The organism is Pseudomonas sp. 5P_3.1_Bac2 (genome assembly GCF_025465995.1).
Taxonomy (GTDB): Bacteria; Pseudomonadota; Gammaproteobacteria; order Pseudomonadales; family Pseudomonadaceae; genus Aquipseudomonas.
The window spans coordinates 403,084-460,754 of record NZ_JANLNY010000028.1 but is presented as its reverse complement, the minus strand read 5'-3'; the positions used below and the strand labels follow the sequence as shown (position 1 = coordinate 460,754).

Here is a 57,671-nt window from a genome sequence, read left to right as displayed (position 1 = left end):
TGGCCTGATAGCGCTCGCGGAACGAGTCGAAGCGATAGCCCAAGCGCAGCGCTTCCCGGGGCTTGGCCTGCATGCTTGGGTCCGCCAGACCACGTCCTTGCAACACCCTCAGCAAGCCATTGGGGGTGATGTTATCCAGGCTCTGTAAGGTTGCCGCGCCAGTGCCGCTACGCAGCAGCTTGAGGGTTTCCACCGCGCAGTTGTTGGACAGGAACCAATAGTCACCGTCGTAGCTCCAGTGCAGCTCTAAAGCGTGTTCAACCAGATGGTTAAGCTCAGGCCGGCTCAAGGTCAACGGCACCGATGCGAGGCTGCGCAGCTCAACTTTGGTGTACTCGTCGATCACCTGTTCCAGCGGCAACACGAACAGCCGCGACGGATAGGCGCCAGTCAAGCCGCCCCAGCTGGACAGCTGTACATCGCCAACAAAGGCGCGATAGGACAGCACCAGGTGATATTGCAGATCCAGCCGGCAATCCGGCCCACGGGGCCGCCCCGGGGCACAGATAACCAGGCGCAACATGCTGTGGCCCCAACGGCTGGCCAACTGGTCATTGGCCTCAGCCAGTAGATAATCCACTTCATACACGCGTTCAGGATCAAGCTGGCCCAACGGCTCGCGGGCAAAGTCGCGACCGGCATTCATATAGGCCAGGCTCGGCGCACAGGATTCGGCCTGCGCCGGAGCCCAGTCAAAATGCTCACGCAGGTAACGCTGCAACGCCGGACGGCGGCAGGCGTAACTGGGGTCGAGAAGGAAGTACTCCATATTCACCGCGACAAACTCGCGCGGGTTGCTCAGCTCATACAGATCAGGGCTGCGGCTGTCTTGCGCGTTGCGTTGTTCGCGCTCGCCACGGCGGCCGACTCGTTGCGGCCAGCCGGCCAAGTCGAGCAACTGCGGATCATCACTTAAGGTAAAGCGCCGCGCCGTCTGGCCCCGGCATTGCTCGGCCAGGCCGACCGGGCCACGCACGGCAAAGTCGTGCTGACAGCGACGTAGCAGGGTTTTCTGCGCCGCCGGCCACAGGCGGCTGCGATCGTATAGATGGGTCAGCTCATGCAGCACCGTGGCCAGCACTTCGCGGCGCAATGTACCGTGAATACGTCCGGTGGCCGCATCCGCCTGCTGTGGATCGAGCAAGCGCGGCAACAGCGCAGCGTTGAGTTGCAAGGCATTGAGCGAGACCAAGCGACCATAGGCGTTGGCCGGCAAGCTAGCGGACCAAACAATCTGCACGTCACGGTCCAAGCGCTGGATAAAGCTTGGCGGCAAACTTGCCTGCGCTTGCTCGATCAACTGCGCACTGAGTTGGCGTTGCTCAGGGCTTAAACCCGTCTCGTCGACACTCAGATGTAACGCCGCATGGACGCTTCCACTGGCCAGCAGCATGCACATGGCCAGCCAGCGGATGGCGCGATTGATCACAGCGCGAGAATAGCTTCAGCCAAGGCTTGATCGTCGGCCAGGCGCGCCTCAGGCAAACGCTCACGTAAGGTCAGCAGCGCCGCTTCCAGCTGCGCACCACGGATAGCCCCGCGGCTGGCGACAAAACTGGCGGCATCATCACGGGCAGCCCGCACGACTTTCATATCCCGCACCGAAGTGGTGGTGTCGGAAGTGAAGTCGAGGCTGCGGTCCAGTGCACGGACGATGATATTACTGGTGGCTACCAAAGTCTGCGCCTGACTGGTCGCGGCAAACAGACACAGACCAGACAGCAAAACTGAGGAAAACAAACTACGCATACAGGCTCCAAGGATTAGCGGACAGACGCCGGACAGGACCATCCAGCGCCGCACAGTTTAGCCTGTGCTTAGCCCTGTCCGCATCAGCGCCAAAGTGCCAGCCCCGTAAGGCTTACAGCACCAAAATCGCCTGTGCCAGCTGCGCATCAGAAGCGCTCAGCTGCGGCGCCACTTCACGGATATGCTGCAGTGCCGCTTCCAGATGAGCACCACGCACCTGCCCCTGGCTGGCGACAAAGCTCGCCGCATCATCACGGGCGGCCAATACCACCTTGTCATCACGCCAGGACGAGGAAATATCACTGGTGACATTGCCAGTACCGACCAGAGCCCGGCCAATCGCATCAGTGGTCGCAACCAAGCTGGTGGCACTGGCGGTAGTGGCTAAAAGCGCCGCAGAGATAAAAGCGGTGCATGACAATAAGCGCAAAGTATTCATGAGTATTGAACTCCAGAGCATTCGCAGCAGCAGCTGCGAAAGGGTAAGTGATGCTACTTTAACTAGCGGCGAGCCGCTAAGACTAGACGACACTGCATATAGTTTCCTAGATGCCATATCAAATGGCCCTTAGACAAATACACAAATGGTACAAAAGTACGGGCATATGCGCCTAAGTTCGGCGTATTGGCTAGAAACACTTGATTTGCGTGAAAATTACTGATGGAGTGCGAACTAAGTTTGAAGATTTAACCGCTGGGAGCAGAGCATTCCCTTAGCGAAAACGGACAATAAATGATTATTCTCGTTGGCTCGAAAATCGACCAGTCCAGTATCACATCCGCACTGGGCAAACCTGAGTACAGTTACTATTTTCTCCTCAAAGAATTTTTACCTGCCTTAGAACAACTGGGGCAGGTCATCAGTGTGACCAGTCTCGACCAAATAAACTCGCTGCATCAGGAACATAGCGCTGCCGGCGAGCAGGTGATTTTTCTCAGCTTCAGTCCACCGCATCAAACCCCTGTTGAGCTAACCTGCCCAACCGTGGTTGTTTTTGCTTGGGAGTTCGACTCCCTACCCGCAACCCGTGAGGGCGAAGCACCATCCGCATACTGGTACACCCAGCCAGAGAATGATTGGCGACATGTCTTCACCCGTATCGCCGGCACTATCGCGACCAGCCGTGAAGCAGCTGAACTGGTAGCCCAAGTTGACACTAGGCCGGGCAAGGTGGCCGCGATTCCAGCATCTGTTTGGGATCGTTACCAAGCGTTGTGCCCGCAACAGGGCTGGCGTGTCTATCGTAAAAACAAGCAGTTTCAGTTCACTGGCATGCTCTTGGACAGCCGTACCTTACGCCTCAATGCCGAGAACTACATTGTTCAGCCGGTGCCAGAGACCACTCGCATCCACCGCGCCCTGCTGCGCGGCTGGTGGCATGAATTGCGCTTAGGGCGTCACCCCAAAACTGACGCCCCCCCTAAACCAGCACCCGTAAAGGCCAGTTCAGCTCAGCACATACTCCAGCTAGAGGGCGTGGTGTACACCAGCGTGTTCAACCCCAGTGATGGCCGCAAAAACTGGAGCGAAATGCTCAGTGCCTTTTGCTGGGCATTTCGCGACCGCAAAGACGCCACCCTACTGTTGAAAATGACTCACCACGACATTGAACAGTACCGCGCCACCATTATTAAGATGATGGCGCGCCTGGCACCGTTCCAGTGCCGAGTAGTTGTGGTCCATGGTTTTCTCGATGATGCCGAGTACCGACAACTGATTGAGGTTACTGACTATTACGTCAACTGCTCATCAGGAGAAGGCCTCTGCATCCCACTGATGGAGTTTCTCAGCAGCGGCAAACCGGCTATAGCCCCTCTGCATACGGCCATGGCGGACTACCTACATGAAGATTTCGCCTTTATTGTCGACAGTAGTACGCAGCTGACCGACTGGCCCCATGACCCCACTGGCCTGTGCCTGACCCACAGTCAGCGGATCAACTGGGACTCTCTGCGCAACGCCTATTACCAAAGCTACACCCTTGCCAGCCAAGAGGAGCACTACCAAAGCATGTCGCGTGCCGCGTGTGCACACATGAGCCAATTCTGTTCGGTGGCCCAAGTCAGCCAGCAACTACAACAGTTTTTGCAAACCGTGCTCGATCAGAACTCCTGCGACCAGACTCAAGGGGCTCAGGCATGATCTTGCTGGTCTACTCAGAAATTAACGCTCAAACTATTGCCGATAATCTGGGACAAGCCGAGTACAGCTATTACTTCGTGCTTAAGGCATTTCTGCCCACCTTACAGAGCTTGGCCGAGGTGCGGATCGTTACTGATCCATATAGAGAGGTGGACCACTACTACGCGCAGGCGAAACAACGTGGCGAGGCTTGTATCCTGCTCTCGTTCACATCGCCACAGAATACGCCACTGGGGCTGCGCTGCCCGACGATTCCAGTACTGGCCTGGGAGTTCGAGGATATCCCCAACGAGCACTGGCAAGGCCAGCGTCAACAAGACTGGCGCTACCCCTTGAAACGCTGCACTCAGGCTATTACCCACTCAGACATGACGGTCCAGGCCATCAAGGCACAGATGGGTGATGACTATAAGGTCGTATCGATTCCCGCCCCGGTATGGGACAAATTCCAAGCGTTGCGCCAGCGATTGGCGCAACAGCGTCGCGAACAAATCGCTCTGCAGGTTGATGGGTTGGTGCTGGACAGTCACAGCGCAGACTTCGCGGCATTGCTGCCCGACCGTGAAGCAATCATAGAAAGTGTTACCAGTGCGCGCCAAGGCCCCAAGACAGTAGTCGAAGAGGAGAACCGACCACGTTGGCGCCAAGAATCGCACCTGCGCATCAGCTATCGCTACGCCCTAGAGTGGTGCCGCTTGGTCGGGCGCCCACTCTTGGCCAATCTGCGTTCAGATTTAAGTCGGCGCTTGCGCAGGCAACCGGCTCCGACCGCACATGCGCACAAGCCACTACAGCAGGTGCCATGGCCAATAGGCAAACAGCAACTAGAGCTGTCCGGTGTGGTGTTTACGTCGCTATTCAACCCTGGTGATGCGCGCAAGAACTGGGTGGATATGCTCACTGCGTTTTGCACGGCTATGCGCGACACCGAAGATGCCACTCTGGTGTTCAAACTCACGTCCAACGACTATGTCGAGGTCGTGCAGAGCATGCTCATTTGCATGGCTAGGTTACCGCGCTTCACCTGCCGGGTGATTATATTGAATGGCTACTTGCAAGGTGAGCACTTCGACGGTTTGATTGAAGCCAGCGACTTTATCGTCAATGCCTCCTACGGTGAGGGGCAGTGCTTACCGCTGATGGAGTTCTTATCCTGCGGTGTGCCGGCAATTGCCCCCTATAACTCAGCGATGCGCGACTATATGGACACCTGCGTGGGTTTTGTCGTGAAGGGTTCGCGAGAGCCCTGGCATTGGCCCCAGGACCCACGCCAAGCGCTACGCACCTGCCAGGAGCGCATTGACTGGTCCTCATTGGTTAAGGCTTACCGCGACGCCTACCACTGCGCCCGTAACCAACCCGAGCGTTACGCCGAGCTTGCGCACAATGCCATCGAGCGCATGCGTGGCCATTGCTCCGAAGCCGTAGCCCGTGAACGCTTGCGCAGCACACTTAACATTGAGGGCAGGCCTTGATGTGCTTGAACAACCGCCAAGCCCGCGTTACTAGCCCCTGGCGAGTATCGACTGCGCTCAGCACAACCGCTAAGCAAGCCCTGAAAACTTTATCGCCACACGTGCACTCAGTTGACGGTGCACAGGCGAAATTGACTCATAACCGTTGGTATGGCCGCAGCGATAAATCACTGCTGGACTTCAACATTCGCACAGACGCAGGCAGTTCGGCGTGAGCCCTAATGCCACGACAATAGCCATGACCAGCACAGAGGAATCACGCGGACACCACCTATAACAGTAAATGCAGCAAACGCCACTCACCACCAGGCGCTCTCGCTAGACGATGCGCCCGGCCGTAACGGTCAAGGACAACCAACCCGGGGCAAACTCATGATAAAAAGAATTATTAGACGACTATTTGGTACCCACCAAGCACCGCAAGAGGTCAGCATTCCTGTCGACGTGCAGGAAATCGATACCCCTCTAAGTGGCTGGTTTCGCCAAGAAAGCGGCGAGCTGTTCGAAGGTTTCCCAATCACGCCACAAGACACCGTATTGGATATCGGCTGTGGCAACGGCCCGTACGCTAACTTTTGTGCCAGCCTTGGCGCAGAAATAATTGTCGCTGACATTGATGCCGACAAAGTTGCCGCCGTCGAGGCATTACTGAAAGATTCTGCGGCACGCTCCGTCACCGGACTGGTAACTGATGCCAAGCCGATTCCATTGAAAGACGCCAGCGTCAACCGAGTGGTGGCTATGGAGGTCCTTGAACATGTTGAGGACCCTACTCAATTCATGTCCGAACTGGTTCGTGTGGCTAAACCCGGCAGCCTGTTTCTATTGACTGTACCCGACCCCGTGGGTGAGCAAGTACAGAAGAAACTAGCCCCACCTGTCTACTTCGAACACCCTAACCACATCCGTATTTTTCAACGCGATGAATTTGAACAGCTGGTTATCGATGCCGGCCTGATTATCGAACGACGGACAGAGTACGGATTCTACTGGTCGATCTGGTGGTTCTTTTTCTGGGCCTGCAAGCAAGACCTCAGTCCTCCTTGGCACCCCCTGCTCAATAGCTGGACATCCACTTGGAACATGTTGCTGAGAACACCGGATGGGCCGAGGATTAAAAAAGCTCTAGATGAAGTCATGCCCAAAAGCCAAGTAATTGTGGCGCGTAAGCCCTGACGGAGCGCCTCAATGAAAGGCCGTATAAGCGACATTGAAATCCTACGTGGAATAGCTGTGCTCATGGTGGTAGTCCACCATGCCAATGGCAATCTATTCACGTGGAGCAGCCCTGCCCTTGAGCGCTTCTACACCTATTTTGGTGGCTGGTTCGGAGTTGACCTATTCTTTGCCATATCCGGTTTTGTTATCGCCCGCGATCTAGTACCACGGCTGCAGTCCGCCCAAGGCTACCAAGCCATCAAACGCACAGTGCTGTCATTTTGGTTGCGACGTGCTTGGCGGCTACTGCCCTCAGCTTGGCTGTGGCTTGCGCTAATACTACTGGTCACGCTGCTGTTCAACGACAGCGGAATTTTCGGCAGCTTACGCACTAACCTAGAGGCTACAGCGGCCGGCATCTTGCAGTTCGCCAACGTGCGTTTCGCCCAAACCTTCATGAACGAGCCGTACGGCACGAGCTTTGTCTACTGGAGCCTGTCGCTGGAAGAGCAGTTTTATCTGTTATTTCCGCTGCTAATTCTGCTGTCTCGGCGCTATTTGCCTTATGTGCTTATCGGCTTGGTACTGGCTCAAGTATTCCTAGTGCGAAGCCCCATGCTAATGATGTTTCGCACTGATGCTTTAGCCCTTGGTGTTCTTTTAGCGCTGTGGAGCCACCATCCATCCTTCGCTAAATTACGCCCAAATCTACTTGCACGCAGCGGCGCAGGGCTGACATTACTGTTGATAAGTCTCCTTGTAATGTCGCTACTGGCCGCGGATAGATTGCCTGGTGCCAGCATAAAAGTTGGGCTCATTGCCATATTATCGGCCGTGATGGTTTGGGTTGCCGCTCATAACCGAGATTACTTAGGTGTTAAAGGGGCAACGGGAGCACTTCTGCGCTGGTTAGGAGGCCGCTCGTACGGTATCTACTTAATCCACATCCCAGCCTTTTTCCTTATTCGCGAAATTTGGTTCCGTATGCAAGATGGGCAGCCTTTGGACAGCAGTCAGTTTTATCCTGTGTTGATTAGTGCCGGCCTATTAATTGTACTGTTGTGCGAGCTGAACTACCGCTTAGTGGAAAAGCCATTTCGCCTTAAGGGAAAACACCTCGCAGACAAACTGCTGATACAACCAGTGCCGTTACAGAACGCACTGAATCACGAGCAGAGTACATAGGAAATCGCATGCTTTCATTGATCGCTGGTCCTCGTAGATGCCCTGCAAAGCCTCTAACATGCGCAGAAACGACGCTATGAAAAAATTACTGGTAACAGGTCTAAATGGCTTTGTCGGCCAGCATTTTCAGCTCAGCCTAGATAATCATCCAGATTGGCAGCTACTAGAATCCAGCTCGTTTGACCTATGCCAGCCTAAGTCGTTGGAGGCTTTGCTAGCGCCGACGTGCCCCGATGCAGTGGTTCACTTAGCAGGGCAAACATTCGTACCCGAAGCCTTCCGTAATCCAGCACAGACACTACAAGTCAATTTGATTGGCACACTGAATTTACTACAAGCACTCAAAGCTCGCGGCTTCACGGGAACGTTCATATATGTAAGTTCCGGGGACGTTTATGGCCAAGTTGATGAGTCCGCAATGCCCATAAGCGAGACTCAACCCGCACGTCCACGTAACCCCTATGCAGTCAGTAAAATCGCTGCAGAGATGTTGTGCCAGCAGTGGAGTTATGTCGAGCCCTGGCGCATTGTAATAGCTCGCCCGTTCAATCATATCGGTACAGGTCAAAGTGAGAACTTCGTAATATCCAGCATTGCCAAGCAACTTGCGTGCATTAGTAAAGGCAAGCATCCACCTCAAATCGAGGTTGGCGACATTGATGTGAGCCGTGACTTCTTAGATGTGCGAGATGTAATAAGCGCTTATATGTGCCTGTTAGACAAAGGAGTTAACGGTGAGGTTTATAATATTTGCTCAGGTCAACAACAATCTATTCGTGACCTGATAGACGCGATGATTGAGTACTCAGGCATACAGGTAAGTTTCCGACAGGATCCATCACGTATGCGTAAATCGGAGCAAAGAGTTGTTGCCGGTAATCCAAACAAAATCAAGCTAGTAACAGGTTGGCAACCGAGCGTTGCGCTGCAGCAAACAATGCAGGCGATGTTCCAAGAGTGGTTGCTAAAGGTTTGATAGGCAAAAAATAAAAATAGGAAATAAGAAATGGCCAAGTCTGCGTTAATCACAGGGATCACCGGTCAAGATGGTGCCTATCTCGCTAAGCTCTTATTAGATAAGGGTTATCAGGTTTATGGCCTAGTCGCTCGGCGCAGCAGTGATACCCGCTGGCGTCTGCGTGAGCTGGGTATTGAAGGCGATATCCAATACCTCGAAGGTGACCTCGCGGATGGCAGCTCCTTGCAGCGTGCCTTGCTTAAAGCGCGTCCGGATGAGGTGTATAACCTCGGTGCGCAAAGCTTTGTAGGTAGCTCATGGGATCAGCCGATTATTACCGGCGTGGTCGATGGCCTAGGGGTCACTCACCTACTTGAGGCCATCCGTCAGCTGTCTCCTGACACCCGTTTCTATCAAGCTTCGACCAGCGAAATGTTTGGCCTGATTCAAGCTGAGCGGCAAGACGAAAACACGCCGTTTTATCCGCGTAGCCCTTACGGGGTGGCCAAGCTGTATGGCCATTGGATCACCGTGAACTACCGGGAAAGTTTCAAGCTGCACGCCTCCAGCGGGATTCTGTTCAACCACGAATCGCCCCTGCGTGGCATTGAGTTCGTCACTCGTAAAGTCACTGACGCAGCAGCACGGATCAAGCTCGGCAAACAGAAAGAGCTACGCCTAGGTAACATCGACGCCAAGCGTGACTGGGGCTTTGCCGGCGACTACGTCGAAGCGATGTGGCTGATGCTGCAACAGGAGCAAGCCGACGATTACGTGGTGGCTACCGGTATCACCACCACGGTGCGCGACATGTGCGAACTGGCCTTTACCCATGTCGGCCTGAATTACCGCGACCATGTGGTGATCGATCCGCAGTTCTTCCGCCCAGCCGAGGTCGATGTACTGCTGGGCAATCCAGACAAGGCGCGGGCCAAACTAAATTGGCAAGCACAAACCAGCCTGGCCCAGCTGATCGAGATGATGGTCGAAGCTGACCTGCGCCGCGTCGGCAGGGAGTAAACCGTGCACATTATTCCTGTGATCCTGTCTGGTGGTGCAGGGACTCGGCTGTGGCCGGTTTCCCGCGAAGGTCACCCCAAACCCTTTATGCGCATGCCCGATGGCGAGTCTCTGCTCAATAAGACTTACCAGCGCGCCGCTGCCGTGGCGGCTGGCGCCAGCGAAGTAATCACGGTGACCAACCGTGAGCATTACTTTGCCAGCCGCGATCAGTTTGTCGCCGCAGGCTTAAGCAAACACAAAGCGCATTTTATCCTCGAGCCCGAAGGGCGCAATACGGCACCCGCCATCGCCGTGGCCGCCCTGGCGGTGCAAGAACGCTATGGGCCGCAGGCAATTCTCGTGGTGATGGCGGCGGATCATTTGATTCTTGATATAGCCGCCTTTAAACACTCCACTGAGCAAGCAGTCGCCCTAGCCCAGGCCGGGTATTTGGTCACCTACGGCATCGTCCCTAGCAGTCCAGAAACCGGCTTTGGCTATATCGAATTAGGCGAGCAATTGGATGAACTGGGCAGCCAGCGCGTATCGCAGTTCGTCGAGAAGCCTGATCGGACTACAGCCGAGCAGTACTTGAGCAGCGGCCGTTATCTATGGAACTCGGGGATGTTCTGCTTCAGTGCTGGGCATCTACTCAGTCAATTAGCCGAGCATGCGCCGGAGATCGTCCAAGGCGCGCAACTGTGCCTGCAGCAAAGCGCAGTGCAAACCACTGGCGGCTACGCCGTACAAGAGTTGGCCAGTGAGACCTTTGCGGCATTGCCGGATATTTCCATCGACTACGCGCTAATGGAACGCTCCACGTCTGTGGCGGTAGTTCCGGCCACCTTTGACTGGAGCGATATCGGCTCTTGGGGCGCATTAGCCCAGCAGATTCCGGCAGATGAACAGAATAACCGGGTTCAGGGTCAAGCCTTGCTACTGGATACGCGCAATACCTTGGTCTATGGCGAAGAGCGTTTAGTCGCCACGGTTGGCCTGGATGATTTAATTATCGTCGACACCTGCGATGCCGTCCTGATCGCCCGGGCCGACCGCGCGCAAGATGTGGGCAAGGTGGCCAAACAACTCAAGCTCAATAAACACGAGGCCTATCGCCTGCACCGCACGGTCAATCGGCCATGGGGCTCCTATACCATTCTAGAAGAGGGTCCGCGCTTCAAAATCAAACGGATTGTGGTCAAACCTGGCGCCACTTTATCGCTGCAAATGCACCACCACCGCAGTGAACACTGGATCGTCGTGCAAGGCATGGCCAAAGTCACTAATGGCGGCCCTGAACCACGCCTGGTCAATACCAACGAGTCCACCTACATTCCGGCCGGGCACAAACATCGCTTGGAAAACCCAGGAGTGCTGGACTTGGTGATGATTGAAGTGCAAAGCGGTGAGTATTTGGGCGAAGACGATATCGTGCGTTTTGAAGATCAGTACGGTCGGGTGCGTTGATGACCAGTTTGTGGCTGTATCGAGGATTCATTCTAAGCAGCGTCAAACGCGATTTTCAGTCGCGCTACCGCAACTCATTGCTGGGACCTTTGTGGCCTCTGCTTCAACCTCTGGCCATGATTGTGATCTACACCTTAGTTTTCTCTCAGGTGATGCAAGCCCGTCTGCCTGGCCTAAATGATGGTTTGGCATACGGGGTGTATATTTGCAGCGGCATTCTGACCTGGGGCTTGTTTGCCGAGGTTACCAATCGTTGTTTAAGTATGTTTCTCGACAATGCAAATCTACTCAAAAAGCTCAGTTTCCCTAAGCTCTGCCTGCCATTAATTGTATTACTCGGTGCTCTTCTCAACTTTGCTATCACCCTTGGCCTCTTTCTACTGGTGCTATTGGTGATTGGCCGGTTTCCTGGTGAGGCCGTTCTAGCGCTACCGTTGCTAATCGGCTTGCAGTTAGTATTTGCAATAGGTTTAGGGATGATTCTGGCGATCATCAATGTGTTTTTCAGAGACGTCGGCCAACTGTTCAGCATCACCCTACAACTGTGGTTTTGGCTAACACCTATCGTCTATCCGTTGGATATTCTCCCAGCCAGCCTGCAGCCTTGGCTCGTCTTCAATCCCATGACAGGGTTGATGCAGGCGTATCAGAATCTATTTCTCCATGACGCTTGGCCGCAGTGGTCAACACTGCTGCCGATCAGCCTCTGGGGATTGGCTTGCTGTGTTTTGGCAATAGTCTTATTCCGCTCAAAAGCGGCCGACATGCTGGATGAAATCTGATGGGTTTAGTGCGGGTTGAAAATCTGGGTAAGGCCTATAAACAGTATCCGTCACGCTGGAGTCGCCTGCTCGAATGGCTATTGCCGTTTGGCAAAGCACGGCATCAACAGCACTGGGCATTACGTAACATCAATTTTGAAGTTAATCCGGGTGAGGCCATCGGCCTGGTGGGTGCCAACGGCGCCGGCAAAAGCACGCTGCTTAAACTCATCACCGGTACTAGCTTACCGACTGAGGGAGCCATTCACTTTGAAGGCCGAGTAGCCGCTTTACTTGAACTGGGCATGGGCTTTCACTCTGACTTTACCGGGCGTCAGAACGCGATTATGGCCGGCCAATTACAGGGGCTGACGCTCACAGAAATTCTCAGTTTGCTACCACATATTGAAGAATTCGCCGAAATCGGCGCAGCCATCGATCAACCGGTACGCACTTATTCCAGTGGTATGCAGATGCGCTTGGCCTTCAGCGTCGCGACGGCCAAACGCCCAGATATCCTGATTGTCGATGAAGCACTGTCGGTGGGTGACGCCTACTTCCAGCACAAGAGTTTCGAGCGAATCCGCCAGTTTCGCCGAGAAGGTACGACACTGCTGATCGTCTCCCATGACCGCTACGCTATTCAGTCAATTTGCGATCGAGCTATTTTGCTCAATAGTGGTCAACTGGCTAAAGAAGGTAAGCCGGAAGTAGTGCTGGACTATTACCACGCATTGATGGCCGATCGGGACGCCCTAACCATTCGCCAAGAGAAACTGGCGTCAGGCCATGTGCAAACCATTTCAGGCAGCACTGAAGCCGTGATCACGGGTATTCGCTTGCTCGATAACGACGGTAATGCACTGGAAAGTATCGATGTTGCGCAGCCCGTAACCCTGCAAGTAGATACATTGGTAAACACGCAATTAAGCAGCCTCGGCCTGGGCTTTATGATTAAAGACAGCTTTGGCCAGACCATGTATGGCATAAACAGCCACCGACTGAATCAGACCCAATTTGACTTGCAAGTAGGTCAGCGTCTGCGTTTCAACTTTAATTTCAGCATGCTCCTAGGTCCTGGCAGCTATTCGATTTCGCTGAGCCTGTCGCAGCAAGACTCACACATGTCAGGCAATTACGAGTGGCGTGACTTTAGTCTGCTGTTCCACGTGATCAACCGCGATAAAGAAAACTTTATTGGCTGCACATGGCTGGACGCACATCTGAGCCTGCAGCGTCTTGACCTAGATAAACAGAGTGAGGCCAGCGTGTGAGCCGTCTTTTATTTGAGTGCTCCACTGTCTTTCGCTCGCCGGGCGTTAACTCGGGCATTCAGCGCGTAGTGCGCAATATTGTTCGCCACCTCCCCTCACAAACAGACGCCGAGTGCATTCCCGTAGTTTTTGCCAACAATCGCTTATATCGCGTAAATCAACTGCTGCCCGGGCCAGAAGATAAGACCCCGGCTGCGCGCCTGTATCGCCAACTGCATCGTTTCAACCACGCATTCTGGGGCCTGCATAACAAGTATGAGTCACAACTGAGTATCTGCCGCTGGCACAACGGACGGCGGGTGTTTTTTGTTGCATGGCGTGTATTGGGGCTTCCCGTCAGTGCACTAATGCGTGGCCTTGCCATGCTTGGCTACGACCCCTTGCGTCTGCGGGCCGAACCCTTTGTCAGCAAGCCTGGTGATCAACTGGTGCTACTTGACTCTTCGTGGCATGAACAGAACTTTGCCCTTGTCGAAAATCTCAAACGCCAAGGTGTAGGCATTGTGGCGGTGATCTATGACCTGATCCCCGTCACCCGACCAGAGTTTTTTGATCAGCGCCTGCATGACATTTACAACGCGTGGTTTAGCTGGGTCATCCATCAGGCTAACGGTTTCATGTCAATTTCCCGCAGCGTGCGTGATGAGCTCAAAACTGAGCTGCATAAACGTCTAGGCCAAGATGCCGCGCAGCAATGCTGGCATGGTTTTTTTCATCTCGGCTCAGAGCTGGACTTGCGCGCCGAAGGTGGCGGGCCGAAGCCTGCCTTAGTTGACGTATTTACTCAGCCACAACAGGTTTACCTAGCCGTTAGTACAATCGAGCCGCGCAAGAATCACACCTATCTGCTGGACGCCTTTGAACAGGCTTGGGCAGCAGGTAGCCAGGCTCACCTTTGTATAATTGGTCGCATTGGCTGGAAGTGTGCCGAATTAATAGACCGTATTCATACCCACCAAGAATATGGGCGACGTCTGTATATGTTTAACGACATTGACGATAACAGCTTAGAGTTTGCCTATTCCCACGCAGCGGCGCTGGTCTTCTCTTCGCACGCGGAGGGATTTGGTCTGCCTCTTGTGGAAGCTATGCAACGTGGTTTGCCCGCAATGGGAAGTGATATACCAGTGTTCCGAGAAATCGGCGGCGACTACATGGCCTATTTCGATCTGCAAGACCCTCAGAGCTTAGCCCGCTTGATTCATCTTTACGAAAACGGGGGCAGCTTTCCCGCAAAAAACCCCCTAGAACAGTGGCAGTGGATTAATTGGTCGAGCAGCACTAAACAGCTAGTGCGCAACGTACGACAAGCCGAGGAGGGGAATCGTGCATATAGTGCTTAATGCCAGCATCCTGCGCGCACCTCGCACCGGAATCGGTCAGTACATTGCAGGCCTGAGCAGTGCAATAGTCAAGTTGACGGACACTCAGATAGACTTTTTTGCGGGATTAAGCTGGTCGGCGCAGCCACCACCCAGCACCATGCCAGGCTATTCCCGGATCAGTACCTTGGCAAAGCGCTACCTACCTAATGCCTACAGCCTACGTCGTAATCTGCAACAAAAAGCCTTCAACCATGGCGTAAAACGCTTGCGCCCGGCACTGTATCACGAGCCAAGTCTATGGCCTTTGGAGTTCGCCGGGCCGATGGTGATGACCCTGCATGACCTCACTCATGTGCACTACCCCGAGACTCAGCCGGCCGACCGCCTGCGCGAAATCGAGAAGCGCGTGGAACCGGCCTTAGCCCGCGCCCAGGTGATTCTCACCGACTCGCAATTTATCGCCGATGAGGCGCAGCGTTATTACGGTATTGCCCCGGAGCGTCTGCGTGTGGCGCCGCTGGGTTATGCCGAGCGTTTTCGCCCCTACAGCGCTACTGAGCAGGCATCTGTCTGCGCTGAATTAGGGATTGCACCCGGGCAATATTTGCTCTGTGTCGGCACTCTTGAGCCTCGCAAAAACCTGCCCTTGGCCCTCGACGCTTATGCTCAGCTACCTGAAGCGGTGCGCCAACGTTATCCCCTGCTGATTGCCGGCATGGCCGGCTGGGGCCCGCAAGCGCTACAGGGCCGTCTAGGCACCGCAGTGAGCAGTGGCCAAGTGCGCTTGCTCGGTTATTTAGACGATCAACGCCTAGCGCAAGTACTGGCTGGGGCTCGTATGCTGTTGTTCCCATCGCTCTATGAAGGATTTGGTTTGCCGGTTTTAGAGGCGATGGCAGCGGGAGTTCCGGTCGTCCTGAGTGCAACCGCCTCCCTGCCGGAAGTGGCTGGCACAGCAGGTACATACTGTCCGGCAGAGGCGCCGCAACAATGGTCGACAGCCATCATGCGTTTGATTGAAGATGACCGCGAGTGGCTGCTACGCCGCCGACTGGGACTAGAACAAGTACAACAATTTTCCTGGGCCAATTGCGCCCGCATTACCACTGCCGCCTACCGCCAGGCGCTGGAGTAAGCAATGCGTGTATTACACTTATTCAAGACCTATCTGCCGGAGTCCGTGGGCGGCATTGAACAAGTCATCCTACAGATTTGCCAAAGCGGCATTGCCCATGGTATGCACTCCGAAGTGCTGGCCTTAAGCGACAATCCATGCGCAGCGCAGATTCAGGTGGCCGATCACCAAGTGCACTTGGTTAAAAGGGATTTGCATATCGCCTCCACCGGCCTGTCTTATAAGATCCTGCCGAAATTTAAGCAGCTGGCAGCGCAATTTGATCTGATCAATTACCACTTCCCATGGCCGATGATGGACTTGCTGCACTTCGCCGCGGCAACCGGAAAACCCTCGCTGGTCACCTATCACTCGGACATCATTCAGCAGAAGTACCTGCTCAAACTGTACCGGCCATTGATGCATCGTTTTCTCGACAGCGTCGATCATATCGTCACCGCCTCGCCCAATTACTTCGCCACCAGCGACGTGCTTAAACGCTACCGGTGCAAGACTTCAGTAATCCCCTATGGTCTGGATAAAGCAGCTTATCCACAGCCGCAGACCAGTACCCTGCAAGGTTGGCAACAACGCTTTGGCACCCGCTTCTTTCTGTTTGTCGGGGTGATGCGCTATTACAAAGGCCTGCATATTCTGCTGGAGGCCGCTAAAGGCAGTGACTATCCGATTGTTATCGTCGGTGCCGGGCCTCTGGAGCAAGAGCTGCGCGAGCAGGCGCAGCGCCTCAGGCTCAAGCACGTGCATTTTTTAGGCCGGCTGGCGGAAGAGGACAAAGTCGCCCTGCTGCAATTGTGCAGTGCCGTGGTGTTCCCCTCGCACCTGCGCTCAGAGGCCTTTGGTATTTCCCTGCTGGAAGGCGCCATGTACGGCAAACCAATGATCTCCAGTGAGATCGGCACCGGCACCAGCTATATCAACATCCACGGCCAGACTGGTCTAGTTGTTGAACGCAGCAATCCGCAGGCCTTGCGCGCCGCCATGGATCAACTCTGGCACAACCCTGAGCAAGCCCAAGCGATGGGCCGACAGGCCGAGCAACGCTACTGGCAGTTGTTCACCGCGCAGCGCATGGGCGAGCAAAATGCCGAGCTGTATCGGCAGATCATCGCCAACCGGCTTAACGCCAAAACGGCTTTGCCAGCTCCTCCTGACGCTGCGCTTCGCTGATCCCAGCATCGGCCAGCAAGCGTCCGTCCAAACGTGCCAGTTGCTTGCGGCTACGCACGTTCTGCCGCCATTGCCTTAAATACCAAAACAGGCCCGCGCCAAACCCAGTGGGTTTGGTGCGATAAAGCGGTATCGATGACTCCATAGCACTAGGCATGACAGCTGACTCCTTTGCTTGGCCGAGTGAAAAACGACTCGCTAAGGGTGACCCCCATGGCACCAGCTAGGCAGATACAGCAAAGCTAAATTGTTACGGCGCAGCACTGACACCAAACCAACTGTACTGCTATACACCGGAGTTTTTTCTTGCCCATAAAAAAAGCCCCAGCGCACAACGGCACTAGGGCTTACAAAATCCCAATAAAGGGAGGAGCAGAAAAGGGACCGCGGCGCTTAGCGCCAGAACGGCTTGCTTAACTCGACTTGGCGCTGGGCCTCACTGATACCGGCATCGGCCAGCAAGCGGGTATCCAACAGGGCCAATTGGCGGCGACTAACGGCGCGGCGCTGCCAATGCACGAGGGAAGACAGAATTCGTTTGGGTAATGCTTGCGAGCCACTGACTCGACTCGGGGTAAAACTTATCGAGGAACTAAGGGTGGGTTCCATGTTGCTGATCCTTCCGCTTGTGGCGGCTAGTGCTGTGTTTCGGTGGCGTCATTATCCTGACCGCCCCGACAAGCTTGTAGGGACAGCTGTACTCAATTGTCGCACAATTAGATAGCAAGCTCAGTAACTGATCTAGTATAAATACAAGGAACTGTACTGATGACAAGGTAAGCTATCTGTATTATTTAAAAATACAGGATATAAGCCTGCAAAAATCCGGTTAATGCAGTGATTACATATAGGTACAGTTTTAAATTGAACTGTATTGGACTCTAATTGTTTTACCTGGTGTTTCTCAGCAGCTAAACCCTAACTGATCGACGGGACAGCATTCACTGCGGGCTATTAATCACCGCAGACAACTGTTTTTGCGATGGCTGCATGGAGGCAAAGCCGCGACGGGCGATACGGTAGCCTTCCACCTGCTGCTGCGAAGCGCTTAACCCATAGGCCACAAGCAAAGTACCAAACAGGTTAAGCAGTACATAGCTGGCTCTATCGCTGGGGATTACCTGGAAGAGTTTCCCGCTGCAAAGAAACACTAAAAAGTGCGCGATAAAAATCGGATAAGCCAAGTGCCCCAACTGCTCATCTTCCAAAAATAGCGCCCACATACGGCAGTGGCTGATAAGCAAAAATCGAGGCAAAAAAAATCCGACCTTAGTTCCCCAAGGTCGGATCCTACCTATAGCAGCTCTATATCAGAGCACTGAAACAAATGCAGCGCTGTTACTCCACTGCTTTAACCATATCCTCGATGACTTTCTTCGCGTCGCCGAAGACCATCATGGTCTTGTCCAGGTAGAACAGTTCGTTATCCAGACCCGCATAACCGCTGGCCATCGAGCGCTTGTTGACGATCACGGTTTTGGCTTTGTAAGCCTCCAGGATCGGCATGCCGGCGATTGGCGATTTAGGATCGTTCTTCGCCGCCGGGTTGACCACGTCGTTGGCGCCGAGCACCAGCACCACGTCGGCCTGACCGAACTCGCTGTTGATGTCTTCCATCTCGAACACTTGCTCGTACGGCACTTCGGCTTCGGCCAGCAGTACGTTCATGTGCCCTGGCATACGCCCGGCCACCGGGTGAATCGCGTACTTCACGGTGACGCCACGGTGGGTCAGCTTCTCCGCCAGTTCCATCAGCGCGTGCTGGGCACGGGCCACGGCCAGGCCGTAACCGGGAACGATGATCACGGTGTCGGCGTTGGTCAGCAGGAAGGCCGCATCGTCGCTCGAGCCGGACTTCACCGGACGGGCTTCTTGCGCACCCGCTGGGCCTGCCGCATCCGCCGCGCCGCCAAAGCCGCCGAGGATCACGTTGAAGAACGAACGGTTCATCGCCTTACACATGATGTAAGACAGAATCGCGCCCGACGAGCCCACCAGGGAGCCGGCGATGATCAGCATCGAGTTGTTCAGCGAGAAGCCGATACCGGCCGCCGCCCAGCCCGAGTAGCTGTTGAGCATCGACACCACCACCGGCATGTCGGCGCCACCAATCGGGATGATGATCAGCACGCCGATCACGAAGGCCAGCGCCACCAGCACGGCGAAGGCGCGGATATCACCGGTGAAGGTGTAGTACAGGCCCAGCGCGACGATGGCCAAACCCACCACCAGGTTGAACAGGTGCTGGCCCTTGAACTGCACCGGTGCGCCCTGGAACAGGCGGAACTTGTACTTGCCCGAGAGCTTGCCGAAAGCGATCACCGAACCGGAGAAGGTAATGGCACCGATGGCTGCGCCCAAGAACAGCTCCAGACGGTTACCCGCCGGAATCGCATCGCCCAACGCGGCGACGATGCCCAGCGACTGTGGCTCAACCACGGCGGCAATGGCGATAAACACCGCGGCCAGGCCGATCATGCTGTGCATGAACGCCACCAGCTCCGGCATCTTGGTCATTTCTACGCGCTTGGCCATGATCGAGCCGGCGGTGCCGCCGACCAGCAGGCCGACGATGACGTAGCCGATACCTTGGGTGGCGATTTCAGCGCCAAGCTTGTAGATCAGGCCCACGGTGGTCAGTACCGCGATGGCCATACCGATCATGCCGAAGGCGTTACCCCGGCGCGACGTCGTCGGGTGCGACAAACCTTTGAGCGCCTGGATAAAGCAGATCGAAGCGACCAGATACAACACAGTAATTAGGTTCATGCTCATCGCTTACTTCTCCGCGGGCGCTTTAGGCGCTTTCTTCTTGAACATTTCCAGCATGCGCCGGGTGACCAGGAAGCCACCGAACACGTTGACCGCAGCCAGCGCCACGGCCAGGGTGCCCATGGTTTTACCCAGCGGGGTCACGGTCAGCGCCGCGGCCAGCATGGCGCCGACGATCACGATCGCGGAGATCGCGTTGGTCACCGCCATCAGCGGCGTGTGCAGCGCCGGGGTGACGTTCCACACCACGTGGTAGCCCACGTAGATGGCCAGCACGAAGATGATCAGGTTGTAGATGCCGTCAGAAATCAGATCCATGTCGGTGCTCCCCTTAGCCGTTAGTGCGCACAACGTTGCCATCGCGGCACAGCAGGCACGCGTTGACGATGTCGTCTTCAAGGTTGAGGTGGAACTTGCCTTCGCCGTCGATGACCAGCTTGAGGAAGTCCAACAGGTTGCGCGCATACAATGCCGACGCATCCGCCGGCACCAGGGCCGCCAGATTGGTGTGACCAACCAGGGTCACGCCATGCTTGACCACCACCTTGTCGGCTTCGGTCAGCGGGCAGTTGCCGCCTTGGGCTGCAGCCAGGTCGATCACCACCGAGCCGGGCTTCATCTCAGCGACGGTCGCCTCGTGCAGCAGAGTCGGCGCCTTACGGCCGGGGATCAGGGCCGTGGTGATGACGATATCGGCCTGCTTGGCCCGCTCGTGCACCGCCTTAGCTTGGCGTTCCATCCACGAAGCCGGCATCGGCCGCGCGTAGCCACCTACGCCCTGGGCGCATTCGCGCTCTTCATCGGTCTCGAACGGCACGTCGACGAACTTGGCGCCGAGGGATTCGATTTGCTCTTTCACCGCCGGACGCACGTCCGAGGCCTCAATCACCGCACCCAGACGCTTAGCCGTGGCAATGGCCTGCAGACCGGCCACGCCGGCACCGAGGATCAGCACGCGGGCCGCCTTAACCGTACCGGCAGCCGTCATCAGCATCGGCATAAAGCGCGGGTAATGATTGGCCGCCAGCATCACCGCCTTGTAACCGGCGATGTTGGCTTGCGAGCTGAGCACGTCGAGGCTCTGCGCCCGCGAGGTACGCGGTGCAGCTTCCAAGGCAAAGGCAGTAATACCACGGGCGTTGAGCCGGGCAATGGTCTCGTTACAGAAGGGGTTGAGCATGCCGATCAGCACCGCTCCCGCCTTCATCAGAGCCAATTCAGCAGCGTCCGGCGCCACCACCTTCAACACCAAATCAGCGGCAAAGGCACTGGCGGCATCGCCAATGCTTGCGCCAACGGCGCTGTAAGCGCTGTCCGGAATACTGGCAGTCACGCCGGCACCGCTCTGTACCGTCACCTGATGGCCTTGGCCAATCAGCTTCTTGAGGGTCTCAGGCGTAGCCGCTACACGCGTCTCGCCGGCATGGGTTTCGAGAGGAACACCGATGTGCACTTCAATTCTCCTGCGTGATCTTTTTTGTGAACCGGCGTACTACGGATGGCACGCGGGCATATTGGGATGATCAGCACAAATTTCCCTTGTACGACCTTAGTCGAAGGCAGGGCGCGGCATTTTGCAGGCGAAGACGGCTGCCTTCAAGACGTTATGAAGTAAAAGATTTAGATAACTACAAGTCACCCGTTGACCAAACAGCCACACAATCAGCTGTAAGTCAGTAACTACAAGGCTTGCAGTGCATTACCCTGGTTTTTTGTGCATACCCAACAAAAATAAAGAAAAATTCAGGCAGATGATCAGCGGAGTCAGACAAAAACGCCCCACAGACGCGCCAGGCTTGGCTTACAGAGGCAAATTATGTTCAATAAATTAAACACCTATTTAGGTAGTCCCAATGACTTTGTAGTGCTATTTAAATAGCACTACAAGACTATAAGGGCACAACAAAGCCAGAAAATTAGCCGGCTCGTGATTAAGCGGCGGCGCTGAGATCGCCAGCTGTGGGGGGCATATCAAGAAAAAATACTTAGCAAGCTGTCTTCTATTTGAGACCACTGGCCATTTCGTAGTCCTGAGCCTGCTTGATTAGCCAGTCGCGCAGCAATACCAGCGCTGGGGATTCCAATTTGCGCTCGGGAATCATCAGGTAGTACGCCTTATCAGTAGGCATCGTCAGCGGTGCGGCCAACGCCAGCTGGCCTTCCTGCAATTCACGGCGAATCAAAAACGGCGGGATCAGCGCCACTCCCATCTCGTGGATGGCCGCTTGGGCGAGCATGGAAAACAGCTCGTAACGCGCCCCACTCATATCCCGCGCACAGCTCACCCCCTGCGCGCCGAACCACTGGCGCCAGGCATAGGGACGGGTCGACTGTTGCAACAGCGGCAGCTCGGCAATGCGCGCCACACTCAGTTGCGCCTGGCCTTGGAGCAACGCCGGGCTGCACACCGGCATCATGTTCTCGCCCATCAGCAAGTAAGCCCGGGTGCCGGGCCAGTCGGCATCACCGAAGTAGATGGCTGCATCCAGTTCGGTGTCGGCAAACATAAACGGCCGCGTGCGGTTGGTCAGATTCACCGTCACCTGTGGATGCAAGCGCTGGAAGTCCTTCAGGCGCGGAATCAGCCACTGGGTGCCGAAGGTCGGCACCACCGCCAGCTCAATATTCATCGCCCCTTGCTGGCCCATCACGGCCAGGGTGTCGCGCTCCACCGCATCCAGCTGCGCAGCAACGCGCCGCGCGTAGGACAACCCCGCCTCGGTCAGCTTGACCCCACGCCGCGAACGCTTAAACAACTCCACATTGAGGAAGCTCTCCAGCCCAGCGATTTGCCGGCACACCGCGCCCTGGGTCTGGCTCAGCTCAGCGGCGGCCTTGGTAAAACTCTGATGGCGCGCCGCCGACTCAAAGGCGACCAAGGCGGCAGTACTGGGGATTTTACGGCGCATCTGTGCGTGAGCCTCACTCAATTTAGGGATTAAAAGCAGAATTACCTTAACTCGAAGTGAGGATTACGCACAAATAGGTGCAGATTAGTCGTTTGCGCAGGCCGATCTCGGCGCCTAGGATCAATGCCATCCAGGTGTCGCCACTTCCCTCTCGCGGCCCCTGCTTTAAGTCCAAGAATTCGAGGTTTTTACCCATGGCCAAGGCTAGCTTTAACTGGATCGACCCCCTGCTGCTGGATCAACAACTGACTGAAGAAGAGCGCATGGTGCGCGACAGTGCTCAGCAGTTCGCTGCCGACAAGCTGGCCCCACGGGTGCAAGAAGCCTTCCGTCACGAAAAAACCGACCCGGCGATCTTCCGCGAAATGGGCGAAACCGGCCTGCTCGGCGCCACCATTCCAGAAATCTACGGCGGCAGCGGCCTTAACTACGTGTGCTACGGCCTGATCGCCCGCGAAGTGGAGCGTATCGACTCCGGCTACCGCTCCATGATGAGCGTGCAGTCGTCCCTGGTGATGGTGCCAATCAACGAATTCGGCAACGAAGCCACCAAGCAAAAATACCTGCCGAAACTGGCCAGCGGCGAATACATCGGCTGCTTCGGCCTGACCGAGCCTGATCACGGTTCCGACCCAGGTTCGATGATCACCCGCGCCCGTAAAGTCGACGGCGGCTACCGCCTGACCGGCGCCAAGATGTGGATCACCAACTCGCCGATCGCTGACGTGTTTGTGGTCTGGGCCAAAGACGATGCCGGCGAGATCCGTGGCTTCGTCCTGGAGAAAGGCTGGCAGGGTCTGAGCGCCCCGGCGATCCACGGTAAGGTCGGCCTGCGTGCGTCGATCACCGGCGAAATCGTCATGGACAACGTGTTCTGCCCAGAAGAAAACGCCTTCCCCGACGTACGTGGCCTGCGCGGCCCGTTCACCTGCCTGAACTCCGCCCGTTACGGCATCAGCTGGGGTGCCCTGGGCGCTGCCGAAGATTGCTGGCACACCGCGCGCCAATACACCCTGGACCGTAAGCAGTTTGGCCGCCCACTGGCACAAACCCAGCTGATCCAGAAGAAACTGGCCGACATGCAGACCGAAATCACCCTGGCCCTGCAAGGTTGCCTGCGCCTGGGCCGGATGAAAGACGAAGGCACTGCGGCGGTGGAAATCACCTCGATCATGAAGCGCAACAGCTGCGGCAAGTCCCTGGAAATTGCCCGTATGGCCCGCGACATGCTGGGCGGCAACGGCATCAGCGATGAGTTCGGCGTAGCCCGTCACCTGGTCAACCTGGAAGTGGTCAACACTTACGAAGGCACCCACGACGTCCACGCGCTGATCCTCGGCCGTGCGCAAACCGGCCTGCAGGCTTTCTTCTAAGTCCTGCTGCCGTCAGCAGGGAGGCTGCGGCCTCCCTGCTTTCATTTCGTTGCTAAGAGGCCTGCCATGTCCGGTGCCCTGTCACATATTCGCGTTTTAGATTTATCCCGCGTGTTGGCCGGGCCCTGGGCCGGCCAGATCCTGGCGGACCTCGGCGCCGAGGTGATCAAAGTTGAACGTCCCGGCACGGGTGACGACACCCGGCACTGGGGCCCGCCCTACGTCAAAGACGCGCAGGGCAATGATTCGCGCGAGGCGGCCTATTTCCAGAGCGCCAACCGCAACAAGCAATCGCTGACCATCGATTTCACCCAAGCCGAAGGCCAACGCCTGATCCGCGAGCTGGTGCAAAACTGCGATGTGCTGCTGGAGAATTTCAAAGTCGGTGGCTTGGCGGCATACGGCCTCGACTACGCCAGCCTGCAAGCCATCAACCCACGGCTGATCTACTGTTCAGTCACCGGCTTCGGTCAAGACGGCCCCTACGCTAAGCGTGCTGGCTACGACTTTATGATCCAAGGCTTGGGCGGGCTGATGAGCCTGACCGGCAAGCCGGATGATGAGGAAGGTGGCGGCCCGGTCAAAGTCGGCGTGGCCTTAACGGACATCCTCACCGGTCTGTACGCCACTGTTGGGGTGTTGGCGGCGCTCAATCAGCGTGAGCAGTCTGGCATCGGCCAATACGTCGACGTGGCCCTGCTCGACGTGCAAGTGGCTTGCCTGGCCAACCAGGCGATGAACTACCTCAACACCGGAGTGGCGCCTAAACGCTTGGGCAACGCCCACCCGAATATCGTGCCGTACCAGGATTTTCCTTCGGCCGACGGCAACTTCATCATCGCCGTGGGTAACGACGGGCAGTTCCGCAAACTTTGCGAGGTTGCCGGCCTTACGGCTTTGGCCGATGACCCGCGTTTTTCCACCAACAAAGCGCGGGTGGCTCATCGCGCCGAACTGATCCCCCTGCTGCGCCAGGCCACGGTGTTTAAGAGCACCAGCGAATGGGTGCAATTGCTCGAACAAGCCGGCGTGCCATGTGGGCCGATCAACGATCTGGCACAGGTATTCGCCGACCCCCACGTGCAAGCCCGTGGCCTGCGCATCGACCTCCCCAACAGCCTGGGCAGCAGCACACCGCTGGTGGCCAGTCCGCTGAAGCTGTCGGCCACGCCGGTGACCTATCGCAACGCGCCACCGCTGCTGGGCGAGCACACCGATCAGGTGCTGCGCCAACAGCTCAAGCTCAGCACTGAACAAATCAGCGCTCTGCGCGCAGCCGGGGTGATTTAACCGCCTCGCGCTACCCTTTCTCCTTAAACCGCTGCAGTCCCGTGCAGCGGTTTTTTTTCGCCTGGGATTTACCGCTGACCTGCAAAAACAGGTGCGTCAGGTTATGCGTCGCGCCAATCAAATGATAATTTGAACTATTCGCAACTGCCTGTTCTAATCGGGCCTAGGCCGCGCCGCAGATAGGCTGCAGCCCTTACAGGCCAATGGATTGTCCGGATGTACAACACTTCCCGCGAGTTAACCCTGCTGCTCAATGCCGCCAACGAGGTGCTCCCCCGTTTGCAAGGGCGTGTGGGTGATGTGCAGCAGGAGCAGTTGCTCTGTGGCAGCCCGGACAACCCACAACGCATCGCTGAACTGTATCGCTATTGGCAACAACAGCATCCGGAAGCCGGTCGCCACTATTGGGCGGTGCGCAGTTGGACATTGCTGATCTGGCAACCGATTTACCTGAGCGTATTAGCGGTACATCTGCATGGCCAAGCGCCTTCGTTAAAGCGCATGGGCCAGTCCTTGCAAAGTGGTTTTGTCGGCGGCTTTTGTCTGCCCGCCCATACCCCGCAGCACGGCCAGACCCAAGAGTTAATCCGCTTTGCCGCCGGACAAGTGCAAGAGCTGGTGGAGACTCAGCTCGGTGAGTTTAATCAGGTCGCCGAGATCTATCCCAAGCTGGCCCGCCTGCTCGCTGCCGATTGCGCCGGCGCCGCCCTGCTGCTGGCTCAGCGCCAACTCAAGCACAGCAATGCGCAGCTGCTGGCCCTAGAGCAAGACTGGCTAGAAGCCCTGCGCCTGACGCCACGCAGTTGCCTGGAAGGCCTGATTGCCAGTGATGGTGACGAGCACCTCTGCCTGCTGCGCCGCGCCTGCTGCCAGGACTTTCGCCGGGCCGACGGCGAGCTGTGCAGTTCCTGCCCAAAATTAAAACCTGCCGAACGCCTGGCGCGCTTGCAGACGGAGTTAGCCACTGCATGCTGAGCCTGCACCAGATCGAAGTTTGCCGTGAGCAAAGACGCATCCTTGAGCTGGATCAGCTCGTGATTAATCCCGGGGAATTTACCGTGATCCTGGGCCATAACGGCTCGGGCAAATCGACCCTGATGAATCTGCTGGCGCGGCAGATCGAGCCCGACGCCGGGCATCTGCAATTGCATCAGCAACCACTCACCACCTACAGCCAGCGCGCCTTTGCCCAACAGATCGCGTTTTTGCCGCAACGCCTGCCGGAAGTACCGGGGCTCACGGTGCGCGAGTTAGTGCGTTTGGGCCGCTATCCGTGGCGCGGTTTACTCGGTCTGTGGCAACCACAGGATCACGCCATCGTCGAGCAGGCCATGGCCCAGACCGGCACCGCTCAGTACGCCGAACACCTGGCTGACAGCCTCTCCGGCGGCGAGCGCCAGCGCGCCTGGATTGCTATGTTGCTAGCCCAGGCCGCGCCGCTGATTCTGCTCGATGAACCCACCTCAGCGCTGGATCTGGCCCATCAGTATCAGGTCCTCAATCTACTGCGCGAACTCAATCGACAGCAGGGCTTGGGCGTGGTGGCGATCCTGCATGACATCAACCTCACCTGCCGCTATGCCCAGCGCATCATCGCGCTCAAGCAAGGGCGCTTATTTTTCGATGGCAGCCCGCAGCAGTTACTCGACGCCAATCTGCTCAGCGAGCTGTACGAGATTGATATCCAGCTCCTCAACCAACCGGGGCAAGCCCTGCCGGTGGCGGTGGTGAGCTGAGATGGCCGCAGTTGCCCCAGCCCTGCGCTTCAGCCATGAGCGCCGCCAACTGTGGCGGCGCTATGGCCTGACCCTACTGCTGGGTCTGGCCATAGCCATGCTGCATAGCCAGCTGGGCAGCGGTCTGAATCCAAGCCAACAGTGGCAACTGTGGCGCGCGCCCAGCGACAGCTTTAGCGCCCTGAACTATCACCTGGCCGTGCTGCCGCGCTTAGTCATCGCCCTGCTAGTGGGCGCCGCCCTGGGCCTGGCGGGCAGCTTGTTGCAACAGATGACCCAGAATCCGCTGGTGTCGCCCATGACCATCGGCGCCTCCTCCGGCGCTTGGCTCGGCTTACTGTTAGCCAGCAGCCTGGCACCGAGTTTTGCCGCCGCGTATGGCGAATGGGCGGCCTTGGGCGGCGCACTGACGGCGGTGGCGCTAGTGCTCTTGATCGTGGGCCGCAGCGGCCTGTCCGGCCTGCCCTTAGTGCTCGCCGGCATGGCCCTGAACCTGCTGTTAGGGGCGATTGCCGGCGGCATTATGCTGATCCTCCATGAGCAAAGCCGTGGCCTGTTTGTGTGGGGCGCCGGCGACCTGACCCAGATCGACTGGGGCTGGGTGCAGTGGCTCTGGCCACGCCTGTTAATCGGCCTGCTGGCGCTCGTCATCGCCCCGCGCGCGCTGACCCTATTGCAGCTTGGCGGGCAGGCGGCGCAAGCCCGGGGCATGAATCTGCTGCCAGTGCTGCTGGTGCTGTTTCTGCTGGCGGTATGGCTCAGTTCCGTGGCCATTACGGCAGTCGGCATGATCGGTTTTATTGGCCTGCTCGCGCCCAACTTAGCCCGTTGGCTGGGGGCGCGTACCGCCCGCGATGAACTGGCCTACAGCCTGCTGCTGGGCATGCTGTTGCTGCTGGCCAGTGATGCCCTGGCGCTGCTACTGAACAACGGCTGGTTTGAGCTGGTGCCCACTGGCGCCACCACCGCGCTAATTGGTGCACCAGCGCTGCTGTGGTTGGCGCGCCGGCAGCTGTCTGCCAAGGATCAAGGCGCCCTGCAACTGCCCCGGGGCGCGCTGCGTCTGAGTCGCTTTAACCTGTGCGCCGTGATCGCCGCCGTGCTGCTGTGCGCCCTGCTCGGCCTAGCCTTAAGCCGTAGTCTTGCTGGCTGGCAACTGGGCTGGCCAACTGAGTCGTTGTGGTCGTTGCGCTGGCCACGGGTGTTGGCCGCCGCCAGTGCCGGCAGCGGCTTAGCCGTAGCCGGTTTGCTGCTGCAACGCCTGCTGCGCAATCCCCTGGCCAGCCCGGACTTGCTCGGTTTAACCGCTGGTGCCGGCCTCGCAGTGCTGAGCAGTCTGGTGCTGTTTGGCAGCTCGCTGTTCTGGCTGCTGGCACCGCTGACCGCCTTTGTCGGCAGCCTGGCGGTGCTCGCCGTGTTGCTGGTGCTGGGCCGCCGCCACCGCTATGCGCCAGCGATTATGGTGCTGATCGGCGTGGCCTTAAGTGCCCTGCTCGGCACCGTGTTGCAGTTCGTGTTAAGCAAAGGCTCCAGCGATGCCCTGGCCCTGCTCGGCTGGCTGTCCGGCTCGACCTATCGCATCACCGGCGCGCAGGCCCTATGGCTGTTGGCTGGGGTACTGCTGTTAAGCGGCCTGAGTGTGCTTATGCAACGCGCCATCGGCCTGATCTCGATTGACGATGGCGTGGCCTTAAGCCGTGGCCTGAATCTAGCCCAGGCGCGCTTGCTGCTGTTGCTGTTGGCTTCCCTGCTCTGCGCCTGGGTCACCAGCTTGCTGGGCCCCACCGCCTTCGTCGGTCTGCTCGCCCCGCATATGGCGGCCATGCTTGGCGCCCGGCGCGTACCGAGCCAGCTGGGTTTAGCCATGGCCCTGGGCAGCGCACTGATGATGTTGGCCGACTGGCTGGGACGCAATTTGCTCTTCCCCCTGCAAATCCCCGTGGGCTTGGTGGCCTCGGTGGTCTGCGGCCTGTATTTCATGCTGTTGCTGCTGCGCGGGCGCTGGGCATGAAGCGCCGCGCAGTGCTGCAAGGCTTGCTCTTAGCGGGCGGCCTGCCCTGGCGCATGGCGCTGGCCGAGCCGCCCAAGCGCATCGTCTCGCTTAGCTGGGAGATGACCGAGCATCTGCTGCAACTGGGTGTGCTGCCGCAGGCGGTGGCCGATGCCCAGGTCTATCGCGACTGGGTGGTGCATCCCACACTGCCGCTTAGCGTGCCCAATCTAGGTACGCGCACCGAGCCGAATCTGGAGCTAATGGCTCAGCTACAACCCGAGCTGATTCTGATCACCCCACTGCTGGAAGATATCCGCCCCAAGCTCGAACGCATCGCGACGGTACTCAGCTATCAGGACTTCACCCAGGAGCAGGACAACCAGCAGTTGCAGCGGCGTAACTTGCTTAGCCTGGCCGCCGAAGTCGGCGCCCAAAACAAGGCCCTGAGTGAGCTGGCGCGGATGGATCAGCATCTGGAGCAACTGCGCCAACAGCTGTATACGCACTTTAACGGCCAGCCGCCCAAGGTCGCCGTGGTGCGCTTTGATTCGCCCACGGTGTTTTACGCCATGGGCCCCAACTCCATGCCGCAGCATGCCCTAAGCCGCCTGGGCTTAAGCCCGGCACTGGAGGTGGCGGTCAGTCGCTGGGGCGCCCTGCAGAAACCGGTGACGGACTTAGGTCAAATCGACGACGGCGTGGTGCTCTATATCGAGCCCTTTGCCCAGCATGAGCGACTGTTCAGCACCGCCCTATGGCAAGGCATGGGCTTTGTTAAACGCGGCCATGTGGCAGCGATGCGTTCGGTATGGACCCACGGCGGAATCTTCTGTATCGAGCAGTTGGCCGAGGCCATCAGCGCGGCCTTACTGACGCTGCCGGCGGATGCTGGGGCGCAGGCTTAAACAGCCCAATAGCCGCGAGCCAAGTCGCGCCTGCCCAATCCTAAGCAGTTCGTACAGGCTAAATCGCAGGTATAAAAAAGGCGCTGCTCTTACCCAGAGCAGCGCCTGATTTAGCTGTAGCGATTAACCCCTAGTACTTCCACGATACCGACGCCGTGGCATTGCGCGGCGCGGCGTAGAAGGACTGATCCCAGTACAGGCTGGTCAGGTACTTACGATCGGTGATGTTGTTGACGTTAAGAGCCACAGTCCAGTTCTTGTCGATCTCATAACTGGCCATGGTGTTAACCACCGCGTAAGAGCCCTGATTGATGCGGATGTCTTGACCACTGGCCGTTTTGCCTTCATCGCGATAAATATCGCTCTGCCAGTTCATGCTCGCCCCCACCTTCAGGCCCTGCACTTGCGGCACCTTATAGCTGGTGCTGAGGTACAGGGTGTTTTGCGGGGTATAGGTACGCGCGGCGGAGCCTTCTTTGTTCTCCAGGGAGAACAGGTGAGTCAGGCCCGCATTGATTTGCCAGCCGGTCAGCAGCTCGCCACTCACCGTCAGCTCATAACCCTCGGATTTAATATCAATGCCTTTGTAACGGCTCATGCCGCCAATCCAGTCAGCGTACTCACCGTAGTTGTTCTGCTTGGTGCGGAACAGCGAGATGCTGGCATTCAAGCGTTTGTCGAACCACTCGCCCTTGATCCCGCCTTCGATACTGTCACCCTCGACCGGGTCGAGCACACCACCGTTGACGTCAATCTTGAACTGCGGATTGAAGATCTCGGTGTAGCTGACATAGGCCGAATAGTTGGGATGGAAGTCGTACACAAGGCCGTAATAAGGGCTGACCTTGGATTTCTCAAAATCATGCACATCACCGGTCTGATTGCCTGAACTGGTCATTTTGGTCCAGTTCGCCCCGGCAATCAGCTTCAGCTCATCGGTCAGGCTTAACGTGGTAGCGCCGTAGAGACCACGCCGGTAGTTGATGAAGTCAGCACCACTGGTGACCGCACCAAACTCAGGCTCTGGGTAATCGCCATTGAAGCCCGGCGGCAGAAACTCAGAGGAGAACGCATCCCTGGACGTCCAGTGCACGTCATCCTTGGCCCAGTTGGTACCCACGACCACTTCATGGGTGCGTCCCAGTAACTCAAAGGGTCCTTTGACGTAGAAGTCCGCCAGAATTTGCCGCTCGGAACGAGCAAACTGAGAGGCGTAAGGCGTTTCTGTGGCAGGCGGCAGTCCCTTGGTCATGAACATTTTGCCGTCGCCTGTCGACTCGTTGTAATTCAGAGTGGCCTTGCTCTGCCATCCGTAACCCAAATCACTGGCGAGTTCGACAAAGGTCTGTTTGTCGTTGGTATCCCAATAGCTCCACTCCGGTGCGGTGCTGTGGCTGCCGCTAAAGTGGTGCTTGGAGCCATCGACGTTATAGAGGTTGACCCCGCCCCACATAATGCCGTCGGGGCGATTGCGCTGTTGTGAGTGGCCCACAGTCAGCGTGTTGCTATCGTTAAGGTCAAATTCGAGGATACCGCCGAAAACGTTATTGGTACTCGAATAGCGATCCAGATAGGAGTTGCCGTCCTCATCCATGGCGATAAGCCGGCCACGAATGGTGCCCGAGTCGTTCAACGCACCCGACAGATCGAACTCAGTACGCCGGGTATCCCACGAGCCATAGCTGAACTTGCCAGAAGCCTGAAACTCCTGGGTAGGACGCTTACGTACAAAGTTGACGGTAGCCGATGGGTTACCTGGGTTCGACAGCAGGCCGTTGGCCCCTTTAAGCACGTCAACATGGTCGTAAAGCACGGTGTCGAGATCGCCCATCTGCTCTTCCGAACTGAACGGCAAACCCACACCGTCAATCTGGAAGTTGGAGACATCCAAGCCACGTACCGTGAAGTAGGTGCGGTTGGTCTCGACCCGTTGTACGTTCACCCCGGCCGCATCGAGGGTGTCGTTGACGCTAGTCAGGTTAAAGTCTTTGAGTTGCTGCTGGGTCACGGTCACCAGGGTCTGCGGAGTCTCCCGTGGCGACAGGTCCAGCTTGGTCGCGGTGTTGCTGCTGCCAATGGCATAGGCATCACTCTGCTCACTGACATTAGGCAACTCGCCTTGGCTGGTGATGGTGGCGCCTTCCAGCGCCACCGGCTCATCGCTGGCCTGGCTGGCTTCGTCAGCCAGGCTGTAGGGCGCGGCCAGACCTAAAGCTAGGGCCAGCACATAACAACTGCATGCGCTGTGCGGTTGAATGAAACGACGTAATGGGCGGCCCTGCTCAATTATTGCTTTCATGTTGGATGCTTCTGTGGATGGTCTGAGTGACGGCGTTGCCGTGGTCCTTGGTTTGCCAACTGCAGACAAACGCCTGCAGGGCGTGAAGCTGGCCCGCGATAACGGGCCAAACGAAACGACTTAGCGGCCTGACTAAGCGGGCTTAGCTGGCGCCCGTCCTGGGGCAAACGGCGCCACAGGGTTGGGCAAAGGTTCGGCGAGGATGGTGCTGCCAGCCGGGTTGGCCAGATCGACCATTTGCAGGTTGTTACGCAGCTGCAAGCGGTTGAGGCACGAATGCAAGAAGGTCGGCGCGAAGAAGTCGTACTGCGCGAAGCGCGCCTGTAACTCAGGATGGGCTTGCTGATAGTCGAGCACGGCGTCGGCCACCGTGCGCCAGTACAGCTCTTCGTCCATGCTCGCGCTTTGTTCGAGGATCTGGCTCATATGGCGGAACACGCCATCGAACACGTCGATAAAGATCCCCAGCAGCTTGTAGTCTTCCGGTACATCCACCGCCAGACGCTCGAGACCTTTGGGCATCGCCGCGTCCTTGTCGAGGATGGCCGATTCCTCGGCGATATCCTTCATAAACACGCGCACCGGCACGTGGTCTTGCAGCACCAGAATCAGGTTCTCGCCATGGGGCATAAACACCAGGGAGTGGGCATAGAAGCAGTGCAGCAAGGGCTGCAAAAATGCCTTCAGGTATTGCTTCAGCCACTGCTGCGGAGCCAAGCCTGAGCGGCGCATCAACTCGGGCAGCAGGGCGGCGCCATCAGGGTCGACGTGCAGCAGCGCGGTCATGCTCATCAAGCGCTCGCCGGCCGCCAACTGGCCCAGCGGGTTCTCTCGCCACAGCGCCGAGAGCATCTTCTTGTACGGGCTGTCGCTTTCCAGCGCGGCCTCGTAATAACGGTTGCGATAACCCACCGACGCCACTTCACGGAGGATGCGGAAACCATAGTCGCGCAGCACCGGGTCGTTTTCGATCAGCTCATACAGGTAGGCGTTGATCGCCGGCGTACCGGCCATGTAGTACGGCGACAGGCCGCGCATAAAGCCCATGTTGAGCACCGACAAAGCGGTCTTCACATAGCGCTTATGCGGCTGCGAAATGTTGAAGTAGGTGCGCACCGACTGTTGCGCCAGGTACTCATCTTCACTGCGGCCCAAGGCGATGATTTTGCGGTTGGCCACATCGGCGCTGAACATGATGCTCAGCTTGCTGAACCACTGCCACGGATGGGTCGGCATAAAGACGTAGTCGGCCGGATCAACGCCCAGATCGCGCAGTTGCTGCTGATAGGCAGCCACTGTCGCCGTGCCTAACTCTTCATCCATCAGGCGCTGGTGATCGAGGCCCGGAATCGAGGCGAAGTGGGCGTTGCTGTTATGCACGGCCAGCCAAATGATGGCGAACGGCGCGCCGGCTTCCGGGGCATAGGCACGGTAGTCAGAGGCATCAAAACCCAAGCGGCCATTGTTGGCGACAAAACCTGGGTGGCCTTCGGTCATGCTCACTTCAAACTGCTGATAATCGGCATCGGCCAGTTGCGCGCTGGTCAGGTAGTCGCCGCTGATTTTGTACGCCGCGCCAAACAACGTGCTGCTGATTTCATCGAGGTAGATCGGCAGCTTGTCCGCCGGCACGCCAAGGGTGCGCTTGAAGTCGATGATAAAAGTCAGGGCATCCAGCTCGCTCTGCGCCGTGCCGTTAAGTTCACGGACGATGCTCGCGGCGTCCACCCACCAATGACGCAGAGCCATGCGCTTGGCGCTAAACAGATAACGGCAGCCCTCTGTGTCGGCAGCTAAGGCGTAATGCTGCCAACCTTCAGCCTCAGCCAGGCCCAAGGCTTGCGGGGCAAACAGTTGCTCGTGGGCATATTCAGCAATGGCTTTACGCACCAAGTGGCGGTTAACCCGCGCCCACGCCTGGGGTTCAAGGTGGGTAACGACTGATGCGGGCTGATCCATGCGGGAGGACGTCATGACTTCTCTATCCTTGGAGTAAAAGTGATTGGGCAAAGTCGCCGGCCGTACAGAACGACAACAACGCGCGCTTATGCGGTAACTGGATCACCTCGGCGTCGATAAAACCGACCAGGTGATTAAGACGATGCACCTTGCTGTTGCGCTCGTCGGGCTCGACCACCACACGCTGGGCGCCTTGGTGATCGAACATAAAGGCCATCACCACACGCAAAATATCGCGGGTGAAATGGCGGATCGGCGCGCTGCTCGGGCCAACAAAAAAATGCATGCCGACATCGCCGTCGCGCACCTCGTAGCACTGGCCGACCGGATCGTGACGCGGTGCGTAGCACTCCACCACAAAGGCCGGACGGCCTTGGTAAAAGCCCATAAAGGCCTGCATATGGCCGCTGCTGGCGGCATCGGCGTAGAAGCTGCGGGTGGCCTCTAGCGTCATGTTTTGCATCAGCCAGAAGTGCGCGTAGTCCATCTGATACCAGGGGTGCAGCACCGCCACGTCTTCGTCCAGACGCAGCCCACGCAGGGCCAGGTGCGGATTGAGTGACGCACGCTGGGCGGCGGGATAAATCAACTCAGTCATGGCCTGGCCCTCCTTGGCTGGCAATTAAGGGCGCGGCCACCGCGAGGCTCACGTCAGCCGGGGCCACCGCCACGGCGGCGCTGCCGTGGTAGCTGTCGAGACGAAAGCACAGGCGATCCACCAGCCAGGTCACCAGCATGCCCACGGCAGCGATCAGGAAGGTCATCGGCATGCCCAGCAGGCTGACCACATAACCGGCGCCAAACGACGACAGCAACACGCCCAGGTTTTGGAAGAAATTGATCACGCTGAAATCGCGGGCATAGGAGGCCGGCGTGCTGATCTTGAACAGCGTCACCTCCAGCTTGACCACCAGCTGGAAGATCGCCCAGCCGTACAGGCAGCGCCCCAACAAAATCAGCCACAAGGACGGCACGGCTTGCAGGGCCAGGCCCACAGCGCCAAGAAGCAGGTTCAACTGACTGTGCTCGGCCCACCAAGGCATCTGCCCCACGCGGCGCTTCAGCCACAGAGCCAGCACCGCGACGATGCCAGGAATGGCAAACACCAAGCCGGTGAGGAACTGCTCGCTGATGCCGGTGCTGGTTTGCCAATACAGGGTGAAAAACGGCCGCACCAGATAGGCACTGAAATCAAACAGCAGCATCAGCAGACTCAGTTTGAGCAGCAACAGCAATGCCCCACGGGCGCGTGCCGGCAATTGCTTGAGCTGGTTATGCTCATCGCGGTCGAGCACCTTGATCACCTTGCCGCGACTGATCAGGTACAGACAAATCGCCATTTGGATCAGATCGCCGGCGGCCATCAACGCCAGACACCAACGCGGACCCAACTCCTGTAAACCCAGGCCACCCACAGCGGCGCCGAAGATCGCGGCGATATGAATCACTACCGCCAGCAGGCCCACCACCAAACTGTGCTGATCCAATGGCTCCAAGCGCATCAAATAGGGGAACAGCAGCAGGTAGCTGGCCTTGACCATGTACATCAGCATGGTCAGCACCCAGAAGATCAGCGGGTTAGGCGCCCAGATCGCAGCCAGGCACAACAGCGCCGCCGCCAACTGGGTAAACACCACCAGATGCAGAGTCTCAACGAAGCGCGCCACATAGGCCCACACCGGCAGCATGCACATCACCGCAATCGAGATCGCCGCCACGTAGGCGCCCACGTGCACAGCGCTGGTCAGGCCATAACGCATTTCGAAGAACTGCGGGTAGAAGGCAATCAGAATCGAATCGCTGATCACGCCAAACGCCGACATGATCAGGATCGCTGTACGCAGCGTCACAGGCCCACGGCCCGCGGCACAAAACCGCTGTCGGCACCGGGACTGAACTCCTGGAAAGCAATTCGCGGATCACTCGGGTAGTGATCGACGCCGGTCAATTGATGCAGCAAACGACCATTGCGATAACAGGCCAGGCCTAGGTCCGGGTTAGCCATGCCATGGCTTTGCAGGCCGGCGTTCTGCACATAGATCTCGCAGTCCTGATGATCCACCGACCAGGTGCGCGAGGCCTCATAGCAGCCGTGTTGATCCCAGCGAATGCGCGAGCGGATGCCGTCGATAAAACTGGGCAGGCGATAGCCGTAGCCGGTGGCAAACACCAGGCCATCGGTGACATGGTGGAACTCGGTGCCGAGCGTCTGGTGGTTAAAGCGCAGCGACCACTGCCCGTCGTCGTAGTCCACTTGGTTAAGCGCCATATTGCTGAGCAGATGGGCCGGCGGCGCCGCATGGTGAGTGCGGCTGTCGAGGTGGTCGTAAATCTTGCTGATCAGCGACTGGTTGATGCCGTTAAACACGCTTTGCTGGCTGCGCAGCGTGCTGGCTTTTTCCTGATCGCTTAAGCCGTAGAAGTATTCGGCGTATTCGGGGGTAAGCAATTCCAGGGTCAGCTTGGCGGTTTCCATCTGGAAGAAACGATCCGAGCGGGTCACCCAGTTGAGGCTGTAACCGTGCTCTTCGGAACCTTGCAGCAAGTCGTAGAAAATCTCCGCACCGCTTTGCCCGCTGCCAATCACCGTGACGTTTTTGCAGCGCTGCAACTGCTCCTTGTTGTTCAAGTACGCGGTGCTGTGGATGGGCCGGGGCAGATGCTCTTTACCGTTAAACGCATCGGGCACCCGTGGTGTGCTGCCGATGCCAATCACCAGCTTGCGCGCGCTGAAGCAAAACGCCTCGCCAGTTTGGTTATTCACCCCGGCCACCTGATAGGCCTGGAGTTGCTCGTCGTAGCGGATGTCCTGCACGTCGTGAGCGAAACGCACATTGGACAACTGGCTGGCGACCCATTGGCAGTAACGGTTGAATTCGTGGCGGTCTAAGTACCAGTTCTCGCGGATGAAGTAGCGGTACAGGCGACCCTGCTGTTTGGCGTAGTTGAGGTAGGTGTAGCGGCTGGTAGGGTCCGCCAGGGTGACCATGTCGGCCATGAAGGGATTTTGCAGCGTGGTGTCTTGCAGCAGCATCCCGGGATGCCAATCGAACTGCGCTTTTTTGTCGAGGAACAAGCAGTTGAGCTTGTCTAGGGGCTCCGCCATACAGGCCAGGCTGAGGTTGAATGGGCCTAGGCCGACAGCAATAAAATCAAACATGATGGTGCGCGTCCCTATGCTTCTACGGCTAAAACTCAGGCGGCCACGCTAGATGCTAATGAGAATCCTTGTCAATAAATTAAGACGGATCTGATTGCCAAGCCGAGCGCGCCAGCAGGCCCTTCCAGAAACGCTGCAGGCACCGGCCCACGCCCTTTTACGCGGGTTTAGCATGCTGATTTTCCAGCACCAATCGTGAAATATATTGTTACAAATAACTAAATCTAAAGCTTTACTTGGGACGAATATTTCTATCTTGAATTGAAGGATTGTCAGACCAAAGCAGCCTAATTAGCCCGCCCACGGGCGCCGTGCAGGGCTCCTTGCACCCGAACCTAGACAAGCTCGCCAGAAGCCTCAGAGGTCGTGCCGCAACCTAGAAATACAGGTGGTTATAGCGCTGGGCGCGGTCGGGCTCGGCCAGCAGCTGGCTGATGATTTCATTCTGCATGGCCAGCAGTTTGCCGCTGCGCTCGTTCTGCACGTTGCACTGCCCGGCCCCTCACCAAGCTGTTGCCACTGCTGAGTCAATTGCTCACGCCGAGCCTGCTCAAGCCACTGCAAACCCGCATGCCGACGGTGCAGGAGCATCTGCGCAAGGACGGCCATCCGCCAGTCCTCAGCGTGATGGCGCAACTGCGGCCACTGCTGGCCCGATATGCGCGGATGTTTAACCCAGGCTTGCACCTGCTGTCGCAGAACGAGATTCCCGAGCCCATGGGCGCCCATAGCGCCTAGGCGTCCATATCGTCGCTACGCTCGGTTAATCGCGCGGGACGGCAAGCGGTCAGGAGAAGCAGGGCTGCGTCCGCTCTGAACCCAGTCCAAAGCGGCCACCGCGGCTTAGCTGTGATCGCTGGCCAGGCCGCCTTCCAGCTTGCGCCAGAGCAAGCGTATCGACGCCTTGCGCACCAAGGCGCAGCGGTACAGGCGAATCTCCAGCGGCAGGTGCCACTGCCCGTCACCGCACACCAGCAGCTCACCGCGCGCCAGCTCTGCGCTCACCGACAAGCGCGGCACCCAGGCCACGCCCATGCCCTGTAAAGCCATGGCCTTCAGGCTGTCGGCCATGGCCGTCTCATACACGGTGCTGGAGCGCAGCGCGCGCTGACGCAGCAGCTGGTTCACCGAACGGCCGAGAAAGGCTCCGGCGCTATAGGCCAGCAGCGGCACACTCTGGCCGCTGTCGAGGCTAAACAACGGCGCGCCATCGGCCGCCGCCGCACACACTGGCAGCATTTCGCTGCGGCCCAGATGCAGCGAGGGGAACAGCTCGGGGTCGAGCTGCATGCTGGCGTCCGGGTCGTAGTAGGCCAGCAGCAAGTCACAGGAGCCTTCACGCAGGGAGTGCACGGCCTCACCGACGTTGGCGGCGACTAGGCGCGAAGCCAGCGGCAAGCCTTCGCGGCGCAAGCGGGCAATCCACTCGGGAAAGAAGCCCAGCGTCAGCGAGTGCGCCGCCGCGATCTGCATCATCTCGCCCTGATGACCTTCGAGGTTATGCAGATGGCGCACCACCTCATTGAGCTGCTCGACCATGCTGCGCGCCGTAATCAGAAATAGCTGGCCGGCTTCAGTCAGCTCAATCGGCGTCACGCTGCGGTTGACCAAGGTCAGTCCCAGCGAGCTTTCCAGACTGCGAATACGCCGGCTAAACGCCGGCTGGGTGACAAAGCGGCGCTGCGCTGCCTGGGAAAAACTGCGGGTGGCGGCCAGAGCAACGAAATCTTCCAGCCATTTGCTCTCAAAATTCATGGAGCCTCTCTCCAGAGTTATTCGCGCTTATTAACGGATTTTTAGGGTTTTTTCTTGATGGCAATCGGCTTGTCGCGCAGTTTTGGTGCACAAGGCCAACATGTCATTGCCCTACAATTAAGTCACACCCTCATTATGCCGATTGTGCATAGGGCAGCGTTTAACAGCATTGGCCACAAATAGGCTACAGCCCTTATTCTACGGGACATCGCGGCTAAAACCGCATATCCACGAGATTGTAACCATCATGTCATCGGCTGCATCATACCGCATCGAAAAAGACTTGCTCGGTAGCCTCGAAGTACCCGCTGAGGCTTATTACGGCATCCAAACCCTACGGGCCGTACAAAATTTCCGCCTGTCTGGCGTGCCCCTGAGCCATTACCCGAAACTGGTGGTTGGCCTGGCCATGGTCAAGCAAGCCAGCGCTGACGCCAACCGCGAGCTGGGCCACCTGTCCGCCGCCAAACACACGGCGATCAGCACCGCTTGTGCGCGCATTATTCAAGGCGAGTTCCACGATCAGTTCGTGGTCGACATGATTCAAGGCGGCGCCGGTACCTCGACCAACATGAACGCTAACGAGGTGATCGCCAACATCGCCCTGGAAGCCATGGGCCATGAAAAAGGCCAATACCAGTACCTGCACCCCAACAACGATGTGAACATGGCGCAGTCGACCAACGACGCCTATCCGACTGCGATCCGCATCGGTTTGCTGCTGGGTCACGACAGCCTGACCACCTCGCTGGATAAGCTGATCCAGTCCCTGGCCGCCAAAGGCCTGGAGTTCAGCCATGTGCTGAAGATGGGTCGCACCCAGCTGCAAGACGCCGTGCCGATGACCCTCGGCCAAGAATTCCGCGCCTTCGCCGTGACACTGGGCGAAGACCTGCAACTGCTGAATAAACTGGCGCCGACCCTGCTCAATGAAGTCAACCTGGGCGGCACCGCGATCGGCACCGGCATCAACGCCGACCCGGCTTATCAGCTGCTGGCGGTCAAGCGCCTGGCGGTAATCAGCGGCATGCCGGTGATTCCGGCCGCCGACTTGATCGAAGCGACCAGCGACATGGGCGCCTTCGTGCTGTTCTCCGGCATGCTCAAGCGCACCGCGGTCAAGCTGTCGAAGATCTGTAACGACCTGCGCCTGCTCTCCAGCGGCCCGCGCACCGGCATTAATGAAATCAACCTGCCAGCGCGTCAGCCGGGCAGCTCGATCATGCCTGGCAAGGTCAACCCGGTAATCCCGGAAGCGGTCAACCAAGTGGCCTTCGACGTGATCGGCAACGACATGGCGCTGACCCTGGCTGCCGAAGGTGGTCAGCTGCAACTGAACGTGATGGAGCCGCTGATCGCTTACAAGATCCTCGACTCGATCCGCCTGCTGACCCGCGCCATGGATATGTTGCGTGAGCTGTGCATCGACGGCATCACCGCCAACGAAGCACGCTGCCGTGAACTGATGGAAAACTCCATCGGCCTGATCACCGCGCTCAACCCGTACATCGGCTACGAGAACGCCACCCGTATCGCCAAAGTCGCCCTCGACAGTGGTCGCGGCGTACTGGAGCTGGTGCGCGAAGAAAAACTGCTGGATGACGCCACCTTGGACGACATCCTACGCCCAGAAAACATGATTGCCCCACGCCTCGTACCGCTGAAGGCCTAAGTCAGGAGAACCACCATGCAAAGCAATTCCGCCCTGCCCGTCCTGCCACCGACCTTCCTGGCGCTGACCCCGCCACGCCGTATGTGCCCAGGCTTCCCAATGCCGCGCTTCGAGCTGCCACGCAGCCAAGCGCAAGGCCTGGCCGCCCAGCGCGCCAGCCAACAGCGCTAACCCAACGCTCATACAAGAGGCCCCCGCCTCTTATTCCTCAGGGATGGCCATGGCCATCCCTTTTTTTTGCCCGCGCCTGCTATACCTCTTAGAGACCAGTCTTGGCGCTGCATGGCGTTGGGCCAGCTGGTATATTCGTACGACAATACGGCACTTAGACAAAAAACACAGGTCAAAGCCTCGCTAGCCTGTTTAGGCGCATACCCCATTAGCTTTACGCAAGCGCCGCTACCGCGTACGGCGCTGCATTTTTTACCCACCATGGAAGAGTGTAAAAATCATGTCCGCAGATAAAGACCAAATCGCCCAAGCCCAAACCAGCAAGGACCCAGTGGCCATCGTTGGGGCGTTCCTCGCCAACTCTGGCAAAGACAGCGTGGCCTACGCCGCCAGCCAGTTGGTGGCAGAAGATGCCACCTACACCTCGCTTAACTTCGAGCATCCCGAGCTTGAGCAAATCGAGCCATGGACCGGCACCCGTAAAGGCCGCCAGGTGTTTGTCGACACCTTCTCCAATGTCGGCACTTACTGGGACGTGAACGACTTCCAGGTCACCGACATCTTCGGTAGCGGTGAAAAGGTCGCGGTATTTGGCCACTTCACCTACACCTCCGTCGCTGTCGGCCACCGCTTCACCTCGCCGTTCTCGGTGCTGGCGAAAGTGGAAAACGGCCAGATCGTCTACTTCCAGTTTATGGAAGACACCTACGCCTCGGCCAAGTCGTTCCGCCAAGGCGGCCAGTGGACCATCCAGGCCACTAAAGACAGCGCGCCGTTCCAAGTCGGCTAAACGTCTTAAGGCTAGGGACACGCAAGGCGTCCTTAGCCCGGCCGGTCGTTGCTTTTATCAAACGATGAAAGCCAGTTTCGTAAACAAAAGCACACAACCCCCTTACCAACCCCGCGCAACCTGTCTAGCATGCTGCCATTACTAGGAGCAGCTACTACATGTATATCCCCGCCGCGTTTCGCCAAGAGGATCTGGCCACCCTGCACCAGCAGATGGCTGCCTGCCGCTTACCGACCCTGGTCAGCCAGGGTGACAATGGCCTGCTGGCCACCCCACTGCCAATGCTCCTGGTACCGGATGAGGGCCCCTACGGCACCCTGTACGGCCACTTTGCCAAGGCCAACCCGCAGTGGCGCGACTTGGCTGCCGGCGCCCAGGCCTTGGTGTTGTTCCAAGGCCCGGAAGCCTATGTCACGCCGAGCTGGTACGCCGCCAAGGCCGAACACGGCAAGGTGGTGCCAACTTGGAACTACATCAATATCCAGGCCCGTGGCCCGGTGCAGATATTTGCCGACAGCGAGCGGTTGCTCAAAGTGGTCAGCGCTCTCACCGAGCGCCATGAAGGCCAGCGCGAGCAGCCGTGGGCGGTGAGCGATGCGCCGGACGATTACATCGCCGGCATGCTGCGCGCCATCGTCGGCTTCGCCCTGCCGATTGAGCGCTTGGATGGCAAATACAAGCTGGGACAAAACCGCAGCGGCGAGGATCAGCACGGCGTGCAAGCGGGCTTACAGGCCAGCGGCGACAGCCGTGATCAAGCCATGGCCGCGCAGATGCGAGTGAGCGCCGAGTAACACCGGCGGCTACGCAATCTCAAACAGGCCGTGGCGAATCTGTGCACCGCTTAAGCGCTCGCGGATATCAGCATCAATCCGTGGGTCATCGGGGCTGTACAGCATCACCTGGCGATAGGCATGCACCCGGTTGATCTGCGTGCCTAAGTACTCCCACACCACCCGGGTGCAGGCTGGGGTGCGACGGTCGCCGCTGGAGACCCCGGTCTTCAAGCCATTAAGGCGAGTGATGCGGCTCTTAAAGCTGGGGATCAAGATGGTCTGGCTCATCTCGTTGCCAGTCAGGGATTCGTAGTCGATCAAAAACATGCGGTCTTGCAGGTAGAAGGCCGCGCCCAGATAGCGACAGCGCACCCAATCTTCCACCCGTCCGCTGTCGGCAGTGGACGGTTCTTGGCGCTCCTGGCGCTCAAACAAAAAGCTGCCGCGCTCCTCACGCACCTGCACCAGCGACAGGAGGATATGCCCCGGCACCGACATGCAATGGGCGTACTCGAAGTAGTAGCCGCAATAGCGCGACATACTCGTGCTGTGCGCGCCGAGCTGGTCAAACAGCTCGCTCACCGGCCCACCGCCCACGGGTGCCGGCGCTAAACCATGGCGCGCGCCGACCAGCTCGGTAAAGGCCTCAGGCGGCTGCTGCAGCTCGTACGCCTCGACACCGAAGAAATCACAGATACGCTTGAGGTTATAGGCCGTGGGCCGGCTCTGGCCACTGAGGTATTTGTTGAACTGGGCGCGATTGATGTCGAGCTTGCGACAGACTTCAGCCACTGAACGGTAGTGGCTGCACAGCAGCTTGAGATTGATGCCTAGATGATCCGTCATGCTTTCCGTCCCTGTGATGCGAGTAGCGCATTTTAAGCATCAACTCGCGTCATATCGCCGCTAAGCGCGAAATTGCACGATGCGGGCCAGTGGCCAACTATTCCCGGCTTAGCTTGCTTTCCTAATTTAATACGACAACAAGAGAGTCTCCTCCCATGCTCGATCTCATCAACGACCTGCTCTGGAGCAAGGTCCTCGTGGTCACCTTGGTTGGCCTGGGCCTGTATTTCTCGATCCGCTCACGTTTCGTCCAGTTCCGCTATTTCGGCAATATGTTCAGCATTTTCGCCGAGGCCTTTACCCGCAAACCGGGACAGCTTAGCTCCTTCCAGGCCCTGATGCTGTCCGTGGCCGGCCGCGTTGGCGCGGGTAACATCGCCGGTGTCGCGGTGGCGATCATGCTCGGCGGCCCCGGCGCGGTGTTCTGGATGTGGTTGGTGGCGCTGCTGGGCATGGCCACCAGTTACTTCGAGTGCTCGTTGGGCCAGCTGTACAAGCAGCGCGCCGACGACGGTACGTATCGCGGCGGCCCGGCCTATTACATCCTCCACGGCCTGGGTAACCGACCAATGGCAGTGCTGTTTTCAGTACTGCTGCTGATCACCTTCGGCTTTGGTTTTAACGCCCTGCAGTCGTACACCGTCGCCACCTCGCTGCACGACACCTTTGGTCTGCCGACCTACGCCAGCGGCATTATTTTGCTGGTGGTCATTGGCCTGATTATCTTCGGCGGGATCAAACGCATCGCCAGCATGGCCGACGTACTGGTGCCGATCATGGGCGTGTCCTATGTGGGTATGGCGCTGATCGTGCTGGGCATGAACATCTCTGAAGTACCCGACACCTTAGCGCTGATTGTGCGCAGCGCCTTTGGCCTGGAGCCGGCCTTTGCCGGCGGCATTGGCGCGGCCATTGTGATGGGGGTTAAACGCGGCCTGTTTTCCAACGAAGCGGGCCTTGGCAGTGCGCCGAACGTAGCCGCAGTGGCGGAAGTGGGGCATCCGGCAGCGCAAGGCATCGTGCAGTCCCTGAGCGTGTTTATCGACACCATTTTGGTCTGCACCAGCACCGCGCTGATCATCCTGCTCTCGGGGGTGTATCAGCCGGGCAGCGAAATGGCCGGTGTGGTGCTGACACAAAACGCCCTGGCCGCCGAAGTCGGCGAATGGGGTCGGGTGTTCGTCAGCCTGGCGCTGGTGCTCTTTGCCTTCACCACCTTGGTGTACAACTACTACCTGGGTGAAAACGCCCTGAGCTTCTTCAACAAAAAACGCGGCCCGCTGCAGATCTACCGCGTCCTGGTGATCAGCCTGATCATGTGGGGCTCACTGCAAGACCTGAGCACCGTGTTTGGCTTTGCCGACATCACCATGGGCTTGCTCGCCCTGGTTAACTTGGCCGCCGTGGTGATGCTGTTTAAAACCGCACTGCGCCTGATGCGTGACTACGACAGCCAAGTTAAAGCCGGGGTTAAATCGCCGGTGTTTGATGCTGCGCAGTTTAGCGACCTCAAGCTCGACCCAGCCGCTTGGCCGAGCAGCACCCAGCCCCTGAGCGAGCAGCAACAGCGCTAAAGCCTGGGTTATTCTGAGTGTCACAAACAGGGGGCTTGCCCCCTGTTTGTTTATCCGCAGCACAGTATTGTGCAGAACCACACGGGAGAGCGGCCATGGGCTGCAACAACCTCTTGCTGCTGTACACCGGCGGCACCATCGGCATGCAGATGAGCGCAGCGGGCCTGGCTCCTGCCGGCGGCTTTGCCGAGCGCGTCCAGGCCGAACAACAGCGCCAGCAGCTGAGTCTGCCGACCTGGCAATTTGCCGAGCTGCTGCCGCCGATCGACAGCGCCAATATGAACCAACAGCACTGGCTGGCCATGGCCGCGGCGATCCGCCAGGGCGTAGAGCAAGGCTGCGATGGCGTGCTGTTGCTGCACGGCACCGACACCCTGGCCTACAGCGCGGCAGCCTTGAGCTTCCTGCTGCTGAACCTGCCCGTGCCGGTGCTGTTAACCGGCTCCATGCTGCCGGCCGGCGCCCCTGACAGCGATGCCTGGAGCAACCTGTTTGGCGCCATGGCGGCGCTCAAGCAAGGCCAAGCGCACGGCGTGCAGCTGTTCTTTAACGGCCAACTGCTGCCCGGCACACGGGTCAGCAAGCTGCGCAGTGAAGCCTTTGATGCCTTCCAACAGTCGGCCCGGCCACGCCACGGCCAACGCGCGACGCAGATCCCAGCCGAGCTGAGTTATCAACGGCCGCGCCAGTTGGTGAACATCGCCGTATTGCCGTTTTATCCCGGTATCCAAGCGCGGCAGGTACAGGCCTTGCTCGACAGCGGCGTGCAGGCGCTGCTGCTGGAATGCTATGGCAGCGGCACCGGCCCCAGTGATGACGCGCAGCTGCTGGCCGTGCTGCAACAGGCGCACCAGCGCGGCGTGGTGCTCGCGGCGATCAGCCAATGCGGCGAAGGCCAGGTGGAGTTTGGCGTGTATGCTGCCGGCAGCCAGCTGGCCCAATGCGGTTTGCTCTCAGGCGCCGGCATGACCCGCGAGGCGGCTCTGGGCAAACTCTTTACGCTGCTCGGCGCCGGCCTGAAACAAGATGAAGTCGGACATTGGTTTGCCCTGGATCTATGCGGCGAACTGGCGCCATAACTTAGACTCAGGACCGCACCCACAATAACTAGCAAGGAGCCGCGTATGGCCATCCGCATTCCTATCGACATCCGCCCCCTCAGCGCCGCCGACCACGCCGCCTGGCTGCCGCTGTGGCAGGGCTATCAGCGTTTTTACATGACCGAGATCGCTGCGCCCACCAGCGAGCTGACCTGGCAGCGCTTTCTCGACCCCAACGAGCCGATGCACGCAGCCCTGGCCTGGCATGAAGGCCAAGCCATCGGCCTAGTGCACTGGATTTATCACCGCTCGACTTGGTCCCCCGGCGACTACTGCTACCTGCAGGATTTGTTTATCCACAAAGACCTGCGCAGCAGCGGCGCAGGCCGCCAGCTAATCGAATACGTCTACCAACAAGCCCAGGCTGCTGGCTGCTCGCGTACCTATTGGCTGACCCACGAGAGCAACAGCAAAGCCATGCTGCTGTACGAGCGCATCGCTGAGCGTTCGGGCTTTGTGCAGTACCGCAAGCTGTTCTAAGCAGGGAAAAGGCTATGCCCCACTGCTGTTGTGCTGATAACCGCAGCTATGTCTAAGGCCCACCCGCAGGACTACAGGACCTTACCCATCAGGGCATAACCGTAAAGCTGGGCGAGTGCCCGGCAAGCGGGCCGGCTGGCCCACCTGCAAGAATAAAAAGAAGCCTCCAAACCGCTTAAATGCCTGTTCAACCGGCCGGAGACTTCACAACCTAAGCGTCGATTTCCACCAGTACTTCGCCCGGATTGACGCGATCACCTTTGGCCACATGAATGGCGCTGACGGTGCCGGCAATCGGTGCCTGTACTTCGGTTTCCATCTTCATCGCTTCGCTGATCAGAACCGCCTGACCGGCTTTAACTGGATCGCCAACCTTAACCAACACGTCGACGATATTGCCCGGCATGCTGGTGCTGACATCGCCCGGCGCCGAAGCTTGTTTGCGCTTGCCACCGCTACCGGCAACGAAGTCGTTGAGCGGCTCGAACACCACTTCTTCCGGCATGCCATCGATGGACAAGTAGAAGTGCCGCTTGCCGTCGCCTTTGACGCCGACGCCGGTGATATCCACGCGATAGCTTTCGCCGTGCACGTCGATCACGAACTCGGTCGGCACACCCTCGCCGCCCGCTGTCGCCACCGCACCGGCTTCCGGAATCGGCAGCAGGGTTTCTGGAGTCAGGCTGCCAGCGGCGCGTTCTTCAAGGAACTTGCGCCCGATATCAGGGAACATGGCGAAGGTCAGCACGTCTTCTTCGCAGGCTGCCAGGCTGCCGATTTCTTCACGCAGACGCGACAGCTCCGGCTTGAGCAGATCCGCCGGACGCCCTTCGATCAGCTCTTCGCTGCCGATGGCCTGCTTGCGCAGTTGCTCGTTGACCTTGCCCGGCGCCTTGCCGTAACCGCCTTGCAGGTACAGCTTCACTTCGTTGGTGATGGTCTTGTAACGCTCGCCGGCCAGCACGTTGAACACCGCCTGAGTGCCGACGATTTGCGAGGTTGGCGTCACCAGCGGCGGGAAGCCCAGGTCTTCGCGGACCCGTGGAATCTCGGCGAACACTTCGTTGATGCGGTTCAGCGCGCCCTGCTCTTTGAGCTGGTTGGCCAGGTTACTCATCATGCCGCCTGGCACTTGGTTGACCTGCACGCGGGTGTCGACGGCGGTGAATTCGCTTTCAAACTGGTGGTACTTCTTGCGCACGGCATGGAAGTACATGCCGATCTCCTGGATCAGCGCCAAGTCGAGACCAGTGTCGTATTGGCTGCCACGCAGCGCCGCGACCATCGACTCAGTACCCGGATGGCTGGTGCCCCAAGCGAAGCTGGAGATGGCGGTGTCGATATGATCGGCGCCGGCTTCAATCGCCTTGAGCTGGCACATGCTGCCCATGCCGGCGGTGTCGTGGCTGTGGATAAACACCGGCAGTTGCACGGCGTCCTTCAGCGCCTTGACCAACTCGGCCGTGGCAAACGGTGTAAGCAGGCCGGCCATGTCTTTGATGGCGATGGAATCGACGCCCATCATCGCCATCGCCTTGGCTTGCTCAACGAAAGCCTCGGTGGTGTGTACCGGGCTGGTGGTGTAGCTGATGGTGCCTTGGGCGTGCTTGCCGGCCGCCTTCACCGCCTCGATGGCCACGCGCAGGTTACGCACGTCGTTCATCGCGTCGAAGATACGGAACACGTCGATGCCATTGACCGCCGCCTTGGCGACGAAGGCACGTACCACGTCGTCGCTGTAGTGACGATAGCCGAGCAGGTTCTGACCCCGCAGCAGCATCTGCAAACGGGTGTTAGGCAGTGCCGCTTTGAGTTTGCGCAGACGCTCCCACGGGTCTTCTTTCAAGAAGCGCACGCAGGCGTCAAAGGTGGCGCCACCCCAGACTTCCAGCGACCAGTAGCCGACCTTATCGAGCTTGTCGCAGATCGGCAACATGTCGTCTAAGCGCATGCGGGTGGCGATCAGGGACTGGTGAGCATCACGCAGGATGGTATCGGTAACGGTGATTTTCTTAGCCATGGTGCTCTTCCTCACAGGCCGGCGTGGGCGGCAATTGCAGCGGCGATGGCCAGGGCCAGCTCGTCCGGTTTGCGCTTGATGGAATAGTTGGTCAGCTCCGGATGGGCCTCAACAAAGCTGGTGTTGAACTGGCCACTGCGGAACTCAGGGTTACGCAAAATCTCTTGGTAGTACGCAGCGGTGGTCTTAACCCCTTGCAAGCGCATGTCGTCCAGTGCGCGCAGGCCACGGTCCATCGCCTCTTCCCAGGTCAGCGCCCAAACAATCAGCTTGAGGCACATGGAGTCGTAGTACGGCGGAATGGTGTAGCCGGTGTAGATCGCCGTGTCGGTACGCACGCCGGGGCCGCCGGGGGCGTAGTAACGGGTGATCTTGCCGAACGACGGCAGGAAGCCGTTTTTCGGGTCCTCGGCGTTGATGCGGAACTGCAAAGCAAAGCCACGGTACTGGATATCTTCCTGCTTGATCGACAGCTCCAGGCCCGAGGCCACACGGATCTGCTCACGGACGATATCGATGCCGGTGATTTCCTCGGTGATGGTGTGCTCCACCTGCACCCGCGTGTTCATCTCCATGAAGTACACCTCGCCCTCGGCGAGCAGGAACTCCACAGTACCGGCGTTCTCGTAGCCCACCGCCTTGGCCGCACGCACCGCCAGGTCGCCGATATAGGCGCGCTGCTCGGGGGTCAGTTGCGGGCTGGGGGCAATCTCGATCAGCTTCTGGTTACGGCGTTGGATCGAGCAGTCGCGCTCGAACAAATGCACGGTGTTGCCGAAGGCGTCAGCGAGAATCTGCGCTTCAATGTGCTTGGGGTTAACGATGCATTTTTCCAGGAACACTTCGGCGCTGCCAAAGGCCTTGGTCGCTTCGGAAATAACCCGCGGGTAAGCCTGCTCCAGCTCCTCGCGGCTGTTGCAACGACGGATACCGCGACCGCCGCCACCGCTGGTGGCCTTGAGCATCACCGGGTAGCCGATACGCTCAGCTTCGCGCAGGGCTTCGTCGAGATCCGCCACGTTGCCTTCGGTGCCGGGAGTCACCGGCACGCCAGCCTTGATCATGCTGCGCCGCGCTTCGGTCTTGTCGCCCATGCGGCGGATCACTTCGGCGCTGGGGCCAATAAACTTGATCCCACGCTCGGCGCAAATTTCCGCCAGTTCCGCGTTCTCGCTGAGGAAGCCATAGCCTGGATGCAGGGCGTCGCAGCCAGTTTCCACAGCCAAATTCACCAGCTTGCGCGGGTTCAGGTAACCGGCCAGGGGATCTTCACCAATGCTGTGGGCTTCGTCGGCACGCTTAACGTGCAGCGCCATGCGATCAGCTTCGGAATACACCGCCACTGAGCGAATGCCCATTTCGGCACAAGCCCGCACGATGCGAACTGCGATTTCACCCCGGTTGGCAATGAGGATTTTTTTTATCACGGGCCAACGTCCTCGAATACGTGAACAGGCAACCGGCTAGGCGGTTTGGCTGTGACCGCTGTAGCGCTTGCAGTCATGGCGTAAAGCTACGCCTCCAAAGCGAATTAATAAAAATTAATAATTATTAGGTTTGGTATAAGTAAGCACTTATAGTTGACAATCGAACAGTCGTAGAAACGGAGCCTTACAGTGCGTAAGTCCTTGATGCGCATGACTTTGCGCCAGCTACAGGTGTTCAGTTCGGTGTGCAGCAACCTGTCCTACAGTCGTGCTGCAGAGGAAATGGCCCTGACCCAACCGGCAGTCAGTTTGCAAATTCGCCAGCTCGAAGAGCTGATTGGCCAGCCACTGTTTGATTACATCGGCAAGAAGCTTTACCTCACCGAAGCCGCCGAGGCCTTGCAACGGGCCAGCGCGGATATCTTTGGTCGCCTGGAAAGCCTGGATATGCAGCTCACCGACTTGCAGGGCTCGCTGCAAGGGCAACTCAACCTGTGTATCGAATCCAGCGCCAAGTACTTTATTCCCCACCTGTTCGCTGAATTTCGTCGCGAATTTCCCGAAGTCAGCCTTAACCTCACCGTGCTTAACCACGCCATGGTGGTCCGGCGCCTAGGCATGAGCCGCGATGACTTACTGATCATGAGTCAGGTGCCCATGGATATGGACCTCGACTTCGTGCCCTTCCTCAATAACCCCATTGTGGCGGTGGCGGCGTCTGACCATGCGCTGAGCAACGCCAGCCAGTTGAGCCTGGTCGACCTGACTCAGCAGCCATTGCTGGTGCGCGAAAACGGCTCCGGCACGCGCCGCGCCGGCGAGGAGTTCTGTCACCAGAAGCACGCGCACTTCAGCCAAGTATGGGAAATCGGCTCCAGCGAAAGCCAGGCCGAGGCGGTGCGTGCCGGCTTAGGCATTGCCCTGATGCCACGCCATGCAGTGCGCCTGGAGTTGCAGCAAGGCTTGCTCCGTGAACTGCCAGTGGCGGAGCTGCCGCTGTACCGCAGCTGGTGCGTGGTCAATCTGCGCAGCCGGCGCTTATCGCCCGTGGCCCAGGCGTTTCTCGACTTTATCCGCAGCCACCGGTCGCTGATTAACCAGCTGCACGAGCAATTTCAGCAAAGCAGTACGCCCATCGCAGAGCCGGCCAAACGCCCACTAAGCGGCTAGGCTACTTAGGCTTTTGACGGCGCCAATTTAAGGCACAAACGTCCAGAGGATTTCGTATAAGATATTCCTCACTTCGAACCTGCATAGGTGCTCCCGCTGTGTCCCTCAGGCAACTTAAAGCGCCCAACTTGGGCATTACCCCCACCGCTTCGGAAGTGATTGCCACGCACCTGCGTGAAGCGATTGTGTCCGGCGCGCTGGCGGAAGGTGAGCCGATTCGCCAGGACGACGTGGCGCAGCTGTTCAACGTCAGCAAAATCCCGGTGCGTGAAGCGCTTAAGCGTTTGGAAGCCGAAGGCCTGGTGTTGTTCCAACGCAACAAGGGCGCCGTGATTACCCGTATCTCCGAGCCAGAACTGGCGCAGATGTTTGAAGTGCGGGTACTGCTGGAGATGCAAGCCATTCGCCTGGCCGTGCCGAACATGACCGAGGCCACCTTCGCCCAAGCCGAGCAGATCTGTGCGGCCTTTTTGGGCGAGGACAATATTGGCCGCTGGGCCGAGCTGAACTGGCAGTTGCACGCCTGCTTGTACGAACCGGCGCAGCGGCCGTTTCTGCTTAACCTGATCCGCTCCATCCACGACAAACTGGAGCGCTACCTGCGCCTGCAAATGAGTTTGTCGTCGGGGAAAAACCGCGCCGACCACGAGCACCGCGAGATCCTCGAAGCTTGCCGCGCCGGCGATGGCGAACGCGCCGCGCAACTGATCGAGACGCACATCAATGGCGTCTGCCAAGTGCTCTATGAGCACCTGCCCAAGGGCGCCGCCTAAACTGCACCATTGTGCTGATTTCGTCATCGGCACCAGCTAAACAAGTCAAGCCCAGGGCTTGCCGGAAACGGCAAGCTAAAGCCATTCCCATGGTCGCTAAGGGCTTTTCCATGCAGCAGATTCGCGTACTCGACTCGCACACCGGTGGCGAACCCACCCGCCTAGTTCTCGACGGTTTTCCTGACCTTGGCCGGGGCAGCATGGCCGAGCGCCGGCAACTGCTGGCCGCTGAGCATGATCAGTGGCGCGCCGCCTGCGTGCTGGAACCACGCGGCAGCGATGTGTTGGTCGGGGCCCTGCTGTGTGAGCCGGTCGACCCCACCTGCTGTGCCGGGGTGATCTTCTTCAATAACTCAGGCTACCTGGGCATGTGTGGCCACGGCACCATTGGCTTGGTGGTGTCGCTGGCTTATCTGGGCCGTATCAGCGCCGGCGTGCACCGCATCGAAACCCCGGTCGGCACCGTCGAAGCCACCCTGCATGACGATCACTCGGTGAGCGTGCGCAACGTGCCGGCCTATCGTTACCGCCACGCCGTGCAGGTGCAGGTGCCGGGTTACGGCAGCGTCACCGGCGATATCGCCTGGGGCGGCAACTGGTTCTTTCTGATCAGCGAGCACGGCCAGCGCGTCGCCAGCGATAACCTTGAAGCGCTCACCGCGTATTCCGCTGCCGTGCAGCAAGCGCTGGAGGCGCAAGGTCTGCGCGGTGAAGACGGCGGCCTGATCGACCATATCGAGCTGTTTGCCGACGACGACGTGGCCGACAGCCGCAACTTCGTCCTCTGCCCTGGCAAGGCCTACGACCGCTCGCCCTGCGGCACCGGCACCAGCGCCAAACTGGCCTGCCTGGCCGCCGACGGCAAGCTCGCGGCCGGACAGATCTGGCAGCAAGCCAGTGTGATCGGCAGCCAGTTCGAAGCCCATTATGAGGCCGCCGATAACGGCCGCATCATCCCCACCATCAAGGGCCGCGCCCATGTCAGCGCCGAGGCCAACCTGCTGATCAGCGAGGATGACCCGTTCGCCTGGGGCATTCGCCTGTGAGCGCAGCGGACTTTATCGTCGTCGGCGGCGGCATCGTCGGCGCCGCCTGCGCCCATGAACTGGCCAAGCGCGGCCATCGCGTGCTGGTACTGGATGCCGGCCTGCGCGCCGCCACCGCTGCCGGCATGGGCCACCTGATCGTACTCGACGATAACCCCGCAGAACTCGCCCTGAGCCAATACGGCGTGCAGCGTTGGCGCGAGCTGGCGCCGCAGATGCCGGAGGACTGTGGCTACCGGCAAAACGGCACCCTGTGGCTGGCAGCCAATGCCGAAGAGATGGCGGTGGCCCAGCAAAAATATGAGGTCATGCGCGACCACGGCATGCACTGCGAACTGCTCGGCGCGCAGGCTCTGCTAGAGGCCGAACCGGAACTGCGCAGTGGCTTGCACGGCGGTCTGCGGGTCAGTGGTGACGGCATTCTGTACGCGCCGAATGCCGCGCGCTGGTTGCTCAGTCACCCCGGAATTTTGCAGCGCCAAGCCCAGGTCACCCAGCTCGAAGGCAATCGCGTGCGCCTGGCTGACGGCTCCTGGCTGAGCGCCGAGGCGGTGATTCTGGCTGGCGGTACCCATGTCACCGAGCTGTGTCCGGAGCTGCCGATTGAGCCGAAAAAAGGCCATCTGCTGATCACCGACCGCTATCCCGGAATGATCAAAAACACCTTGGTCGAGCTGGGCTACGTGACCAGCGCGCACAACGCCAGCGGCCCCTCCACCGCCGCCAATATCCAGCCACGGCCCACCGGCCAGTTGTTTATTGGCGCCTCCCGCCAGTTCAACACCACCGACCCGGAAGTAGAGCCGTGGATGCTGGCCAAGCTGCTGCAACGGGCGGTGGACTATATGCCGGGGCTGGCCAAGCTCAACGGCATCCGCGCCTGGACCGGGTTCCGCGCGGCCAGCCCCGATGGCCTGCCGCTGCTCGGTGAACATCCGCAGCAGCCCGGCCTGTGGCTGGCGGTCGGTCATGAAGGCCTCGGTGTGACCACCGCCCCGGCCAGCGCTGATCTGTTGGTCGCGCAGCTGCTCGATGAGCACGCGCCGCTAGATCCCGTCGCCTATTTACCGCAACGTTTTGCCGGAGTGCGCGCCCATGCCTGAGATCATCTTGAATGGCCGTCCGCTAGGTGTCAGCGCCGGCACCACGGTGGCCGCTGCACTGAGTTTTGTTGGCGATGGCACTAGTCGCACCTCGGTCAGCGGGCAACGCCGCGCGCCACTGTGCGGCATGGGCGTATGCCAGGAGTGCCGGGTCAGCATCGACGGCCTGCGCCGCCTGGCCTGCCAAACCCTATGCCGTGACGGCATGCGCGTGGAGACACAGCCATGAACGTCGATGTTTTAATTGTCGGCGCCGGCCCTGCGGGGATGGCGGCGGCCTTAGCGGCGGCGGCGAGCAACGCCAAGATCGCCATCCTCGATGACAACCCCCAGACCGGCGGGCAGATTTGGCGCGACGGCCCCCAAGCCCATCTGCCGGCAGTTGCCCGCCGCTACCGCCAGCAGCTCCTGCAACAGAGCAATATCCAGCTGCTCGCCGGCACCCGCGTGGTCGCCGTGGCCGGGCCGAACAGCCTGCTGCTGGAAGACGCCGAACGCGGTTGGGTAATCCAATACGACAAGCTGATTCTGTGCACCGGCGCCCGCGAACTGCTGCTGCCCTTCCCCGGCTGGACTCTGCCCGGCGTGACAGGTGCCGGCGGCCTGCAAGCGCTGATCAAAGGTGGCCTGGCGGTTAAGGGCCAGCGCTTGGTGATTGCCGGCAGCGGCCCCTTGCTGTTGGCCAGCGCCGCCACCGCGAAGGACAACGGCGCCAACCTGCTGCGCATCGCCGAGCAGGCCCCGTGGACGGCGGTAGCCGCCTTTGCCGCGCAACTGCCGCGCTGGCCACATAAGCTCTGGCAAGCCGCCGGCTTGTTCGACGCCAGTTACCGGGCCAACAGCCATGTCGTCGAAGCCTTGGGCAAGGACCGTCTGGAGGGCGTACGCATCAACCGTGGCGGGGTCATCGAGGAGATTGCCTGCGAGCGCCTGGCTTGCGGCTTTGGCCTGATCCCCAACCTGCAACTGGCGCAAGCGCTGCACTGCCATATCGAACAGCAAGCGGTGGCGGTGGATAGCTGGCAGGCCAGCAGCGTGGCTGGCGTGTACGCCGCCGGCGAAGCCTGCGGCTTTGGTGGCAGCGATAAAGCCCTGGTCGAAGGCGCCATCGCCGGTTACGCCGCCGTCGGCCATAACGCTGCCGCCGAGCAACTCTGGCCGCAGCGGCAACGCTGGCAGCAGTTTGCCCAGGTGCTGCGCCAGCGCTTTGCCCTGACGGATGCGGTGCGGCAGTTGGCGCAGCCGGACACCCTGGTCTGCCGTTGTGAAGACGTGCCCTATGCCGCACTGGCCGGTGCCAGCGGTTGGGCGCAAGCCAAGCTCAGCAGCCGCTGCGGCATGGGCGCCTGCCAGGGCCGCGTGTGTGGCGCCGCCGCGCAAGCGCTGTGGGGCTGGACGCCAGCGCCGCCACGGCCGCCCTTCAGCCCGACGCGGATCGAGACCCTGTTGCAACTGCAGAGCCCCGAGCGCTAAAGCTATTCAACTGGCGCAGCAGCCCTTATGCTCGCAGGCTCCTGCGCCAGTTGTGTCGACCATGCTTGAGCTGCTGCAACAGCAATCCCCCGCCGATCTCCCCAGCCTGCTGGCCAGCCTGAGCCAGGTCGCGCCGCTGTTCGACGTGATGCCCGGGGTGGTGTTTTTTATCAAAGACAGCCAAGCCCGCTACGCCCTGGTCAACCAGACCCTGGCCAACCGCTGTGGCTATAAAAATAAGCAGGACTTACTCGGCCGCACCGCTGAGGATGTGTTCCCGCCGCGCTTTGGCCCCGGTTACACCGCCCAGGATCTGCAAGTGATCAACAGCGGCAAGCGTCTCGATGAACAACTCGAACTGCACCTATACCCAGGCCGCCAACCGGGCTGGTGCCTGACCCACAAACTGGCTTTGCATAACAACCAAGGCGTGGTGATTGGCATGGCCGGGGTGTCTTGTGACTTGCAGGCCGCGCAGAACGCTCATCCGGCCTACCAGAAGCTCGCCGCCGTAGACAGTTACATCCGCCAAAACCATTCCCGCGCCATTAGCCTGGCCGAATTGACTGACCTCACCGGGCTCTCGGTGGCTCAGCTGGAACGCCTGTGTAAGCGCATCTTCCAGCTCACCCCACGACAGATGATCCACAAAGCGCGGCTGGGTTGCGCCAGCCAATTGCTGCTCGAAGGCCAGCTGTCGATCACCGAAATCGCCCTGCGCTGCGGTTACACCGACCACAGTGCCTTTAGCCGCCAGTTCAAGGCGCTGACCGGGCTTTCCCCCAGCCAATACCGCGAAGCGCAGCACTAAAGCTGCCAGTGTTCCGTTTAGGAGCACTCGTACCACTTCACGCCTCTTTATGTAACACCGCGGCGCCGCTCAAGCCCCTGCTTTTAGCCCCTTAAATCGTGCAAAAAACTGCGCAAGCCGCCTGTGCTGGGGGCTCAGTTTTTTTTAAGAAAAAACCCGTTAAGTCGGCATAAGCCTTGCTAATTAAATATCGTATACGAAATTCTAATAATGTTTGATCTGTCAACCTACTCAACGACGAGGCTGCACATGAAAAGAACAACACTCGCTATGGCTCTCACCGCTGCTCTGTGCAGCGCTGTGGCAGGCACCGCTCAGGCCGACAAGCTCGACGATATCATCAGCTCCGGTACCCTGCGCTGTGCGGTAACCCTGGACTTCCCACCGATGGGTTCGCGCAACGAAGCCAACGAGCCGGTCGGCTTTGACGTCGACTACTGCAACGACTTGGCCAAAGTGCTGGGCGTGGATGCGGAAATCGTCGAGACGCCATTCCCCGATCGCATTCCAGCACTGGTATCGAACCGTGCTGACATCATCGTCGCGTCCACCTCCGACACCCTGGAGCGGGCCAAGACCGTTGCCCTGACCATCCCCTACTTCGCCTTCCAAATGGTCGTGCTGACCCGCGAAGACACCGGCATCACTAAATTCGAAGACCTCAAAGGCAAGAAGCTGGGCAACACCAGTGGCACCTTTGAAGCCATTGCCTTGGAGCAGTCGGTGAAGGATTGGGGCGAAGGCAGCTTCCGCGCTTATCAGTCGCAGAACGACACCATCCTCGCCGTGGCCCAGGGTCATATCGACGCCACCGTGGTGACCAACACCGTCGCCGCCGCAACCATCAAATCGGGCAAATACAAAGGCCTGAAAGTCGCCGGTAACTCGCCTTATGTCGTCGACTACGTGTCGCTGGCCGCCAAGCGCAGCGAGTACGGTCTGATTAACTACCTCAACCTGTTCGTCAACCAGCAAGTGCGCACTGGCCGCTACCAAGAGTTGTGGAAGAAATGGGTGGGCGAGGAAATCAAACCCGCTGATCTGACCGTACCTGGCGTGTACTACTAAGCGCGGCGCGGGAGCTGGCGATGAGCAGCATTATCCAAGGTCGTAAGCTGGCCGCTGGCAGTGGCCAGGGCGTGCTGCTGCACACCGACCTGGGGTTGAGCTTCTGGGGCGGCGTGGATGCCCAGACGTCTGTGGTCATCGACCAGCACCATCCGCTGTGCGGCCAAGCCATCGCCGGCCGGGTGCTGGCGGTGCCCAACGGCCGCGGCTCCTGCACCGGTAGCAGCACCTTGCTGCAACTGATTCTGGGCGGCGTGGCGCCAGCAGCGCTGGTGCTCGCCGAGCCAGACAAAATTCTCAGCCTCGGCGCCTTGATCGCCGAGCATGTATTCGGCATCCAACTGCCGGTGCTGTGCATCGGCCAACAAGCCTTTGCCGCGCTGGCGCAGCATGCTGGGCAACGCGTCAAAGTCAGCGCCGA

51 protein-coding genes and 3 pseudogenes (2 of these 54 only partly in view) are annotated in these 57,671 nt (G+C 58.8%); 35 read left to right on the top strand and 19 right to left on the bottom strand.

Features of this window, described 5'->3' with window-relative positions; genetic code table 11:
* The 3 genes from NTD81_RS19235 to NTD81_RS19225 all read right to left on the bottom strand — a co-directional run.
* Window positions 1-1,426, bottom strand: partial view of a DUF4105 domain-containing protein gene (locus NTD81_RS19235; RefSeq protein WP_410017184.1) — the 5' portion only. Its footprint begins 530 nt before the window's first position; only the first 1,426 of its 1,956 coding nucleotides appear in the window; its start codon is at window positions 1,424-1,426; its stop codon lies beyond the left edge, outside the window.
* A complete protein-coding gene (locus NTD81_RS19230) occupies window positions 1,426-1,749 on the bottom strand; it encodes a DUF2388 domain-containing protein (RefSeq protein WP_262184348.1) in 324 nt (107 codons plus the stop codon). The genes NTD81_RS19235 and NTD81_RS19230 overlap by 1 nt, the downstream gene beginning before the upstream one ends.
* Before the next feature lie 112 nt (window positions 1,750-1,861).
* Window positions 1,862-2,188 carry a DUF2388 domain-containing protein gene (locus tag NTD81_RS19225; protein ID WP_262184347.1) on the bottom strand — a complete coding sequence of 109 codons (327 nt, stop codon included), beginning with the start codon at window positions 2,186-2,188 and terminating at the stop codon, window positions 1,862-1,864.
* Window positions 2,189-2,482: 294 nt separating this feature from the next.
* On the opposite strand from NTD81_RS19225, the gene NTD81_RS19220 reads away from it, so the two are divergent.
* The 12 genes and pseudogenes from NTD81_RS19220 to NTD81_RS19165 all read left to right on the top strand — a co-directional run.
* The gene (locus tag NTD81_RS19220; RefSeq protein WP_262184346.1) at window positions 2,483-3,892 is read left to right on the top strand and encodes a glycosyltransferase; all 1,410 of its coding nucleotides are present in this window, start codon (window positions 2,483-2,485) and stop codon (window positions 3,890-3,892) included.
* A complete protein-coding gene (locus NTD81_RS19215; RefSeq protein ID WP_262184345.1) occupies window positions 3,889-5,367 on the top strand; it encodes a glycosyltransferase in 1,479 nt (492 codons plus the stop codon). Before NTD81_RS19220 ends, NTD81_RS19215 begins: the two co-directional genes overlap by 4 nt.
* 372 nt (window positions 5,368-5,739) lie before the next feature.
* Window positions 5,740-6,543, top strand: a complete 804-nt coding sequence (locus NTD81_RS19210) for a class I SAM-dependent methyltransferase (RefSeq protein ID WP_262184344.1) — start codon at window positions 5,740-5,742, stop codon at window positions 6,541-6,543.
* Window positions 6,544-6,555: 12 nt separating this feature from the next.
* Window positions 6,556-7,710, top strand: coding sequence for an acyltransferase family protein (locus tag NTD81_RS19205; RefSeq protein WP_262184343.1), 1,155 nt, complete (start codon window positions 6,556-6,558; stop codon window positions 7,708-7,710).
* Window positions 7,711-7,786: 76 nt separating this feature from the next.
* Window positions 7,787-8,686 carry a GDP-mannose 4,6-dehydratase gene (locus tag NTD81_RS19200; RefSeq protein ID WP_262184342.1) on the top strand — a complete coding sequence of 300 codons (900 nt, stop codon included), beginning with the start codon at window positions 7,787-7,789 and terminating at the stop codon, window positions 8,684-8,686.
* Between the two features lie 30 nt (window positions 8,687-8,716).
* Window positions 8,717-9,688, top strand: a complete 972-nt coding sequence (gmd, locus tag NTD81_RS19195) for a GDP-mannose 4,6-dehydratase (protein ID WP_262184341.1) — start codon at window positions 8,717-8,719, stop codon at window positions 9,686-9,688.
* Window positions 9,689-9,691: 3 nt separating this feature from the next.
* Window positions 9,692-11,137 carry a mannose-1-phosphate guanylyltransferase/mannose-6-phosphate isomerase gene (locus NTD81_RS19190; RefSeq protein WP_262184340.1) on the top strand — a complete coding sequence of 482 codons (1,446 nt, stop codon included), beginning with the start codon at window positions 9,692-9,694 and terminating at the stop codon, window positions 11,135-11,137.
* Window positions 11,137-11,919, top strand: coding sequence for an ABC transporter permease (locus NTD81_RS19185; RefSeq protein ID WP_262184339.1), 783 nt, complete (start codon window positions 11,137-11,139; stop codon window positions 11,917-11,919). Before NTD81_RS19190 ends, NTD81_RS19185 begins: the two co-directional genes overlap by 1 nt.
* Window positions 11,919-13,172, top strand: a complete 1,254-nt coding sequence (locus NTD81_RS19180) for an ABC transporter ATP-binding protein (RefSeq protein ID WP_262184338.1) — start codon at window positions 11,919-11,921, stop codon at window positions 13,170-13,172. The genes NTD81_RS19185 and NTD81_RS19180 overlap by 1 nt, the downstream gene beginning before the upstream one ends.
* Entirely contained in the window at window positions 13,169-14,515 is a 1,347-nt protein-coding gene (locus NTD81_RS19175) for a glycosyltransferase family 4 protein (RefSeq protein ID WP_262184336.1), read from the top strand. Before NTD81_RS19180 ends, NTD81_RS19175 begins: the two co-directional genes overlap by 4 nt.
* Complete coding sequence (locus tag NTD81_RS19170; protein ID WP_262184335.1) at window positions 14,499-15,632, top strand: glycosyltransferase family 4 protein; 1,134 nt, start codon at window positions 14,499-14,501, stop codon at window positions 15,630-15,632. The genes NTD81_RS19175 and NTD81_RS19170 overlap by 17 nt, the downstream gene beginning before the upstream one ends.
* Window positions 15,633-15,635: 3 nt before the next feature.
* Window positions 15,636-16,748 (top strand): annotated as a pseudogene (locus tag NTD81_RS19165) (glycosyltransferase family 4 protein); the annotation flags it as partial.
* A gap of 1 nt (window position 16,749) precedes the next feature.
* On the opposite strand, the pseudogene NTD81_RS19160 reads toward NTD81_RS19165, so the two are convergent.
* From NTD81_RS19160 to NTD81_RS19130, 7 genes and pseudogenes are all read right to left on the bottom strand, one after another.
* Window positions 16,750-16,851, bottom strand: a pseudogene (locus tag NTD81_RS19160) (DUF1127 domain-containing protein); the annotation flags it as partial.
* Between the two features lie 341 nt (window positions 16,852-17,192).
* Window positions 17,193-17,408, bottom strand: coding sequence for a DUF1127 domain-containing protein (locus NTD81_RS19155; protein ID WP_262184333.1), 216 nt, complete (start codon window positions 17,406-17,408; stop codon window positions 17,193-17,195).
* 332 nt (window positions 17,409-17,740) lie between these two features.
* Window positions 17,741-18,022, bottom strand: a complete 282-nt coding sequence (locus NTD81_RS19150) for a hypothetical protein (protein WP_262184332.1) — start codon at window positions 18,020-18,022, stop codon at window positions 17,741-17,743.
* Between the two features lie 115 nt (window positions 18,023-18,137).
* On the bottom strand, window positions 18,138-19,574 hold the full coding sequence (locus NTD81_RS19145) for an NAD(P)(+) transhydrogenase (Re/Si-specific) subunit beta (protein ID WP_262184330.1): 1,437 nt from the start codon (window positions 19,572-19,574) through the stop codon (window positions 18,138-18,140).
* A 3-nt stretch (window positions 19,575-19,577) separates the two neighbouring features.
* On the bottom strand, window positions 19,578-19,889 hold the full coding sequence (locus tag NTD81_RS19140) for an NAD(P) transhydrogenase subunit alpha (protein WP_262184329.1): 312 nt from the start codon (window positions 19,887-19,889) through the stop codon (window positions 19,578-19,580).
* Between the two features lie 13 nt (window positions 19,890-19,902).
* Window positions 19,903-21,024 (bottom strand): Re/Si-specific NAD(P)(+) transhydrogenase subunit alpha, encoded by a 1,122-nt coding sequence (locus NTD81_RS19135; RefSeq protein WP_262184328.1) that lies wholly within the window; start codon window positions 21,022-21,024, stop codon window positions 19,903-19,905.
* Window positions 21,025-21,571: 547 nt separating this feature from the next.
* A complete protein-coding gene (locus tag NTD81_RS19130) occupies window positions 21,572-22,480 on the bottom strand; it encodes a LysR family transcriptional regulator (protein ID WP_262184327.1) in 909 nt (302 codons plus the stop codon).
* Window positions 22,481-22,674: 194 nt separating this feature from the next.
* On the opposite strand from NTD81_RS19130, the gene NTD81_RS19125 reads away from it, so the two are divergent.
* The 6 genes from NTD81_RS19125 (at window position 22,675) to NTD81_RS19100 (ending at window position 29,777) form a co-directional block, all read left to right on the top strand.
* Complete coding sequence (locus tag NTD81_RS19125; protein WP_262184326.1) at window positions 22,675-23,853, top strand: acyl-CoA dehydrogenase; 1,179 nt, start codon at window positions 22,675-22,677, stop codon at window positions 23,851-23,853.
* Between the two features lie 66 nt (window positions 23,854-23,919).
* Window positions 23,920-25,143, top strand: coding sequence for a CaiB/BaiF CoA transferase family protein (locus NTD81_RS19120; protein WP_262184325.1), 1,224 nt, complete (start codon window positions 23,920-23,922; stop codon window positions 25,141-25,143).
* 216 nt (window positions 25,144-25,359) lie between these two features.
* A complete protein-coding gene (locus NTD81_RS19115) occupies window positions 25,360-26,118 on the top strand; it encodes a siderophore ferric iron reductase (RefSeq protein WP_262184324.1) in 759 nt (252 codons plus the stop codon).
* On the top strand, window positions 26,112-26,879 hold the full coding sequence (locus NTD81_RS19110) for an ABC transporter ATP-binding protein (protein ID WP_262184323.1): 768 nt from the start codon (window positions 26,112-26,114) through the stop codon (window positions 26,877-26,879). Before NTD81_RS19115 ends, NTD81_RS19110 begins: the two co-directional genes overlap by 7 nt.
* 1 nt (window position 26,880) lies before the next feature.
* Complete coding sequence (fhuB, locus tag NTD81_RS19105; protein WP_262184322.1) at window positions 26,881-28,890, top strand: Fe(3+)-hydroxamate ABC transporter permease FhuB; 2,010 nt, start codon at window positions 26,881-26,883, stop codon at window positions 28,888-28,890.
* A complete protein-coding gene (locus NTD81_RS19100; RefSeq protein ID WP_262184321.1) occupies window positions 28,887-29,777 on the top strand; it encodes an iron-siderophore ABC transporter substrate-binding protein in 891 nt (296 codons plus the stop codon). The genes fhuB and NTD81_RS19100 overlap by 4 nt, the downstream gene beginning before the upstream one ends.
* Window positions 29,778-29,907: 130 nt before the next feature.
* Here NTD81_RS19100 and NTD81_RS19095 read toward each other — a convergent pair whose 3' ends face one another.
* From NTD81_RS19095 to NTD81_RS19075, 5 genes are all read right to left on the bottom strand, one after another.
* Entirely contained in the window at window positions 29,908-32,076 is a 2,169-nt protein-coding gene (locus tag NTD81_RS19095) for a TonB-dependent siderophore receptor (protein WP_262184320.1), read from the bottom strand.
* A 132-nt stretch (window positions 32,077-32,208) separates the two neighbouring features.
* The gene (locus NTD81_RS19090; protein ID WP_262184319.1) at window positions 32,209-34,050 is read right to left on the bottom strand and encodes an IucA/IucC family protein; all 1,842 of its coding nucleotides are present in this window, start codon (window positions 34,048-34,050) and stop codon (window positions 32,209-32,211) included.
* Between the two features lie 7 nt (window positions 34,051-34,057).
* Window positions 34,058-34,633: a GNAT family N-acetyltransferase gene (locus tag NTD81_RS19085; RefSeq protein WP_262184318.1), complete on the bottom strand. Its 576-nt coding sequence runs from the start codon at window positions 34,631-34,633 to the stop codon at window positions 34,058-34,060.
* Entirely contained in the window at window positions 34,626-35,885 is a 1,260-nt protein-coding gene (locus tag NTD81_RS19080) for an MFS transporter (RefSeq protein WP_262184317.1), read from the bottom strand. The genes NTD81_RS19085 and NTD81_RS19080 overlap by 8 nt, the downstream gene beginning before the upstream one ends.
* On the bottom strand, window positions 35,882-37,195 hold the full coding sequence (locus NTD81_RS19075; protein ID WP_262184316.1) for a lysine N(6)-hydroxylase/L-ornithine N(5)-oxygenase family protein: 1,314 nt from the start codon (window positions 37,193-37,195) through the stop codon (window positions 35,882-35,884). The genes NTD81_RS19080 and NTD81_RS19075 overlap by 4 nt, the downstream gene beginning before the upstream one ends.
* A gap of 540 nt (window positions 37,196-37,735) precedes the next feature.
* On the opposite strand from NTD81_RS19075, the pseudogene NTD81_RS19070 reads away from it, so the two are divergent.
* Window positions 37,736-37,933: pseudogene (locus NTD81_RS19070) on the top strand (hypothetical protein); the annotation flags it as partial.
* Window positions 37,934-38,038: 105 nt separating this feature from the next.
* Here the strand turns inward: NTD81_RS19070 and NTD81_RS19065 are convergent.
* A complete protein-coding gene (locus NTD81_RS19065; protein ID WP_262184315.1) occupies window positions 38,039-38,950 on the bottom strand; it encodes a LysR substrate-binding domain-containing protein in 912 nt (303 codons plus the stop codon).
* Between the two features lie 247 nt (window positions 38,951-39,197).
* On the opposite strand from NTD81_RS19065, the gene aspA reads away from it, so the two are divergent.
* The 4 genes from aspA to NTD81_RS19045 all read left to right on the top strand — a co-directional run bounded on the left by aspA (window position 39,198) and on the right by NTD81_RS19045 (window position 42,377).
* Window positions 39,198-40,622 (top strand): aspartate ammonia-lyase, encoded by a 1,425-nt coding sequence (gene aspA / locus NTD81_RS19060; protein ID WP_262184314.1) that lies wholly within the window; start codon window positions 39,198-39,200, stop codon window positions 40,620-40,622.
* 15 nt (window positions 40,623-40,637) lie between these two features.
* Window positions 40,638-40,793: a hypothetical protein gene (locus tag NTD81_RS19055; protein WP_262184313.1), complete on the top strand. Its 156-nt coding sequence runs from the start codon at window positions 40,638-40,640 to the stop codon at window positions 40,791-40,793.
* Window positions 40,794-41,073: 280 nt separating this feature from the next.
* Window positions 41,074-41,583, top strand: coding sequence for a nuclear transport factor 2 family protein (locus NTD81_RS19050; protein WP_262184312.1), 510 nt, complete (start codon window positions 41,074-41,076; stop codon window positions 41,581-41,583).
* A gap of 158 nt (window positions 41,584-41,741) precedes the next feature.
* Window positions 41,742-42,377, top strand: a complete 636-nt coding sequence (locus tag NTD81_RS19045; protein ID WP_262184311.1) for an FMN-binding negative transcriptional regulator — start codon at window positions 41,742-41,744, stop codon at window positions 42,375-42,377.
* Between the two features lie 9 nt (window positions 42,378-42,386).
* Here NTD81_RS19045 and NTD81_RS19040 read toward each other — a convergent pair whose 3' ends face one another.
* Window positions 42,387-43,205 (bottom strand): helix-turn-helix domain-containing protein, encoded by an 819-nt coding sequence (locus NTD81_RS19040; protein WP_262184310.1) that lies wholly within the window; start codon window positions 43,203-43,205, stop codon window positions 42,387-42,389.
* Between the two features lie 155 nt (window positions 43,206-43,360).
* On the opposite strand from NTD81_RS19040, the gene NTD81_RS19035 reads away from it, so the two are divergent.
* The 3 genes from NTD81_RS19035 (at window position 43,361) to NTD81_RS19025 (ending at window position 46,359) form a co-directional block, all read left to right on the top strand.
* Entirely contained in the window at window positions 43,361-44,779 is a 1,419-nt protein-coding gene (locus tag NTD81_RS19035) for an alanine/glycine:cation symporter family protein (protein ID WP_262184309.1), read from the top strand.
* A 95-nt stretch (window positions 44,780-44,874) separates the two neighbouring features.
* Window positions 44,875-45,858 (top strand): asparaginase, encoded by a 984-nt coding sequence (locus NTD81_RS19030; RefSeq protein WP_262184308.1) that lies wholly within the window; start codon window positions 44,875-44,877, stop codon window positions 45,856-45,858.
* Window positions 45,859-45,903: 45 nt separating this feature from the next.
* Window positions 45,904-46,359 carry a GNAT family N-acetyltransferase gene (locus tag NTD81_RS19025; protein WP_262184307.1) on the top strand — a complete coding sequence of 152 codons (456 nt, stop codon included), beginning with the start codon at window positions 45,904-45,906 and terminating at the stop codon, window positions 46,357-46,359.
* A gap of 211 nt (window positions 46,360-46,570) precedes the next feature.
* Here the strand turns inward: NTD81_RS19025 and oadA are convergent, their stop codons facing one another.
* Window positions 46,571-48,379: a sodium-extruding oxaloacetate decarboxylase subunit alpha gene (oadA, locus tag NTD81_RS19020; protein ID WP_262184306.1), complete on the bottom strand. Its 1,809-nt coding sequence runs from the start codon at window positions 48,377-48,379 to the stop codon at window positions 46,571-46,573.
* An 11-nt stretch (window positions 48,380-48,390) separates the two neighbouring features.
* Window positions 48,391-49,806 carry an acetyl-CoA carboxylase biotin carboxylase subunit gene (locus tag NTD81_RS19015; RefSeq protein ID WP_262184305.1) on the bottom strand — a complete coding sequence of 472 codons (1,416 nt, stop codon included), beginning with the start codon at window positions 49,804-49,806 and terminating at the stop codon, window positions 48,391-48,393.
* 189 nt (window positions 49,807-49,995) lie between these two features.
* On the opposite strand from NTD81_RS19015, the gene NTD81_RS19010 reads away from it, so the two are divergent.
* The 9 genes from NTD81_RS19010 to NTD81_RS18970 form a co-directional block, all read left to right on the top strand.
* A complete protein-coding gene (locus NTD81_RS19010; RefSeq protein WP_315974702.1) occupies window positions 49,996-50,976 on the top strand; it encodes a LysR family transcriptional regulator in 981 nt (326 codons plus the stop codon).
* A gap of 98 nt (window positions 50,977-51,074) precedes the next feature.
* Window positions 51,075-51,749, top strand: a complete 675-nt coding sequence (locus NTD81_RS19005) for a GntR family transcriptional regulator (protein WP_262184304.1) — start codon at window positions 51,075-51,077, stop codon at window positions 51,747-51,749.
* 110 nt (window positions 51,750-51,859) lie between these two features.
* Window positions 51,860-52,795 carry a 4-hydroxyproline epimerase gene (locus NTD81_RS19000; protein ID WP_262184303.1) on the top strand — a complete coding sequence of 312 codons (936 nt, stop codon included), beginning with the start codon at window positions 51,860-51,862 and terminating at the stop codon, window positions 52,793-52,795.
* Complete coding sequence (locus tag NTD81_RS18995; RefSeq protein ID WP_262184302.1) at window positions 52,792-53,898, top strand: NAD(P)/FAD-dependent oxidoreductase; 1,107 nt, start codon at window positions 52,792-52,794, stop codon at window positions 53,896-53,898. Before NTD81_RS19000 ends, NTD81_RS18995 begins: the two co-directional genes overlap by 4 nt.
* On the top strand, window positions 53,891-54,127 hold the full coding sequence (locus NTD81_RS18990; protein WP_262184301.1) for a (2Fe-2S)-binding protein: 237 nt from the start codon (window positions 53,891-53,893) through the stop codon (window positions 54,125-54,127). The genes NTD81_RS18995 and NTD81_RS18990 overlap by 8 nt, the downstream gene beginning before the upstream one ends.
* Complete coding sequence (locus NTD81_RS18985; protein WP_262184300.1) at window positions 54,124-55,371, top strand: FAD/NAD(P)-binding oxidoreductase; 1,248 nt, start codon at window positions 54,124-54,126, stop codon at window positions 55,369-55,371. Before NTD81_RS18990 ends, NTD81_RS18985 begins: the two co-directional genes overlap by 4 nt.
* 61 nt (window positions 55,372-55,432) lie before the next feature.
* Window positions 55,433-56,182, top strand: a complete 750-nt coding sequence (locus tag NTD81_RS18980; protein ID WP_262184299.1) for an AraC family transcriptional regulator — start codon at window positions 55,433-55,435, stop codon at window positions 56,180-56,182.
* Window positions 56,183-56,431: 249 nt separating this feature from the next.
* A complete protein-coding gene (locus tag NTD81_RS18975) occupies window positions 56,432-57,250 on the top strand; it encodes a transporter substrate-binding domain-containing protein (protein WP_410017181.1) in 819 nt (272 codons plus the stop codon).
* Window positions 57,251-57,270: 20 nt separating this feature from the next.
* Window positions 57,271-57,671: the 5' end (the start) of an aconitase family protein gene (locus NTD81_RS18970; protein WP_262184298.1), read on the top strand. Its footprint extends 1,348 nt past the window's final position; only the first 401 of its 1,749 coding nucleotides appear in the window; it begins with the start codon at window positions 57,271-57,273; its stop codon lies beyond the right edge, outside the window.

What these genes read in the sequence shown, in the direction of transcription:
- NTD81_RS19230 (WP_262184348.1), bottom strand. Translation starts at nt 1,749, where the DNA reads ATGCGTAGTTTGTTTTCCTCAGTTTTGCTGTCTGGTCTGTGTCTGTTT.
- NTD81_RS19225 (WP_262184347.1), bottom strand. Translation starts at nt 2,188, where the DNA reads ATGAATACTTTGCGCTTATTGTCATGCACCGCTTTTATCTCTGCGGCG.
- NTD81_RS19220 (WP_262184346.1), top strand. Translation starts at nt 2,483, where the DNA reads ATGATTATTCTCGTTGGCTCGAAAATCGACCAGTCCAGTATCACATCC.
- NTD81_RS19215 (WP_262184345.1), top strand. Translation starts at nt 3,889, where the DNA reads ATGATCTTGCTGGTCTACTCAGAAATTAACGCTCAAACTATTGCCGAT.
- NTD81_RS19210 (WP_262184344.1), top strand. Translation starts at nt 5,740, where the DNA reads ATGATAAAAAGAATTATTAGACGACTATTTGGTACCCACCAAGCACCG.
- NTD81_RS19205 (WP_262184343.1), top strand. Translation starts at nt 6,556, where the DNA reads ATGAAAGGCCGTATAAGCGACATTGAAATCCTACGTGGAATAGCTGTG.
- NTD81_RS19200 (WP_262184342.1), top strand. Translation starts at nt 7,787, where the DNA reads ATGAAAAAATTACTGGTAACAGGTCTAAATGGCTTTGTCGGCCAGCAT.
- gmd (WP_262184341.1), top strand. Translation starts at nt 8,717, where the DNA reads ATGGCCAAGTCTGCGTTAATCACAGGGATCACCGGTCAAGATGGTGCC.
- NTD81_RS19185 (WP_262184339.1), top strand. Translation starts at nt 11,137, where the DNA reads ATGACCAGTTTGTGGCTGTATCGAGGATTCATTCTAAGCAGCGTCAAA.
- NTD81_RS19180 (WP_262184338.1), top strand. Translation starts at nt 11,919, where the DNA reads ATGGGTTTAGTGCGGGTTGAAAATCTGGGTAAGGCCTATAAACAGTAT.
- NTD81_RS19155 (WP_262184333.1), bottom strand. Translation starts at nt 17,408, where the DNA reads ATGGAACCCACCCTTAGTTCCTCGATAAGTTTTACCCCGAGTCGAGTC.
- NTD81_RS19150 (WP_262184332.1), bottom strand. Translation starts at nt 18,022, where the DNA reads ATGTGGGCGCTATTTTTGGAAGATGAGCAGTTGGGGCACTTGGCTTAT.
- NTD81_RS19145 (WP_262184330.1), bottom strand. Translation starts at nt 19,574, where the DNA reads ATGAGCATGAACCTAATTACTGTGTTGTATCTGGTCGCTTCGATCTGC.
- NTD81_RS19140 (WP_262184329.1), bottom strand. Translation starts at nt 19,889, where the DNA reads ATGGATCTGATTTCTGACGGCATCTACAACCTGATCATCTTCGTGCTG.
- NTD81_RS19130 (WP_262184327.1), bottom strand. Translation starts at nt 22,480, where the DNA reads ATGCGCCGTAAAATCCCCAGTACTGCCGCCTTGGTCGCCTTTGAGTCG.
- NTD81_RS19125 (WP_262184326.1), top strand. Translation starts at nt 22,675, where the DNA reads ATGGCCAAGGCTAGCTTTAACTGGATCGACCCCCTGCTGCTGGATCAA.
- NTD81_RS19120 (WP_262184325.1), top strand. Translation starts at nt 23,920, where the DNA reads ATGTCCGGTGCCCTGTCACATATTCGCGTTTTAGATTTATCCCGCGTG.
- NTD81_RS19115 (WP_262184324.1), top strand. Translation starts at nt 25,360, where the DNA reads ATGTACAACACTTCCCGCGAGTTAACCCTGCTGCTCAATGCCGCCAAC.
- NTD81_RS19110 (WP_262184323.1), top strand. Translation starts at nt 26,112, where the DNA reads ATGCTGAGCCTGCACCAGATCGAAGTTTGCCGTGAGCAAAGACGCATC.
- fhuB (WP_262184322.1), top strand. Translation starts at nt 26,881, where the DNA reads ATGGCCGCAGTTGCCCCAGCCCTGCGCTTCAGCCATGAGCGCCGCCAA.
- NTD81_RS19100 (WP_262184321.1), top strand. Translation starts at nt 28,887, where the DNA reads ATGAAGCGCCGCGCAGTGCTGCAAGGCTTGCTCTTAGCGGGCGGCCTG.
- NTD81_RS19095 (WP_262184320.1), bottom strand. Translation starts at nt 32,076, where the DNA reads ATGAAAGCAATAATTGAGCAGGGCCGCCCATTACGTCGTTTCATTCAA.
- NTD81_RS19090 (WP_262184319.1), bottom strand. Translation starts at nt 34,050, where the DNA reads ATGACGTCCTCCCGCATGGATCAGCCCGCATCAGTCGTTACCCACCTT.
- NTD81_RS19085 (WP_262184318.1), bottom strand. Translation starts at nt 34,633, where the DNA reads ATGACTGAGTTGATTTATCCCGCCGCCCAGCGTGCGTCACTCAATCCG.
- NTD81_RS19075 (WP_262184316.1), bottom strand. Translation starts at nt 37,195, where the DNA reads ATGTTTGATTTTATTGCTGTCGGCCTAGGCCCATTCAACCTCAGCCTG.
- NTD81_RS19065 (WP_262184315.1), bottom strand. Translation starts at nt 38,950, where the DNA reads ATGAATTTTGAGAGCAAATGGCTGGAAGATTTCGTTGCTCTGGCCGCC.
- aspA (WP_262184314.1), top strand. Translation starts at nt 39,198, where the DNA reads ATGTCATCGGCTGCATCATACCGCATCGAAAAAGACTTGCTCGGTAGC.
- NTD81_RS19055 (WP_262184313.1), top strand. Translation starts at nt 40,638, where the DNA reads ATGCAAAGCAATTCCGCCCTGCCCGTCCTGCCACCGACCTTCCTGGCG.
- NTD81_RS19050 (WP_262184312.1), top strand. Translation starts at nt 41,074, where the DNA reads ATGTCCGCAGATAAAGACCAAATCGCCCAAGCCCAAACCAGCAAGGAC.
- NTD81_RS19045 (WP_262184311.1), top strand. Translation starts at nt 41,742, where the DNA reads ATGTATATCCCCGCCGCGTTTCGCCAAGAGGATCTGGCCACCCTGCAC.
- NTD81_RS19040 (WP_262184310.1), bottom strand. Translation starts at nt 43,205, where the DNA reads ATGACGGATCATCTAGGCATCAATCTCAAGCTGCTGTGCAGCCACTAC.
- NTD81_RS19035 (WP_262184309.1), top strand. Translation starts at nt 43,361, where the DNA reads ATGCTCGATCTCATCAACGACCTGCTCTGGAGCAAGGTCCTCGTGGTC.
- NTD81_RS19030 (WP_262184308.1), top strand. Translation starts at nt 44,875, where the DNA reads ATGGGCTGCAACAACCTCTTGCTGCTGTACACCGGCGGCACCATCGGC.
- NTD81_RS19025 (WP_262184307.1), top strand. Translation starts at nt 45,904, where the DNA reads ATGGCCATCCGCATTCCTATCGACATCCGCCCCCTCAGCGCCGCCGAC.
- oadA (WP_262184306.1), bottom strand. Translation starts at nt 48,379, where the DNA reads ATGGCTAAGAAAATCACCGTTACCGATACCATCCTGCGTGATGCTCAC.
- NTD81_RS19000 (WP_262184303.1), top strand. Translation starts at nt 51,860, where the DNA reads ATGCAGCAGATTCGCGTACTCGACTCGCACACCGGTGGCGAACCCACC.
- NTD81_RS18990 (WP_262184301.1), top strand. Translation starts at nt 53,891, where the DNA reads ATGCCTGAGATCATCTTGAATGGCCGTCCGCTAGGTGTCAGCGCCGGC.
- NTD81_RS18985 (WP_262184300.1), top strand. Translation starts at nt 54,124, where the DNA reads ATGAACGTCGATGTTTTAATTGTCGGCGCCGGCCCTGCGGGGATGGCG.
- NTD81_RS18980 (WP_262184299.1), top strand. Translation starts at nt 55,433, where the DNA reads ATGCTTGAGCTGCTGCAACAGCAATCCCCCGCCGATCTCCCCAGCCTG.
- NTD81_RS18975 (WP_410017181.1), top strand. Translation starts at nt 56,432, where the DNA reads ATGAAAAGAACAACACTCGCTATGGCTCTCACCGCTGCTCTGTGCAGC.